The 57,671-nt window shown below is 40.7% G+C and carries 54 protein-coding genes, 1 tRNA gene, 1 other RNA gene and 1 pseudogene; 33 read left to right on the forward strand and 24 right to left on the reverse strand.

Annotated elements, in window-relative coordinates; translation table 11 throughout:
* Positions 1-377 precede the first annotated feature (377 nt).
* The gene (locus tag ACYPZI_RS07945) at positions 378-1,274 is read left to right on the forward strand and encodes an IS4 family transposase (protein ID WP_459600462.1); all 897 of its coding nucleotides are present in this window, start codon (positions 378-380) and stop codon (positions 1,272-1,274) included.
* Positions 1,275-1,276: 2 nt separating this feature from the next.
* Entirely contained in the window at positions 1,277-1,864 is a 588-nt protein-coding gene (locus ACYPZI_RS07950) for an RteC domain-containing protein (protein ID WP_459600357.1), read from the forward strand.
* 367 nt (positions 1,865-2,231) lie between these two features.
* On the opposite strand, the gene ACYPZI_RS07955 is transcribed toward ACYPZI_RS07950, so the two are convergent.
* The 3 genes from ACYPZI_RS07955 to ACYPZI_RS07965 form a co-directional block, all read right to left on the reverse strand.
* Positions 2,232-2,462 (reverse strand): Arm DNA-binding domain-containing protein, encoded by a 231-nt coding sequence (locus ACYPZI_RS07955; protein WP_459600359.1) that lies wholly within the window; start codon positions 2,460-2,462, stop codon positions 2,232-2,234.
* Positions 2,463-2,702: 240 nt separating this feature from the next.
* Positions 2,703-2,776 (reverse strand) — tRNA-Ile (locus ACYPZI_RS07960).
* Between the two features lie 108 nt (positions 2,777-2,884).
* Positions 2,885-4,744 (reverse strand): endonuclease/exonuclease/phosphatase family protein, encoded by a 1,860-nt coding sequence (locus ACYPZI_RS07965; protein ID WP_459600361.1) that lies wholly within the window; start codon positions 4,742-4,744, stop codon positions 2,885-2,887.
* 736 nt (positions 4,745-5,480) lie between these two features.
* On the opposite strand from ACYPZI_RS07965, the gene ACYPZI_RS07970 reads away from it, so the two are divergent.
* Together ACYPZI_RS07970 and ACYPZI_RS07975 are read left to right on the forward strand one after the other, a co-directional pair.
* Positions 5,481-6,191: an MBL fold metallo-hydrolase gene (locus ACYPZI_RS07970; RefSeq protein WP_459600365.1), complete on the forward strand. Its 711-nt coding sequence runs from the start codon at positions 5,481-5,483 to the stop codon at positions 6,189-6,191.
* A 53-nt stretch (positions 6,192-6,244) separates the two neighbouring features.
* Positions 6,245-6,694 carry a hypothetical protein gene (locus ACYPZI_RS07975; protein ID WP_459600367.1) on the forward strand — a complete coding sequence of 150 codons (450 nt, stop codon included), beginning with the start codon at positions 6,245-6,247 and terminating at the stop codon, positions 6,692-6,694.
* A gap of 402 nt (positions 6,695-7,096) precedes the next feature.
* On the opposite strand, the gene ACYPZI_RS07980 is transcribed toward ACYPZI_RS07975, so the two are convergent.
* Positions 7,097-7,621, reverse strand: a complete 525-nt coding sequence (locus tag ACYPZI_RS07980; protein ID WP_459600369.1) for a Hint domain-containing protein — start codon at positions 7,619-7,621, stop codon at positions 7,097-7,099.
* A 268-nt stretch (positions 7,622-7,889) separates the two neighbouring features.
* On the opposite strand from ACYPZI_RS07980, the gene ACYPZI_RS07985 reads away from it, so the two are divergent.
* A complete protein-coding gene (locus tag ACYPZI_RS07985) occupies positions 7,890-8,672 on the forward strand; it encodes a helix-turn-helix domain-containing protein (protein ID WP_459600371.1) in 783 nt (260 codons plus the stop codon).
* A gap of 283 nt (positions 8,673-8,955) precedes the next feature.
* On the opposite strand, the gene glmS is transcribed toward ACYPZI_RS07985, so the two are convergent.
* The gene (gene glmS, locus ACYPZI_RS07990; RefSeq protein WP_459600373.1) at positions 8,956-10,800 is read right to left on the reverse strand and encodes a glutamine--fructose-6-phosphate transaminase (isomerizing); all 1,845 of its coding nucleotides are present in this window, start codon (positions 10,798-10,800) and stop codon (positions 8,956-8,958) included.
* A gap of 208 nt (positions 10,801-11,008) precedes the next feature.
* On the opposite strand from glmS, the gene ACYPZI_RS07995 reads away from it, so the two are divergent.
* Both ACYPZI_RS07995 and ACYPZI_RS08000 read left to right on the forward strand, forming a co-directional pair.
* On the forward strand, positions 11,009-12,196 hold the full coding sequence (locus tag ACYPZI_RS07995; protein WP_459600375.1) for a MalY/PatB family protein: 1,188 nt from the start codon (positions 11,009-11,011) through the stop codon (positions 12,194-12,196).
* A gap of 97 nt (positions 12,197-12,293) precedes the next feature.
* Positions 12,294-12,890 (forward strand): FKBP-type peptidyl-prolyl cis-trans isomerase, encoded by a 597-nt coding sequence (locus ACYPZI_RS08000; protein WP_459600377.1) that lies wholly within the window; start codon positions 12,294-12,296, stop codon positions 12,888-12,890.
* An 88-nt stretch (positions 12,891-12,978) separates the two neighbouring features.
* Here ACYPZI_RS08000 and ACYPZI_RS08005 read toward each other — a convergent pair whose 3' ends face one another.
* Positions 12,979-13,101, reverse strand: a complete 123-nt coding sequence (locus ACYPZI_RS08005) for a hypothetical protein (RefSeq protein WP_459600379.1) — start codon at positions 13,099-13,101, stop codon at positions 12,979-12,981.
* Between the two features lie 141 nt (positions 13,102-13,242).
* Positions 13,243-15,576 carry a glycoside hydrolase family 20 protein gene (locus tag ACYPZI_RS08010; RefSeq protein WP_459600381.1) on the reverse strand — a complete coding sequence of 778 codons (2,334 nt, stop codon included), beginning with the start codon at positions 15,574-15,576 and terminating at the stop codon, positions 13,243-13,245.
* A gap of 136 nt (positions 15,577-15,712) precedes the next feature.
* On the opposite strand from ACYPZI_RS08010, the gene ACYPZI_RS08015 reads away from it, so the two are divergent.
* From ACYPZI_RS08015 to ssrA, 3 genes are all read left to right on the forward strand, one after another.
* Positions 15,713-16,465, forward strand: a complete 753-nt coding sequence (locus ACYPZI_RS08015; protein ID WP_459600383.1) for a Bax inhibitor-1/YccA family protein — start codon at positions 15,713-15,715, stop codon at positions 16,463-16,465.
* Between the two features lie 59 nt (positions 16,466-16,524).
* Entirely contained in the window at positions 16,525-16,713 is a 189-nt protein-coding gene (locus ACYPZI_RS08020; RefSeq protein WP_459600385.1) for a hypothetical protein, read from the forward strand.
* A gap of 202 nt (positions 16,714-16,915) precedes the next feature.
* Positions 16,916-17,315: a transfer-messenger RNA gene (ssrA, locus tag ACYPZI_RS08025) on the forward strand.
* An 82-nt stretch (positions 17,316-17,397) separates the two neighbouring features.
* Here ssrA and ACYPZI_RS08030 read toward each other — a convergent pair.
* From ACYPZI_RS08030 to ACYPZI_RS08055, 6 genes are all read right to left on the reverse strand, one after another.
* The gene (locus ACYPZI_RS08030) at positions 17,398-17,904 is read right to left on the reverse strand and encodes a flavodoxin (protein ID WP_459600387.1); all 507 of its coding nucleotides are present in this window, start codon (positions 17,902-17,904) and stop codon (positions 17,398-17,400) included.
* A 21-nt stretch (positions 17,905-17,925) separates the two neighbouring features.
* Positions 17,926-19,956, reverse strand: coding sequence for an alpha-ketoacid dehydrogenase subunit alpha/beta (locus ACYPZI_RS08035; RefSeq protein WP_459600389.1), 2,031 nt, complete (start codon positions 19,954-19,956; stop codon positions 17,926-17,928).
* An 18-nt stretch (positions 19,957-19,974) separates the two neighbouring features.
* The gene (locus ACYPZI_RS08040) at positions 19,975-21,303 is read right to left on the reverse strand and encodes a dihydrolipoamide acetyltransferase family protein (RefSeq protein WP_459600391.1); all 1,329 of its coding nucleotides are present in this window, start codon (positions 21,301-21,303) and stop codon (positions 19,975-19,977) included.
* A gap of 30 nt (positions 21,304-21,333) precedes the next feature.
* Positions 21,334-22,104: a lipoate--protein ligase family protein gene (locus ACYPZI_RS08045; RefSeq protein WP_459600393.1), complete on the reverse strand. Its 771-nt coding sequence runs from the start codon at positions 22,102-22,104 to the stop codon at positions 21,334-21,336.
* A gap of 90 nt (positions 22,105-22,194) precedes the next feature.
* Positions 22,195-23,544 (reverse strand): dihydrolipoyl dehydrogenase, encoded by a 1,350-nt coding sequence (gene lpdA, locus ACYPZI_RS08050; RefSeq protein ID WP_459600395.1) that lies wholly within the window; start codon positions 23,542-23,544, stop codon positions 22,195-22,197.
* 535 nt (positions 23,545-24,079) lie between these two features.
* Positions 24,080-24,823: a NigD-like protein gene (locus tag ACYPZI_RS08055; protein ID WP_459600397.1), complete on the reverse strand. Its 744-nt coding sequence runs from the start codon at positions 24,821-24,823 to the stop codon at positions 24,080-24,082.
* A 547-nt stretch (positions 24,824-25,370) separates the two neighbouring features.
* Here ACYPZI_RS08055 and ACYPZI_RS08060 point away from each other — a divergent pair.
* The 3 genes from ACYPZI_RS08060 to ACYPZI_RS08070 all read left to right on the forward strand — a co-directional run bounded on the left by ACYPZI_RS08060 (position 25,371) and on the right by ACYPZI_RS08070 (position 27,268).
* Positions 25,371-25,772 carry a hypothetical protein gene (locus ACYPZI_RS08060; RefSeq protein ID WP_459600399.1) on the forward strand — a complete coding sequence of 134 codons (402 nt, stop codon included), beginning with the start codon at positions 25,371-25,373 and terminating at the stop codon, positions 25,770-25,772.
* 259 nt (positions 25,773-26,031) lie between these two features.
* Positions 26,032-26,691 (forward strand): hypothetical protein, encoded by a 660-nt coding sequence (locus tag ACYPZI_RS08065; RefSeq protein WP_459600400.1) that lies wholly within the window; start codon positions 26,032-26,034, stop codon positions 26,689-26,691.
* A 70-nt stretch (positions 26,692-26,761) separates the two neighbouring features.
* Positions 26,762-27,268: a hypothetical protein gene (locus ACYPZI_RS08070; protein ID WP_459600402.1), complete on the forward strand. Its 507-nt coding sequence runs from the start codon at positions 26,762-26,764 to the stop codon at positions 27,266-27,268.
* Positions 27,269-27,537: 269 nt separating this feature from the next.
* On the opposite strand, the gene gap is transcribed toward ACYPZI_RS08070, so the two are convergent.
* Positions 27,538-28,548, reverse strand: coding sequence for a type I glyceraldehyde-3-phosphate dehydrogenase (gap, locus tag ACYPZI_RS08075; RefSeq protein ID WP_459600404.1), 1,011 nt, complete (start codon positions 28,546-28,548; stop codon positions 27,538-27,540).
* Between the two features lie 960 nt (positions 28,549-29,508).
* On the opposite strand from gap, the gene ACYPZI_RS08080 reads away from it, so the two are divergent.
* Entirely contained in the window at positions 29,509-30,531 is a 1,023-nt protein-coding gene (locus tag ACYPZI_RS08080) for a GlxA family transcriptional regulator (RefSeq protein WP_459600406.1), read from the forward strand.
* A gap of 191 nt (positions 30,532-30,722) precedes the next feature.
* Here the strand turns inward: ACYPZI_RS08080 and ACYPZI_RS08085 are convergent, their stop codons facing one another.
* The gene (locus tag ACYPZI_RS08085; protein ID WP_459600407.1) at positions 30,723-31,916 is read right to left on the reverse strand and encodes a saccharopine dehydrogenase family protein; all 1,194 of its coding nucleotides are present in this window, start codon (positions 31,914-31,916) and stop codon (positions 30,723-30,725) included.
* Positions 31,917-32,130: 214 nt separating this feature from the next.
* On the opposite strand from ACYPZI_RS08085, the gene ACYPZI_RS08090 reads away from it, so the two are divergent.
* The 11 genes from ACYPZI_RS08090 to ACYPZI_RS08140 all read left to right on the forward strand — a co-directional run bounded on the left by ACYPZI_RS08090 (position 32,131) and on the right by ACYPZI_RS08140 (position 42,015).
* Positions 32,131-33,582 carry an amino acid permease gene (locus ACYPZI_RS08090; protein WP_459600409.1) on the forward strand — a complete coding sequence of 484 codons (1,452 nt, stop codon included), beginning with the start codon at positions 32,131-32,133 and terminating at the stop codon, positions 33,580-33,582.
* Between the two features lie 319 nt (positions 33,583-33,901).
* Complete coding sequence (gene atpD / locus ACYPZI_RS08095; RefSeq protein ID WP_459600411.1) at positions 33,902-35,416, forward strand: F0F1 ATP synthase subunit beta; 1,515 nt, start codon at positions 33,902-33,904, stop codon at positions 35,414-35,416.
* Between the two features lie 118 nt (positions 35,417-35,534).
* On the forward strand, positions 35,535-35,777 hold the full coding sequence (gene atpC / locus ACYPZI_RS08100; RefSeq protein ID WP_459600413.1) for an ATP synthase F1 subunit epsilon: 243 nt from the start codon (positions 35,535-35,537) through the stop codon (positions 35,775-35,777).
* 4 nt (positions 35,778-35,781) lie between these two features.
* Entirely contained in the window at positions 35,782-36,192 is a 411-nt protein-coding gene (locus ACYPZI_RS08105) for a hypothetical protein (protein ID WP_459600414.1), read from the forward strand.
* Positions 36,185-37,273: a F0F1 ATP synthase subunit A gene (gene atpB, locus ACYPZI_RS08110; protein WP_459600416.1), complete on the forward strand. Its 1,089-nt coding sequence runs from the start codon at positions 36,185-36,187 to the stop codon at positions 37,271-37,273. The genes ACYPZI_RS08105 and atpB overlap by 8 nt, the downstream gene beginning before the upstream one ends.
* Before the next feature lie 95 nt (positions 37,274-37,368).
* Positions 37,369-37,626, forward strand: a complete 258-nt coding sequence (gene atpE / locus ACYPZI_RS08115) for an ATP synthase F0 subunit C (protein WP_459600418.1) — start codon at positions 37,369-37,371, stop codon at positions 37,624-37,626.
* A gap of 15 nt (positions 37,627-37,641) precedes the next feature.
* Positions 37,642-38,136, forward strand: a complete 495-nt coding sequence (atpF, locus tag ACYPZI_RS08120) for a F0F1 ATP synthase subunit B (protein WP_459600420.1) — start codon at positions 37,642-37,644, stop codon at positions 38,134-38,136.
* A gap of 5 nt (positions 38,137-38,141) precedes the next feature.
* Complete coding sequence (locus tag ACYPZI_RS08125) at positions 38,142-38,696, forward strand: F0F1 ATP synthase subunit delta (protein ID WP_459600422.1); 555 nt, start codon at positions 38,142-38,144, stop codon at positions 38,694-38,696.
* Between the two features lie 67 nt (positions 38,697-38,763).
* Entirely contained in the window at positions 38,764-40,350 is a 1,587-nt protein-coding gene (gene atpA / locus ACYPZI_RS08130) for a F0F1 ATP synthase subunit alpha (RefSeq protein ID WP_459600424.1), read from the forward strand.
* A 7-nt stretch (positions 40,351-40,357) separates the two neighbouring features.
* Positions 40,358-41,239: a F0F1 ATP synthase subunit gamma gene (locus tag ACYPZI_RS08135; RefSeq protein ID WP_459600426.1), complete on the forward strand. Its 882-nt coding sequence runs from the start codon at positions 40,358-40,360 to the stop codon at positions 41,237-41,239.
* 305 nt (positions 41,240-41,544) lie between these two features.
* Positions 41,545-42,015 (forward strand): thermonuclease family protein, encoded by a 471-nt coding sequence (locus ACYPZI_RS08140; RefSeq protein WP_459600428.1) that lies wholly within the window; start codon positions 41,545-41,547, stop codon positions 42,013-42,015.
* Positions 42,016-42,128: 113 nt separating this feature from the next.
* On the opposite strand, the gene ACYPZI_RS08145 is transcribed toward ACYPZI_RS08140, so the two are convergent.
* Genes ACYPZI_RS08145 through ACYPZI_RS08155 form a run of 3 tightly spaced genes read right to left on the reverse strand, consistent with a single transcriptional unit; the run spans position 42,129 to position 43,846 of the window.
* Complete coding sequence (locus ACYPZI_RS08145; protein WP_459600430.1) at positions 42,129-42,545, reverse strand: acyl-CoA thioesterase; 417 nt, start codon at positions 42,543-42,545, stop codon at positions 42,129-42,131.
* Positions 42,546-42,578: 33 nt separating this feature from the next.
* Positions 42,579-42,992: a DUF1634 domain-containing protein gene (locus ACYPZI_RS08150; protein WP_459600432.1), complete on the reverse strand. Its 414-nt coding sequence runs from the start codon at positions 42,990-42,992 to the stop codon at positions 42,579-42,581.
* Between the two features lie 5 nt (positions 42,993-42,997).
* Positions 42,998-43,846 carry a sulfite exporter TauE/SafE family protein gene (locus ACYPZI_RS08155; RefSeq protein WP_459600434.1) on the reverse strand — a complete coding sequence of 283 codons (849 nt, stop codon included), beginning with the start codon at positions 43,844-43,846 and terminating at the stop codon, positions 42,998-43,000.
* Between the two features lie 244 nt (positions 43,847-44,090).
* On the opposite strand from ACYPZI_RS08155, the gene ACYPZI_RS08160 reads away from it, so the two are divergent.
* Positions 44,091-44,585 carry a glutathione peroxidase gene (locus tag ACYPZI_RS08160; RefSeq protein WP_459600464.1) on the forward strand — a complete coding sequence of 165 codons (495 nt, stop codon included), beginning with the start codon at positions 44,091-44,093 and terminating at the stop codon, positions 44,583-44,585.
* A 75-nt stretch (positions 44,586-44,660) separates the two neighbouring features.
* Here ACYPZI_RS08160 and ACYPZI_RS08165 read toward each other — a convergent pair whose 3' ends face one another.
* Together ACYPZI_RS08165 and ACYPZI_RS08170 are read right to left on the reverse strand one after the other, a co-directional pair.
* Entirely contained in the window at positions 44,661-45,038 is a 378-nt protein-coding gene (locus ACYPZI_RS08165; protein WP_459600436.1) for a hypothetical protein, read from the reverse strand.
* A 57-nt stretch (positions 45,039-45,095) separates the two neighbouring features.
* Positions 45,096-47,696 carry a T9SS type A sorting domain-containing protein gene (locus ACYPZI_RS08170; protein WP_459600438.1) on the reverse strand — a complete coding sequence of 867 codons (2,601 nt, stop codon included), beginning with the start codon at positions 47,694-47,696 and terminating at the stop codon, positions 45,096-45,098.
* Between the two features lie 225 nt (positions 47,697-47,921).
* Here ACYPZI_RS08170 and tnpA point away from each other — a divergent pair.
* Positions 47,922-48,292: pseudogene (gene tnpA, locus ACYPZI_RS08175) on the forward strand (IS200/IS605 family transposase); the annotation flags it as partial.
* 84 nt (positions 48,293-48,376) lie between these two features.
* Here the strand turns inward: tnpA and ACYPZI_RS08180 are convergent.
* The 3 genes from ACYPZI_RS08180 to folB form a co-directional block, all read right to left on the reverse strand.
* Positions 48,377-49,897, reverse strand: a complete 1,521-nt coding sequence (locus ACYPZI_RS08180) for a DUF4301 family protein (RefSeq protein ID WP_459600465.1) — start codon at positions 49,895-49,897, stop codon at positions 48,377-48,379.
* 45 nt (positions 49,898-49,942) lie between these two features.
* Complete coding sequence (locus tag ACYPZI_RS08185) at positions 49,943-50,470, reverse strand: RNA methyltransferase (protein ID WP_459600440.1); 528 nt, start codon at positions 50,468-50,470, stop codon at positions 49,943-49,945.
* A gap of 132 nt (positions 50,471-50,602) precedes the next feature.
* Positions 50,603-50,959, reverse strand: coding sequence for a dihydroneopterin aldolase (gene folB, locus ACYPZI_RS08190; RefSeq protein WP_459600442.1), 357 nt, complete (start codon positions 50,957-50,959; stop codon positions 50,603-50,605).
* Between the two features lie 95 nt (positions 50,960-51,054).
* Between folB and ACYPZI_RS08195 the strand changes: the two genes are divergently transcribed.
* The 6 genes from ACYPZI_RS08195 (at position 51,055) to ACYPZI_RS08220 (ending at position 57,066) form a co-directional block, all read left to right on the forward strand.
* A complete protein-coding gene (locus ACYPZI_RS08195) occupies positions 51,055-51,441 on the forward strand; it encodes a bactofilin family protein (RefSeq protein WP_459600444.1) in 387 nt (128 codons plus the stop codon).
* Positions 51,442-51,462: 21 nt separating this feature from the next.
* Positions 51,463-53,235, forward strand: a complete 1,773-nt coding sequence (locus tag ACYPZI_RS08200) for an aminopeptidase P family protein (RefSeq protein ID WP_459600446.1) — start codon at positions 51,463-51,465, stop codon at positions 53,233-53,235.
* Positions 53,225-54,580 (forward strand): thioredoxin-like domain-containing protein, encoded by a 1,356-nt coding sequence (locus ACYPZI_RS08205; RefSeq protein WP_459600448.1) that lies wholly within the window; start codon positions 53,225-53,227, stop codon positions 54,578-54,580. The genes ACYPZI_RS08200 and ACYPZI_RS08205 overlap by 11 nt, the downstream gene beginning before the upstream one ends.
* A 66-nt stretch (positions 54,581-54,646) precedes the next feature.
* Positions 54,647-55,165: a gamma carbonic anhydrase family protein gene (locus ACYPZI_RS08210; protein ID WP_459600450.1), complete on the forward strand. Its 519-nt coding sequence runs from the start codon at positions 54,647-54,649 to the stop codon at positions 55,163-55,165.
* 246 nt (positions 55,166-55,411) lie between these two features.
* The gene (locus tag ACYPZI_RS08215) at positions 55,412-56,041 is read left to right on the forward strand and encodes an NAD(P)H-dependent oxidoreductase (protein ID WP_459600452.1); all 630 of its coding nucleotides are present in this window, start codon (positions 55,412-55,414) and stop codon (positions 56,039-56,041) included.
* Positions 56,042-56,088: 47 nt separating this feature from the next.
* The gene (locus ACYPZI_RS08220) at positions 56,089-57,066 is read left to right on the forward strand and encodes a polyphosphate kinase 2 family protein (protein WP_459600454.1); all 978 of its coding nucleotides are present in this window, start codon (positions 56,089-56,091) and stop codon (positions 57,064-57,066) included.
* Between the two features lie 58 nt (positions 57,067-57,124).
* On the opposite strand, the gene ACYPZI_RS08225 is transcribed toward ACYPZI_RS08220, so the two are convergent.
* Positions 57,125-57,571, reverse strand: coding sequence for an acyl-CoA thioesterase (locus ACYPZI_RS08225; protein ID WP_459600456.1), 447 nt, complete (start codon positions 57,569-57,571; stop codon positions 57,125-57,127).
* Between the last annotated feature and the right edge of the window lie 100 nt (positions 57,572-57,671).

Raw genomic sequence — 57,671 nt, forward strand, 5'->3', positions numbered from 1 at the left:
CTCACCGGTGAAAACAGTACCGTTAGCCACTATGCTCGGAGCCTGAGCCTGCGGTCCGGTCCTCACATTCCTTCCCCTGTTCTTTATCTTTTTCACAACTGTTCCCATCGTTTTATTCCGTTTTTTTTAGTTTTTTTATTTACTCAGTTACAGCTTACATGTATATATTTCATTTTCATTTCTTCCGCGTTAGCGTAATCGGCATATCCTCTTCTCCATCCATATGCAAAGTGCCTTTTAAGAGGTTTCCCTTGATATACATTCCGCCTATCTCAAGCACCAGCGGAGGTCGTAAATCAATGTCAGCATCCCGTTTTTGATCGTCCACTGGAAAGTCAGGCTACAGGCGGGTTTAGCATTTGAAGCGGAACCAACTCTTGACTTTGATGTTCGGTCAACTCTGCAACCGTGAAAGTTTGCGTGACTTGATCGTTGCACTTGAAGCTCATCAGGCGAAGCGATATCATCTCGGTGTCGGCAAGTATGTGACCGGAAGCAATTTGTCAAAGGCCAATGAGAACCGCGACTCTCGCATCTTTGAGGAGTTTGCCTACTACATAATAGAGGAAGCCCGACACAAACGTGTTGACCACATCTTCAAACTGAGCGGAAATGTCTATGCGTTTGATTCATCCACGATAGACCTGTGTATAAAACTTTTCCCTTGTACAAAGTTCCGCAAGCACAAAAGCGGTATCAAACTACACACGTTGTACGATGTCGAAACTTATATCCCGGCCTTCATTCATATCACCGAAGCGAAGATGAATGATGTGAAGGTAATAGATGTGATTCCTTATGAACCAGGGTCTTATTACATATTTGACAGAGCTTACAATGATTTCAAAAGGCTCTATAAGATACATCTTATGAGGTCTTACTTCGTTATCCGGGCAAAAAAGAATATGCAGTACAAAGTAACCAAATGGAAACGTCGTCTGCCCAAGAACATTCTCTCTGATTGTACCATCAGATTGGCTGGACTTAAGACTGCCGGTGTCTATCCGGTGGAACTGCGACTTGTCCGATATTGGGATGAGGTAGATAAACGCGAATTCGTTTACATCACCAATGCCAAGCACATCACTGCTTTGCAGGTTGCCAATCTCTACAAGAACCGATGGCAAGTGGAGCTGTTCTTCAAATGGATCAAGCAGCACCTCAAGATTAAAAAATTCTGGAGAGTACCCAAAATTGAAAATACTGGAATAATAGAAGTTTTATTCAGAAAAACAGAAAAGTATAACAATTATAAATATGAATTTTTAAATTAAGAATGCCGGCCGGTAGTATCGAAAGTCGCAAAGAGTATCTGGAACTGATCCAAAATCAAATTAAATTCTTTTTCGATATGAATTCGGAATTTTACCAATACTATCGTTCAGGAAGTACACATTTAGACCAGATTTATTTCCTGCGGAGAAAACCCTGCATTCAATTGCACGTTGACAGTTCTTATTTTGAGAGGAACTGTTGTTTCTCTACCTGTTATGGTCTAAAGATGACCCAAATCCTGGCAAACGAAAAACTCTCAGCCTATCTTAATGTTAAACTTGCAAAGTTGCAGCAAGAGGGTATGGAGATTGAGCCCTATCTGGATTTTCATTCCGGCTTAAAATGGACAGAAAAGAAAACTGCCTTGGGGGAAATTATTTATGGGATTGATTCTTTAGGAAGTGTTTGTTTTGGGAATGTAAATATCAACGTTCTGGCTAAAGAGCTGGGAGATTTATTCGATGTGGATATGAGTAACATCTTCCAGATATATGGGGATATACGCAAGAGAAAAATTGACCGTACAGAATATCTGAATCGTATGATTGATGCATTAAGGCGAAGAATGGATGAAGACGATAACAAATAATCCCGTTGAATCTATTATCTTTGCAGATGTAAAATAGGAACCATCTGAAGTGTTTTTTTAATACTTTATGAGTATATAACATAACGTTCGCTGAACGTCTCATCGTAGAAAACTGGCAATTTTCAAGAAAAACGGGATGAAAAGTGTAATGTTCATGCTATACGTAAGTATGGCGTGGGATTACATGTTTCGCAAAAAGGTATGCCAGTACCGCTTACGATGAAACAGTGTAAATTCCACGCTTTTTTATCATCTCATTTATAAAAACACCTTAGTTATACCTGACTTGATTATTCCCTTTTTATGAGTATTTTTTCGGTTTTTTCCTTTTGTAATTTTAGCTTCCTTATATAATAATATTTAGTTATCATATTGATTCGATGTACCTGTTCAGTTCTTCGGCATTTCGCCCCTGACCTTTGGCGCACTCTTTTGTTTGATTCCACTGTTCAGGCAGGATACTGCGCTTAATCAGGATGTCGCACATACGACCATCAACTGTAAGACGCATACAAATGGGAGCTTCCCCATTCTTCAACAGTTTTCCCTTGCGCAGGAAAAACAAAACTCTAAAAGACTTCCTTTTTATTTTACCCATTTTTTAGTGAATTTCCAATAACAAAATTACTTCTTTGCTTTCAGAATCACGCTGTGCAAAATATTGAAAACCTGCGAATTAAAATCGAATTGGTGGGCCTTTTTCGTGGAATCCAATGTCCCACTGTTTTACCACCGGAAGCCTGCTCAAAACCGCTGTTTTTTGCTCTCCCCTCAAAACACAAAGTCCCTGAAATCTATTCAATTTCAAGAACTTGCTTTGTTTTGCTTTTTACTTTTGTGGTCCCACTTGGGCTTGAACCAAGGACCCCATGATTATGAGTCATGTGCTCTAACCAACTGAGCTATAGGACCTGATTTTTGAGGTTATCCCGAAATCGGTTGCAATATTACTGCTTTTTGTTGAAACCAGCAAACATTTATGCGAAAAACATCCGAGAAGCCCTGGTTTATTTAGAAATGCTATAAATCAAGATCCAGCATGGTCTCTCCGGTTGTGTTCAATACTCTCATCGTCAGCTTGTTTCCTTTCTTTTGAAGGATAGCCACCGTTGCGCCCTTTTCGCTCGGCCCTCCTCCGATCATAACAGGGTAATTATTCCCATTTTTTCCTTTAGGTATATATTCGAACTTGTGAGTATGTGCGTTGAGCGATATATTAAAAGATGCCTTCGATAATATTCCTTCCCATAAGTCTCTGCATGGGTTGTACGAATCCTGATTTCTTCCGTATATGGGGATATGATGAATGAGTATACGCTTATTTGCTGCTTTAAATTCTTTCGATGCAATCTCTTTTTTTAGATATTCTGCTTGGTCTATCCTATATTGGGTAAAGTCATTCATGTCGTAATATACCCAATGATCGTCGCGTTTATCTTCTCCGCAGTCGAGTAGAACGAAACGTGTATCACCCAGATTAAAGCCGCCATAGGTATGGGAGCCTCCTTTTTTCTCTAACAAGTTCCACAAGAACATAGAATATGCCCCTCGTGTTTCGTGGTTTCCCCTGATAAACATGGTAGGAATGTTGTTGCCTCCTACTGTTTTACAATAGTGTGATATACTCTTTACAGCAACAGATTCGCTTTGCACATCGGCAATACAGTCCCCGTTGAAGATTACAGCCTCATATCCGGTATCTTTTACTTGTGCATATAATTTGTCGAATAGGGCATAGTTGTCGTGGATGTCGTTAAATACAAGAACGGTAAAGTCTTTTTGACTATCGTCCCACGTCGTGAAAGAAGAAATAGGAGTCCGGATAGTATCACCGAATTCTTTTTTGTAAGGCTCGTACAAAGTTATTTCTTGCGAAACAGCACGATAGTAATATTTTGTTCCCGGAGCCAAACCTTCCAGCCGGATGCGGTTAATTTTATTATTGGCTATCATCTCTCCTTCTATAAAAGTACGTGCGCGCTTCATGTTGGTACTGTCGGTGCCGTACTCTACCCAACTGCGGCAAGGCACATTTGTCAACCACATTATAGTCATCCCGTCGGTAGAAGGATTTTGCAGATACGGTTCTGTGCGCATGACTTTATTCGCGTCGGTCTTCAACCTGATATCTGCCAATAATGGTCTATGGTCTGATGCCATTGGTTCGTTGATAACGTGGAATTGAATTGTGGAGTAACCATATCCCTTTCCTGTATATCCGGCTATGTAATCGATTGTACTTCTTGGTTCCTTCGAGGGAAAAGTAGGGATTTTAGTGTTGCTCAACAGTTTCCATGTTGTGCCCAATTTCTTTATTTCTTCCGAATCGGGACTTGCATTTAGATCGCCTGCCAGAATTATGGGCTTATTATATAATTCTGCTTGTTCTTCTATTATCTTTACTGAAGCCAGCCTGTCCTCCTGGGTTAGGGACAAGTGTGTGCAGAAAATAATATAGTCGTTGAACTCTACTTTCAACAAGGCGCGGGCTTCTTCCCGGCCGGGTAGAGATATGCTGCTCCATGATAACGGACGCTTCTTTGAAAGAACACCGATGCCGTATTTTCCTCCTTGATATGATATTGCAGGAGCATACGCAGAGTACATTTTGGTTATATCGGCGAGTTTATTTAGCACGTCAGTTCTGTTGCTGCGTTCAGTTACGCTGTCCACCTCCTGCAACATGACTATGTCGGGAGATACCGATTCTATAACATCAGCAATACGCTTGTAATCTGTTATATTATCCATGCCCTTGGCATTGCGAATATTATAACTTAAAATTCTATGTGTATTTTCTTCTCGGGGAAACTGTTCCTGCTGAGCAGATAGTGTGTGAAAAAACGAAACTAATATACTTAGTAAAATGATTTTTTTCATGTGTTTTAAATATAAGTGCATTGTAAAAGTAGCTAAAAATAAGCAATTTATATAATTTTTCAAAAAAAATAATATTTTCATGCAACTTTTTGTTCTCATCAATCATCATAATAATATACTTCCTCAACAACAACTGTTATACTAGCCGAATAAAGTGAAGGAGCCCAAACTTCACTTTATTCTTTTTTATTACTAATGTCAATCAGTAGTTAAAAAGTTATTCCTGTAATGTGAAAACGTTCGGTTATTTTCATCCTTTTCTTCTGCGCGCAATCACAGATTGCTTGCGTTCTCAACATATGCTCATCACTGCCGCGCCTGCGGAACTAATGCGCGGGAGGCTGACGCACGACAAGCGGCTGCCTTGTCTGGCTTTAGCTGCGCCGTTAGCTTCAAGTACGGGGCACCCATAGGACGAAAAAGGCGTTAAAAACAAAAACGTGTTTGAGCTTATCTAATGATTCATAATTATATAAAACTTGGAGCGAGTTTTTTTGTTTAGCCTTTAAGTCCGTTATGGGTCGGACGTTGAAGCGGGGCGCAAAAGCCTTTTTGGTTCCTTTTGCGGCTTTGGGCAAAAGGAACGCAAGCAATCTTTGATTGCGCGCAGTAGAAAATAATCGAACGTTTCAACTACTGATTCGCATTACCAACAAAAGAAGTGTTATATAATGTTATCAATGTTTTTTGTCGCTTACTTATTCTTTATATTTGAATACTAAAAATAATGTGAGAGATGAAATTGACATATATATATCATAGTGGTTATGCTATAGAAGCGGAGAATTTTACTATAATAATTGATTATTATAAAGATTCGGAGAACGAAGTGGTGAGGAATAACCTTTTGAATACAAAGGGAAAATTGTATATTCTTTCTACTCACTCACATCATGACCATTTCAATAAGGAAATTTTAAATTGGAAGAATGAGCACCCCGATATTATATATATTTTCTCGAAAGATATTCTGAGTCATAAACTCGCAAAAGATAGCGATGCTGTTTATCTGGATAAGTCCGGTTTTTACAAAGATGAGACTTTGTCTATTCAGGCTTATGGATCTACCGATCTGGGTGTGTCTTTTCTTATAAAAGCTGAAGGCAAAGTCATATTCCATGCGGGAGATCTGAACAACTGGCATTGGAATGAAGAATCTACCGAAGATGAAATAAAAGAGGCAGAAGATTTTTATCAAAGAGAGTTGGACTTATTAGCAGCAAATGTTAAGCATCTCGATTTGGCGATGTTCCCGATAGATCCGCGTTTAGGTAAAGATTATATGAAAGGTGCGGAGCAATTTGTTGATGCCATACAAACAGATATTTTAGCTCCTATGCATTTCGATGAGGCTTACGACAAGGCTGCGGCTTTTGCCGGGATTGCTTTGAATAAAGGCTGCAAGTGCATTCGCTGGAAACAGACCGGAGAAAGCATACTGTTTTAATATAATCTATAAGAAGACGGTGACTGCTTCTTTCGTTATCAAGCAATAGTTATTTGCTAGGTTCCTCAGTTTTCTTTTCTTCCGAATTAGTTTTTGTTGTTGATGTTTCTGTAGTCGTTGTTCTCGTAGCAGGCCTACTAGTAGAGGTTGTGCTCGAAGGACGCGTAGTCGGTCTGGAGGTTTCAGGTTTGCTATTTGAACTTGGTCTGCTAGTCTCTGTTGGACGTGTTGCCGGTCTGCCTGTTGTAGTTGAGCCAGAAGGTGGAGTTGTAGGCCTTGTCGTCTCAGGCTTGTTAGTATCGGCAGGGCGTATTGCCGGTCTTTCCGGTTGTGGCCTGACTGTCGGAGCAGGTTTCTCCGGTTGTGGTCTAACAGGAGTTGTTGGACGGACCGGATATACCGGGTATACAGGGACAGGATTTGGTTCAATAATGGCAGGCGGTACATTTTCATACATAAAGTCGTATCTGTTAAGCCTTCCATTGAGAAACTCCACTGCATAAGACTCATTCCGATATGTTATATATTCATACACATTTATTTCTCCATCCTGAATATATGATGATGACAGTATACGAACAGGATTACCCAGAATGCGATCTACCTCGATTTGTGTCATTCCCGGTGACAATCTCGCTACGTCCGCTACTTGTAATGTGCCACAAGCTGTGAAGATGAATATAATAGAGAATATGGTTAGTATAAGCTTTTTCATTGTACTTCTTTTATTATTAGGACAAAGTATATAATGAATGGTTTAATTACGAGTATTCAAATTTATATATTTTTTAGATGGTGTATATAAAAAAACAGGAAAACGTTCGTCCATTAATTTTAGTAAATATGACGGACAACGTCTCCCAATATAATTCAAACAGTTTCTTATTTTTGATTTAAGCCCTGACTTAGTTCGTCCCTATTATAAAGCTATTTGCTATAATGGCTCCTCCTCCCTCAATTTGTATAGTATAAGCCATCATTGGCTCCATTATTCCTTCGACAAAGGCAATCCGGTCGGAAGAAGTACTTAATATATCATAATAGTACAAATAATTTCCTGTTTTAGCTTCTTTTATGTCTTTATACAGAGGATTTTCGGCGGATAATTCGGGATTAGTAGATACCCATCCCTCTTCGCCCCAAAACGGCAGGTCGGAAGACGCTAATATTTGTCGTTTATTTTCAAGAACTAGTCGTACCATACGACTGTACATGACTTTATCGATAGATGTAACTTTCTTCTTTTCGTATACTTTCTTTGTGTAATCGTATGATAGAACAACATCTCCTACCGCAATATTATCCACATTTTTTCTTGTGTCATCTGCCATAACTACCCATGTGCCGATAGCAATCCTGCTTTGAGCATTGATGCTGAGATTAAAAGCAAAAAGACATGCGAGCATGAGTAACAGAACGTTTGTTTTCATAATGAATGATTTTGTGTAAAGTTTATGCAAAGATAAAAATATTTTGAATATAGTATTCAAAACTTAATAACAAATCATATATTCACTTATAAAACCTGAGAATATCAATTGCATATTACATTATTTTATATAATTTTGTGTCTGTATCAGATAAGCAATAGCTTAGCGACAAAATACAATGGTAATGGTAGAACTATTATATCCTCACGAACATATATCCTGTTTTAATTACGAAAAAGGAAGTCGATCTGTTTTTGATAAGTCGAAGTTGAAAAAAGAACAATCCTGGGAAGTGTTTTCTGAGGATAATCTTGTTGTATTTATTCTCGAAGGTAATCTGCGCTTCTCTTTTGGGGAATATCTTGATAGAACAATTTCAAAAGGTCAAATGATGGTGCTCCCTGCTGGTAGCCAGCTGTTAGGCCGTGCAGTAGAAGAATCGAGCCTGATTGTTATACGTTTGTTAGAAACAATGCAGCTTTGCGATTGTTATTCTCTTGATATGCTATTGCATGAAAAGGATGATAGTTTTATTCCCGGATTATATTATTTGGATATAAAAGAGAGGTTGAGTTCATTCCTTTCTTTTATGGACGAATGTGTTGGCGACGGATTGAAATGTATCTTCTATTTAGATTTGAAAGTTAAGGAGTTATTTTTTATCTTGAGAGCCTATTACACAAAAGAAGAACTTTTTAGCTTCTTTTATTTATTGTTAAGTCGGAATATTTCTTTTTCAGATCAGGTTTTGAAGAGTCATTATAAGGCGAAAACAGTCCAAGAGTTAGCTGATATATTACATTATAGCTTATCTGGTTTCCAAAAGCGTTTTAAAAAAGTATTTGGTGTTTCCGCATACCATTGGATGAAAAAAGAGCGTTTAAAATCTATTTTCCACGAAATCAACAGCACTCTAAAATCATTTAAAGAAATAAGCGATGAGCATGGATTTTCATCTCCTTCTCATTTTAATGACTTTTGTAAAGCTAATTTTGGTGCCACTCCGGGTAAAATCCGCCAAAACAAATCATTCCTGAATAATAAGTCTTAAATGGGTACGAATTATGTAAAACAGGGTCGTTTTTCGTAATTTTAATTATCCTTATATCCGCTATATTTGTGATATAAATATATGAGGAGTATATTTAAGTTTAAATTTAAACCTGACTAGGTTTTTAATTTAACTCTATTATTGTGTAGTTTTGTAAAGTTTGTGTTAAGGTTGGAAAGTCTGCGAAGTGAATTTGCGGGCTTTTTACATAAATTAACTTAATATTTACAAGAAAAGGGGATGAATGTTCAACCCCTTTTTCTATATTAATCAGAGACCTGTTTTACTCGACAGTTACAGATTTCGCCAGGTTTCGAGGCATGTCTACATCCCTGTTTTTATTTACAGCTATATGATAAGCAAGCAATTGCATAGGTATAGCAGTTAGTAGCGGATCAAGGCATTCCGTTGTCAGGGGAATTTCAATATAATGGTCAGCCAAAGCTTTCATCGTTTCATCTCCTTCGTTGATAATAGCTATCACGCGGCCTTTTCGCGCTTTGATTTCCTGTATGTTGCTTACAACTTTTTCGTATATGGCACTGTTTGTTGCTATTGTTACCACGGGCATTTCGTTGTCTATAAGCGCTATTGGTCCGTGCTTCATCTCGGCAGCCGGATAACCTTCCGCATGTATATAGGATATTTCTTTCAGTTTCAAGGCTCCTTCAAGCGCTATCGGGTAGTTGTATCCACGCCCTAAATAGATAAAATTCTGGGCATAAGTGAAAATCAATGACAATTCTTTTATCTTATCGTTCAACGATAGGGTTTTTTCTATTTTCTCCGGTATTTTTTGTAATTCCTTTATGATCTCTAAATAGCGGCTGTTTTCTACAGAGCCTTTTTCCTTCCCAATGGCCAATGCCATCATCGTAAGAACGGTTACCTGTGCAGTAAACGCCTTAGTCGAAGCCACCCCGATTTCGTGTCCGCAATGCGTATAAGATCCCGAATCTGTATTTCTTGGAATGGATGATCCTACTACATTACATACTCCGTAAACGAACGCTCCTGCTTTGCGCGCCAGATCGATGGCCGCAAGAGAATCGGCCGTTTCTCCCGATTGAGAGATGGTAACGATGACATCGTCGGGGTAAATAACCGGATTCCGGTATCTGAACTCCGATGCGTATTCCACCTCCACTGGTATGCGACAAAACTCTTCGAACAGATATTCTCCGATCAGTCCTGCATGCCAGGAAGTTCCACAAGCTATAATAATGATTCTACGGGCATTGATGAATTTCTCTTTATGGTCAATGATTCCGGACAAAACGACATTTGTACCCTCGATATTGATCCGGCCACTCATACAACTTTCTAATGTGTCGGGTTGTTCGAATATTTCTTTCAACATGAAATGGGGATACCCCCCTCGTTCCAGCTGACTGAGGTTCATCTCAAGCTCTTTTATTTCGTGAGTTTTCTCTATATTCGAAATGGTAACGATTTTTGGCTCTTCATCACGCTTTATAACAGCGATTTCCTCGTCATCCAAATAGATTACTTTGTTCGTATATTCTATAATAGGAGAGGCGTCGGAGCCCAGGAAAAACTCGCCTTCGCCTACGCCAACTACGAGTGGACTACTTTTGCGTGCTGCTATGATCTGGTCTGGATTTCCTTTCTCTATCACGGCTATGGCATATGCGCCGACTACTTGATTTAAGGCTATTTGTACCGCTGCGAACAGGTCGCACTTATGCAGTTGTTTGATATATTCAATTAGTTGCACCAATACTTCTGTATCTGTACTACTCTGAAAGGTATATCCTTCATTGGTGAGCTGGGCTTTTAGTACGGCGTAATTCTCGATAATACCATTATGTATCAAAGCTAATGATTCGGTTTGCGAGTAATGTGGATGGGCATTAACATTACTTGGTTCACCATGAGTAGCCCAACGGGTATGAGCAATACCTATAGTGCCCTCAATATCTTTATCGCGTGCATAATCTTCAAGATCCTGAACTCGCCCTTTGGCTTTATATACCGATAATTTGTTGTCTTTGTTTATGATAGCCACACCTGCGCTATCGTATCCTCTATATTCCAGTCTGTGAAGTCCTTTTATTAAAATGGGATATGCTTCCCTAAAACCTATATAACCTACTATTCCACACATAATATTTCTTTTTGGTGGTAAAAGTAAATAAAAAGTTTCATATAGGAGTAAAGTTGGCTAAATGTGTGATTTGTGACAATTGTTTTGGTGTAAATGTGCCTTTCTGTAAATATGCCGTTGACTTTTGTTTACTTTATAATATTAAAAAAGAGAATCTTCGAGCAGATTATTTGTTTACCTTTGCGATCGATAAATAAAAAAGTTGTTTATGTCTAAATATAATTTTGATAAAATAATTGATCGCCGGGGAACGAATGCTTTAAAGACTGATGCCTTGCTTCCCAGATATGGAAATGCCGATCTGATATCATTGTGGGTCGCGGATATGGATTTTTTGTCGCCTCCTGCTGTTTCCGAGGCTATAATAGAGAGAGCTAAGCATGGTATTTTTGGTTATACATGCCCGGCTCAATCATATTATGACTCTATTATCAACTGGGTCGGTAGTCAGCATAATTGGAAAATAGAACAAGAGTGGCTGACATTTATACCGGGTATTGTAAAAGGCATCGCCTTTGTGATAGATTGTTTTACTACAAAACAGGATAAAGTGATTATTCAGCCTCCTGTATATCATCCTTTCCGTATTATTCCAACTTTGCATCACAGGCCGATAGTCGATAATCAGCTGGTATTGGATGCCGGACAGTACAAGATGGATCTGGACGGGCTGAAGAAGATTATAGATGCGGACTGTAAGTTATTGATTCTGTGCAATCCTCACAATCCGGGCGGTAGGGTTTGGACAAAGCAAGAACTGGCTGATATAGCCGAAATATGTTACGATAATAATATATTGGTCATATCAGATGAGATACATTCCGATCTGGCATTCGCTCCTAACAAGCATGTCCCATTTGCCGGTGTTTCTGAGAAAGCAGCGCAAAACAGCATAACATTTATGGCGCCAAGCAAGACTTTTAATATTGCAGGTATTGTCAGTTCCTATTCCATTATTCCGAATAAAGAATTGAGGGATAAATTCAACAAATATCTGCAAAGCAGCGAGCTCGAAGAAGGTCATATTTTTGCTTATCTGGCTGCACAGGCTGCTTATGAGAATGGCGGAGAATGGCTGTCGGAAGCAAAAAATTATATCTGGAATAATATTACTTTTGTAGATGAATATTTGAAAGTTAATATTCCTCAGATAAAAGCAATGATTCCGGAGGCGTCGTTCCTGGTATGGCTCGATTGCCGGGAGTTAAGTCTGTCACAAAAGGAATTAGTTTCATTATTTGTCGACGATGCCAAATTGGCGCTAAATGATGGGGTTATGTTCGGGGCTGGCGGCGAAGGCTATATGCGCATGAATGTAGGTACCCCACGTGCCAATATTGAAAAAGCGTTGGATAATCTTAAAAAAGCAATCGAAACGAAACAAACTCGTTCTTAAATTTGTTTACAGAGCAAATTGGGCACGATTATTGTTTACAAAGTATAAAATAAAAGCTGCAAAAAGCTTGGTTATTAATCTAAACAACTATATTAAAATGAAAATTTCTACAAATAAGTTTGTTTCTTTGTCTTACGACTTGAATGTGGGCGAGGGTGAGGAACGTGAACTAATGGAAAGAGCTACAGATGAAACTCCACTGGAATTCATCTTTGGAACAAACTCTATGCTTGAGGCTTTCGAAAAGAACCTCGACGGAATGGCTGAAGGCGATGCATTCGACTTTGTGTTGACTCCGGACGAAGCATATGGTGAATACGATGATGATGCGATAGTGGATCTTCCCCGCAATATATTCGAACAAGACGGTGTGTTGAATGAAGAGGTTATCTTCGAAGGAAATACCGTACCGATGATGGATACTAACGGTAACCGGTTGAACGGTTCGGTAGTAGAAGTTAAAGAGGATGTGATCAAGATGGACTTTAATCATCCATTAGCCGGTGAAACTTTGAACTTTTCGGGAAAAGTGCTTGTCGTAAGAGAGTCTACTCCTGAAGAAATCGCCGCGTTATTTGCTCCTCAGGGTTGTGGCTGTGGCTGTGGCGATGGCGAAGAGGATTCTTGCGGTTGTGGAAGCGAGAAAGAAATGGCCGGCGGTTGTGGCTCGGGTTGCGGCTGTGGCGGACACTAATAATAAGAATTTACATAAATAAAATGAGGGTGAGTCAAAGACCTTTTGACACACCCTCTTTTTTATTCTTTATGATTATCAGTTACATTTAAACTTGTTTCTTCTTAAGAAATAATGAGATGGCTCCCCAAAATACAGATGATGTTCCTGCTACCATAAAAGCCATCCATGTATTGATGAAATTATCAGCATTAGAAAGATTGATTATCATGTAAATAAGTGAAATCATAATGATCGCAACTCCTAAGCCGATTAGAAAATTGCCTGATTTTTTTTGATTCATATCCTTATCATTTAATGGTTTATATAATTGCTAATATATAATTTATTTTTCTGACGATCAAGGATGTCTTTATTTTATTATTATCTCATCAATGAATACAAAAGCCCTTTTGCCTTTCCCTGCATGCCAGCCGGGCATTGAGTTGGTTGGTTTGGCTATTATTTTTACATAACGGGCTTTTATTGTCGGAAACTCGGCATTCACATCTACCGTAATATCTCTAGTATCATTTTCTTCTCTTACCGGATACTGTTTGCTGAATACCTGCTTGTAATCGATTCCATCGTTTGACACAGATATAGTATATTCTGTTACTCCGAAAATCCAAGCACTGATGCCCATGTATGTGCCGACAGTAACTTGCGAAATGTCTGTCGCTGTTTCCAGATCTACGATTGCTTCAAAATCTTTACCTACAAAACCAAGCCATTCTCCGTTTGCATGAGAATTTCCTCCTCTGGTTCCATTAACGAGAGTGACAGGTCCATAGGCAGTATAATTTTTGTGAGGAACCGATACTAACTCTACATTTTTTAATGTAGCTTTATTGAACTCAAATTGATTCGTATATTCTTTGCTCTTATCATTATCTCTGATGGCTACAGCTCTGATTTTTGCCGTCGATTTTATTTCAATAGGTCCGGTGTACTTCATACTATTGACGGACGGTTCACTCCCGTCGAGAGTATAATATACCGGCGCATTGTCGTATGTGAACAATGTTACGACGATGGCTTTTTTGTTTGTGTCGGTTTCTATTTTGGCAGAAATGTCAGTGACATGTGTTGCATAGTTATAACCTGATTTCTTGTATAGCTTCATCAAACCGTCGAGCCGGTGCAGGAATAATTCATAATTCTTCTTTCCGGGCATAGTCCATTGCACTTCGCTCAATGCTGCGATGCGTGGCATAACCATATATTCCACATGGCTGGAAGTCGGTACGTATTCTGTCCAAAGGTTAGCCTGTGTTCCGATAATGTATTTCTGCTCTTCCAATGTAAGTTCTTTTGGTACAGGATCAAAATTATATACCTTTTCGATAGGAACATATCCTCCAATTCCTAATGGCTCGTGGTCTACATCTCTTGTTTGGTAATAATCGAAGTAAAGGTGAGAAGTCGGTACCATAATCACGTCATGATGTTCTTTAGCGGCAGCAATACCTCCTTCTATTCCCCGCCACGACATAACGGTGGCATTTGGAGCCAGCCCGCCTTCCAGTATCTCGTCCCAGCCGATTATCTGGCGGCCTTTGCTGTTCAGGAATTTTTCTATCCGCGAAATAACATAGCTTTGAAGCTTATTTTCTTTTGAATGTTCCGGGTCGTCCGTCAATCCGAGTTCTTTTATCTTTGCCTGACATTTCGGGCATTCTTTCCATCTGTTTTTCGGGCATTCGTCACCTCCCACATGGATATATTCCGACGGGAATAATTCTATCAGTTCCGAAAATACCCCTTCAAGGAACGTATATGTGTCTTCGTTTCCGGCACACAGTACATCGTCGAATACTCCCCATAGCTGCGATACTTTGTACGGGCCTCCCGTGCAACCCAGATCAGGATATGTAGTCAGGGCGGCCAGCATATGTCCGGGAAGATCTATTTCAGGGATAATAGTTATAAATCTTTTCTGCGCGTAGGCTACGATATCTTTTACCTCTTCTTGCGTATAATATCCGCCATATGGTTTTCCGTCATATTCGCCGGTGTTTCTTCCTATAACGGTTTGTTCACGGTATGCCCCGGCTTTTGTCAGTTCGGGATATTTTTTTATTTCTATCCGCCAGCCTTGGTCTTCGGTCAGATGCCAGTGAAAGCGGTTGATATTATGAAGAGCCAGAATGTCGATATACTTTTTGATAAATTCAACCGGGAACATATGGCGTCCTACGTCGAGCATCATACCTCTATAACCAAATCGCGGATAATCTTTTATCTCCACGGCAGGGAAGGCTATCGATGTCCCTTGAATATTGGCAGGGATTGATTTACGCAACGTTTGCACACCGTAGAATATACCTGCTTCGTCTGCCCCGTCGATGACGATCTGTCTGCTATTAACGGTAAGGATATAAGATTCGGGTTTTTCGTCCTTGTTGTCCGATTTCAGGACGATGGCATTTGCATCGGTCTTCTTATCTGTTATTTTAAGATCAAGTCCGGTACCGAATTTTATATACTCAGCCAGAAATCCGGCAGTTTGTTTTTGTACTGCATTTCCTTTGGTGTAAACAATTACAGTTTTACTATCCAGCGTAAAATCTCCACCTGCAATAGTGGATATACTTTGCGGTAACGGCACTACCTGATAGTTAGCCTTTGGTAAGGAAGTAATGGCAAAGCACGAAATAGTCATAAATGATAGAAGAAATAAAATGGTTTTCCGAAATGTTTTCATTTAGATTGTTGTATTTAATATTCAGTGTGTAAAGATAAGATTTTAACTTTTGGATAAGACTATTAAAATTCAAATAGTTTCGAAAAAAAAATATGTATCTTTACAGCGATTATAAAAACTTTAAAATTACATTGATATGGCTTTATTTAAATCAGGAAATCCATCATTAAAAAACGTATTCGAGAAGGTCGGACAAGCTACCGACGCCAGTCAGGCCATGACCGTTAACGGGACTATAGGCAAGACAGGTATATTATTGGCTTTGGTTGCATTCGGAGCTATTGTTACATGGAATATGTTTGGTAGTCTGTCTTATTCCGGTCTTGTCATGCCTCTATTCTGGATAGGTCTTATAGGTGGGCTTGTTACAGCGCTTATTATCACATTCAAAAAAGAACTTGCTCCTTATCTATCTCCTGTTTATGCCATACTTGAAGGTTTTGTGCTGGGAGGAATCTCCGTTATGCTCAATGCCTATTATCCGGGTATTGCTTTGCAGGCAATCATACTGACATTTGCTGTTACTACTATCATGCTTGCTTTATATTATTTTAAGGTGATACGTGCAACGCAAAAGTTCAGGAGTGTTGTTATTATCGCAACAGGGGCTATTGCTATATTTTATTTAGTAAGTTTAATTTTGTCGTTTTTTGGAATTACATCTCCTGCATATGCAGCTACTCCGCTGGGTATAGGTATCAGCGTGTTTGTTGTTATTATTGCCGCTTTGAATTTGATTCTCGATTTCGACTTTATCGAACAGGGTGCAGAATATCAGGCTCCTAAATTTATGGAATGGTACGGTGCTTTCGGGCTGATGGTCACTTTGATCTGGTTGTATATTGAAATATTACGTCTTTTGGCAAAAATTGCTGCAAGTAGCAGGTAATCGGATCTTTCGGCAGAAGGCTAAGGGGGCGAAAAGGCCCGAGCATTGCCATAAAAGCGATGACACGAAAAGTAGCAGTTCTTTATTGGCGTGTAATGGTCAAAGGACTCGATTATGCAGAAAAAGGCATTGTCAAATATGAAGAGCAATTACTGGCCAGTAAAATAAAAACACTGAATAGATTGGCAAGCGAGTTAAATATTGAAATATCTAATAATAAACAAGTTGTAAAAATCTGTCATTGGTAGGGCGATAGCCCGAAGCAATCCAGATGAAATGAATTTCATTTGTCCTGAATAATTTCAGCAGTGTTTGCTATGTACATCAAAAAGAATTATCTTTGTAACAGATATTGATCAGACAAATTTTCATCATTTTTGTTACTTGTCTGTTACTTAACATCTCTGATTTGATATTAAAGCGTTACATATCAGACGGTAACAAACAAACGGGGCTGACTGGCTTTGACAGCGAGATGAAGTGGTTTGTAAGCATGCAGTGCGTAGTCGGCTGGCACTATAATCTCAGACGTCAAAAATTTAACTGGCAATAACAATTACGCTCTTGCTGCTTAATCGAAGTATAGTAGATTTTTAGCTTAATCCTTGCACAGGTGTGAGGACAAGACATCACCCGGAAGCTGTGGCTTCGAAGCGTGCCGATCAGGTGGTGCAGGCAAATCGGAGATAGGATAAAGGAGGCTTCGGCTTTTATCTGAAACTAAAGAGGCTAAGGTTTGAGTTGGTGGCTTCGGTCTTGCTCGTTCACGAAAACCAAAGCGGAGATAAGCATGTAGAAAGCAGATTAGTTCCTTGTTTGGACCGGGGTTCAAGTCCCCGCAGCTCCACTTTTAAGAATCCAAAAGAATCCAAATCCGTATAAACGTCTGATTTATACGGATTTATCTTTTTAAGCAATAATAATCCGATTTCTTAATCAAATTCTTTTTTCAATTGTTCCACCCAATTTTTCACACGCTCGTCAGTCAGCTTCGATTGGTTTTCCGTATCTATTGCCAGCCCCATAAATTTGTCATCCCTACGGGCATGCGAGCTCTCAAAGTTATAACCTTCCACAGAAGTAAAACCAACCACCTTGGCTCCAACCGATTCGAATGTTTCGGCCAGAATACCTACCCCATCGATAAAATTCTCCTTATACTTAACTTGGTCTCCAAGCCCGAAAACAGCAACTTTCTTACCTTCCAGGCTTAAAGATTCCAATTCGGGCTTCACTTCATCCCAATAAGAAGGTAATTCGCCATCGAACCATGTAGATACCCCGACGATGATATTATCATAACTTTCAAATTCTTTTTTAGATGCATCCTCTACCGCGATAACATCAATATTGACGCTGCCGAATGCTTCCCTTATTTTTTTAGCAATAGCGGCTGTCTTGGTCGTATTTGTTCCGTAAAACAATCCTATCTTTTTCATTATTCAGTATTTTTTGATTGTCTAAAACTCTAGTAATTTTTTAGCTGCTTCGTATATTCTATCCTCTCCCGGCAGTACGGCTTTTTCCAATATCGGATTGAAGCCAACAGGGGTAAATGTAGAACCCACACGTTGTACCGGCGCATCCAGATACTGAAACATTTCCGAACCGATGAGAGCGGAAATTTCCGCGCCAAAACCGGAAAATACTTTATCTTCGTGTACAATAAGCGCCTTACTTGTCTTTTTCACCGACTCAAGAATAGCGTCTTTATCCAAAGGAACCAAAGAGCGTAAATCGATCACCTCCACATCCCAGTTTTCTTTGGCCAAACGTTCGGCTGCCGAAAGACTGAACAATGTCGTATTTCCGTATGTGATAAGTGTCAGATCCTTTCCCTGACGACGAATACGGGCTTTTCCGAACGGAACTTCGAAATCGTCGGGAATAGCAGTCGCCGCATCCACGGAGTTGTATAAGGCTTTTGGTTCGAGGAAGACAGTTAAGCCTTTCGAACGTAAGCTTGTGCGCAACAATCCTGCGGCATCGTCTGCAAAAGAAGGATAAACGATTCTGCATCCGGGTAATGTAGATAAAGCAGCTTCAAGATTCTGAGAATGGTACATCCCTCCTCCGATATATCCTCCCGAAGCAAGACGCAATGTTATATTCGGAGAGAATTTGCCATTGCTACGCCAGTAATCATGCGTACATTCTACAAACTGTTCCATAGCAGGCCAGAAATAATCGGCAAACTCGGCCCCTTCGATAACAATCCGTATTTTCGGATCGAAACGGCTCATACCGTTTGCTGTTCCCACTATAAAGTCCTCAGCAATAGGAGCATTGAATACACGTTTTTCGCCAAACTCCTGCTGCATACCTTTCGAAACATTGAAAACTCCTCCTTTATCCTTATTGGCTACATCCTGTCCCCATAAGAAAGTATCGGGATTGTGACGAAATTCTGCTTTAAGTGTTTCATTGATAGCCGTTACCAGATTCTTCTTTTCTCCTTCCTCATTGTGAGTGCCGTCAACATATTTTTGAGGTTGGTACGGTTCCGGTACAACAAAATCGAAAATAGACTTCGGATCGGGATCAGGCGCGGCTAATGCTTTTTTGTTGGCAGCGCTCACCTCTTTCTTCACTTCGGCCTCAATAGCTTGCAATTCTTCTTCGGTAAAACGTTTGTAACGTAAAAGCATCCGGCGGAATTTATGCAGAGGGTCGGCCTCTTTTACGTATTTCAATTCGTTTTCGTCACGATACAATGTATGTTTATCGGAATTGGAATGCGAACCGATGCGCACACAATTGGCATGCACCAATACAGGCGTCTGATTTGCAATCGCGTATTCACGGGCTTCTGTCATCGTATCCATCGATTCAAAGACATCCTTTCCGTTACAATACATTATCCTCAGGTTCTTTATACCCGAATAGTTGTCTACGGCTTTGCGGTTTGCGGTCTGGTCTTTTTTAGGAACAGATATGCCATAACCGTTATCCTGTATTACAAATATTACGGGCAGCCCTTCTTTCGACGCTCCGTTTATTGCTTCAAAGACATAACCTTCCGACATTGCCGATTCGCCATGTGAAGTAATGGCAACACCCTTCTTCTCATAATATTTTATAGCGCGGGCTACTCCCACCGCATGCAAATCGTGATTACCCGTAGCCGAAGAAACATTTTCTATATGCCATTCGGGTTTACCAAAGTGGTTAGACATGTGGCGTCCACCACTTGCAGGATCCGTTGCCTTCGATATACCGTTAAGGATCAGCTCTTCGGCTGTCAGTCCGGCAGAAAGAACAGTAAGCATATCTCTGTAATAAGGGAACATGAAATCTTCGCCTTTGGTAAATACCTGTCCCACGGCAAGCTGTATGCCATCGTGACCTGCATAAGGCGCGTGGTATGACCAGCCGAGAGATTGCAGCAGATAAGCCGGAGCCTTTTCATCGAGGGCACGCCCCAATGTCATCAGGTGATACCACTCTTTCAACGTTTCTTTATCTGTTGTTTTTATACTATATTTTTTCATATCAGTTTTCATATTAGGTTACGCATTCCGGTTTTCGAGATATTCGGCAATGCGGTACAGGAAGTTACCTCCCAACATACCGTCTATCACACGGTGATCGTAAGAGAGTGACAGGTACATCTTGTGCCGGATCGCGATTACGTCTCCTTCCGGAGTTTCTACAACCGCAGCCTTTTTCTCGATGATACCGACACCCAAAATAGCTGCTTCGGGCTGATTGATAATCGGTGTTCCGAACAGGCTCTTGAATGAACCGAAATTGGTAATCGTAAATGTACCGCCTTGAATTTCATCCGGCATCAATTTATTTCTGCGTGCTTTATCTGCCATTGTATTAATAGATCCGGCAAGACCGCTAATACTTAATCTATCGGCATCCTTTATTACAGGAACTATCAGATTACCATCAGGTAGAGACACGGCAACGCCGACATTTATATGCTTCTTTTCGATAATGTTATACCCATCAACCGAAGAATTTACGCGAGGGAAGTCCTTCAATGCTTTTGCAGTGGCTTCAACTATCGCGGGCATATATGTAAGGCTGACACCTTCACGTTTCTTGAACGCATCCTTGTTTTGCTCACGCCAGCGAACAAGCTTGGTCACATCGACTTCGATAACATTGGTTACATGCGGAGATATTTTTTTAGAAGCAACCATCCTGTCGGCAATGATACGACGGATCGGGTCCATTGCGGTAACTTCGTCCCCATCGCTAACTTGTACAGGAAGAGCTTTGGGTACGCTTTCCTGTGGCGCGGAAACAGACGGCGAAGAAGCTTTCGCGGCAGGTTTAGCAGCTGGTGCAGAAGAAGATATACCCTTGTTCTTATTATCTATATACAATTCGATATCGCGCTTGCTCAAACGTCCTTCGTAACCGGTTCCGGGAATAGAATCGAGTTCATTCCGGCTGATTCCGGCTTCTTTTGCTTTCTGTAATACTATCGGAGAATACCATCTGTCGGCTCCCTTAGTTACTTTTTCGTCCGCTACTTTAGCAAGTTCTGCCGGAGCAGCTTTCTCTTCATTCTTAGTTTCAGCTTTAGGAGCAGGCGCAGGCTCTTCTTGTTTTTCAGCTTCACCACTTGCACTGTCTTCGCCGTCCAGATCGACAATGGCAACAACAGTACCTACCGATACGGTATCGCCCTCTTTAAAGTATATTTCGAGTATCTTTCCCGATACCGGAGAGGGAATTTCGGCGCTTACTTTTGCCGTATTTACCTCAAATAAAATGTCATCCTCATTGATGGTATCGCCAACTTTGACCGACCACGAGATTATAGTCCCTTCGGTAATACTTTCGCCCAGCTTGGGCATTTTTATTTCAAATTTCGCCATGATTTATATTATTGTTGTAGTAATTAGTCTTTAAATTATAGATTGCATTGTCAGGTTGGAAGCCTTTAGCCTCTTTCCGTCATAGTTCCATTCGGGGGTTCCGTATTTCTGGTCGACCAAAGTATTTATCTCAGAAATATTCTCTCCGGTAAACTGATAAAAAGTGTTTCCCTGTTCCTCATTCAGAAAGTAAGTCATCGTGTAATCCTTAAAGCGCTTTACATCCAGTTTCGTATTCAGATGTTCAAGTATATTCGTTACCGGACTTTTCACCGATTTGACATAGATCCTGTTGTCTGTTTTATTCTCCAGTTGCTTCGGATCGCTCTCCAATGTAGAAGTAAGGCTATGCAAATCGGAAGAAAAAAGAAGCGTTGCATGATACATCACCCTATCTTTATGAACACATTGCGCGCTACCCGATATTTTCAGCCCATCGATATTGATTGCCAGTCGGGCATCAGCTTCCGCATGGATTCCGAGCGTAGAAAGCAGTAAAATTATCCTTTCGGCATAACGGTCAAAACCTATCCCTTTATTGTTTCCGATAAAAGTCAGATTGAGGTTGCCCAGATCGTGAAATACCGTTCCGCCACCCGACGAACGCCGTGCTACTTTAATATTATTCCTCTGTATAAAATCGAGATTAACCTCAGCCGGCACATTCTGATATTTACCAATGACCACCGACGGCTCGTTTTGGTACAACATGAAAAATTCCTCCGAAAAATTTTTCAGGAGATATTCTTCGGCAGCCAGATTGAACCAGGCATCAGTATATGTATTATTGATACAAAGCATTTTATGTAAGTTTTATTTAAAGATTTAAAGATTGTTGACTGTTGACTGTTCCGGTTTCCAATTGTGCAAATATGCATTGCAAACCAGATATTACGAAAATAAAGTCTCGTGAATGATCTCGCCAACAGTCGGATGCGGGTAGACATGCTTACGAAATTCCTCGACAGTATTACCGTTCTCTATCGCCACCCCGGCCAGAACAATCAATTCCGATGCAGGATTTCCCAACATATGACATCCGATGATACGGTCGTCACTATCCACTATGATTTTGCATAGGCCGTTTGCTGTCTCATTTTCGGCAATAAACCGTCCTGAATACGCCATAGGCAGCTTCAGTACACGAAATAGTTCACCTTTTGCCGTCAACTCTTCTTCGGTCTTCCCTACCCCTGCTATCTCAGGATTGGTGTAAACCACGCTCGGAATAGCATTGTAACTCATCTTATCATCTTCTCCCAAAATGTGACTGACAGCCACTTCTCCCTCACGGATAGCGGTATGAGCCAACAGAGAAAAACCGGTAACATCGCCTGCCGCATATACACGCGGATGGCTTGTCTGCATATATTCATTAACCTTTACACCACTTTTCAGAAGCTCAACATTCAGTGTTTCCAATCCGAAGCCGCTTGTAATAGCTCTACGACCTACGCTGACTAATACTTTCTCTGTTTCAATAGTTTCAGCCTTACCATTTTTTTCAACAACAACGCCTTTCTTCGTTACTTCTGTAACCTTTGTATTCAGATGAAATTTGACACCTCTCTTTGCATAATCGCCGCGGAGCATCGCTGATGTTTCCTTATCCATTACGCTCAGTATTTCGGGCATCATCTCTATAACATTGACATCAACTCCCATACTATTGAAGAAGGAAGCGAATTCGATACCGATAACGCCTCCGCCTATAATAGCAAGTGACTTAGGCAGACAGGCAAATTCCAATGCCTCTTTGGATGTCCAGTAAGCTACTTCCGACAAACCTTTTATCGGAGGGATAACTGTTTCGGAGCCGGTACACAGTAATAAATATTTTACCGAATAAGTTTCACCTCCGCCGGAGATATTGATTCTATCATCTTTCTCGCCAAGTATGGTCGCGGCTTCCTTGACAACGGTAACGCCGTATGCCGACAGTTTGAAACCGACACCTGCGGTTAATTTCTTTACAACTTTATCTTTCCTGTTGATTATTTTCGACACATCGAAAGATGGCTCCTCGCCAACAGTAATTCCGTATTTACTTGCACCTTTTATACTATCCAGTGTCTTAGCCGAATATAAAAGAGTTTTTGTGGGAATACATCCTTCGTTAAGACATACTCCACCAATATATTTTTTCTCGAAAAGGACAGTTTTTAATCCGTTTGACGCAGCTACCTCCGCTGCATTATATCCGGCCGGACCACCACCAATAATTGCTATGTCAAATTCCATGGTTATCACCTGATTGTTTTATTTTATGTTAAAAACGATTATTTTGCTATGTTCACTTTACATAGTAAGGTATAAACAAACAACAAGGCGATAAGTTTTATCGATTTTAACTATTACACTTATAGATAATCGATATGAGGTGAAGCAATACAAATCAACGAGGCATGGATAGATAGCTTTCAGACTTAACAGATTAAGATAATCCTATTTTTTTTCTCAAAAAACAGTTTTAAGTAATTTATGATAATTAATGCAACATTCTCTTTGTCATTGGCTCCGCTTCGCTCTGCCGAACGTTGTTTCTGAGGCACGAAGGATCTTGTTCCTTAAAAGCGGAACTGACAAGAGATGCTTCCTATCGTCAGCATGACAAAAACGAAAATTATGTTGTAATAAATACTTTCCATTACTTAAGACAGATAATACAATGCTAAATTAAATTCATCAAGAATCTAACACAAGGTTTGCATAATAAAAAAAGAGGCTGTGTCAAAAGGTCTTTTGACACAGCCTCTTTTCGCTTTTATATAGAAATTTATTTCAGGTTTAAAGCATTCCTTACCGCAGCTATAGAGGAAGATTTACCGACAGTCGATTTACGTGTAGCATAATCGAACTCAACGGACTTATCTCCACTGAACGATTTCCACTTCAATTTCAACTTCACGGTTTTACCTTCAGTATCAGGAAGGCTGCTTAAATTAAATGCCACCAATCCGTCCACTTCTCTGCCATGAATATCTCCATATGCATTATGACGAAATTCTACTTCATAAGGTTTAGTAGGGTCGGTACTTGCTAATAAATTTACAAAATGAGCTTTATTGGTATTTCCAAATATAGTTCTGAAACGGAGTGTCAGATAACCGTCTTCTGCGATTGTCACCCAATCATTTACAATTTCAACAGGATCTGTCCCATATATTTCGTCATTCTCTGCCCCTAAATCCGGAGCAATCGCTTTTGTAAGAAGGCTATCGATCCAATTGATATGAACAGCTTTACTATACCCTTCGCTAGGCTTATCTACTTCTTTGTAATTAACCAGCGCTCTTACTTCTTTACTCCCAAAAGGAGAAGATGTCATATTTGTAGGCAGTAGAGTCGTTTTATCGTCCAATTGCAGAAAAAATGCATTTCCACTGATTGGCTTCACTGTTACAAGCGCATTTGGGTATCTTAGATCCCAGTCTGTGTCATCGTCATCTAAACAAGATTGAAAGGCCAAGGCGACACATACAACGCTTAAGGTCATTAAAAAAAATCTTAACGTTTTCATAATTCTATTGTAGTTAATTGTTTTAATCTTTTTATGTATAATATAATGATGAACGAGCAACTAAAAAAGCTGCAATAAAAAATTAAAAAATATATTAAATTTTATAAAAATAATGATTGTCTTTCGCTTTTGGCTCGCAATGGTGAAAAGAGAAAATCAATCAGGATATGGAAATTCTTTCCCATTACCATACAGATTTTCAACATTTTCATTGCCGGTTTAAAAATTTACAATAACTTTACAAGCAAAGTTTCAAACATTACGCAATGAGCATGTTCCCGTTCATATCGCCCCTTGTTGCTGCCGTCCCCGTGGAAGCCGCTAACGGTTTGGTTCGCTTGTATTTACAAATGTCAAACTGCTGGAGGGGGGGGTAAACCATTAGTATTCAATCTATTACAAAATAAAATCATATCACAACAAGTTTATGTCTTGTCGCGATTTTTTGTTGCGCCTATACTTTTCAGTATAAAGACGCTCTGAAAAAACTTTTGAATTTGGAAAAGGAATAATTAACCGCTCCGCAAGGGGCAATAAAACGAAAAAAATGAACAGGAAAAAGACAATTCTGATTGCCATTGTAGCAACAGTATCAATGAGTATTGCAGCACAGGTAAAACAAATTACGGTAGAAAAAGGATTACCGGTGACGTTCACTGCTCAAAAAAAATCTTATACCATAGAAAAGTGCGAAATAACCTATGATGTTGATCGCTTTATTTCTATTCAGGTATCTGGAGAAGGATTTGGAATGAGTTCTCTTGACAAGAAAGGACAATTCCCTATTACGTGTTCTTATGCTTCAAAAGGTAAGGAGTACTATTTCAATTTTACTAGAGTAGAAAAGACATCCGTTGTTTTTCTTCTTACTCAAAACGTTTTACCTTATCCTGAAAGTATTACATTTTACCCAAAACGAGGGAAAAAAGTAAAAGTAAAGATAGAGTAAAGATAAAAATGCCAGCGTGCAATGTTCAACATTGATGATAATCTTTTTGAAGCAAGTAAAATTAAATTCGTGATAGATGGCAAAGAAATGTATTACAACATTGTCGGCGGCGAATGGGAGTAATATTAACCGCCCGCAAGGGACACAAAAAATAAGGAAATGAAAAGAATAGTTTTAAAGAAAGTTTTAAGCGAAAAACAGGTTGTTGCACGCAAGCGAGGTAGACAAAAGAAAAATTTTGAACCAAATAATTTATATTATGTCAGATTATAAATGTGAAATTTGCGGAAAGCAGAAAGCAGAAAATTTTCGTTTTGAGTATGGGATAATAACTTCCTATCAAAGAACACAAACAGGAACGACAACGAAAGGAGTATTTAATGATCCTTACAATGTTTATCAAACTCAAACAACGTATAAAATTTTTGGTGAGAATACAGTTCATTTGTGCCTTAATTGCATAAATGAAAGAGTAAGGGTTTATAAAACAATTAATTATATACCAATTGGAATTGGACTTTTACTGTTTTTGCTTTTTGGTGGATTGAGTTTTAAAGAAATTATGCAAGGAAGAGAAGAGGCAATTTCCGTACTGTTTGGAATTCTTATATTTACAATACCTGCATATTTTATAACAAGATACTGTTTGATAAGACACTACAGTAAAAGGCTGAATATAAACCGAAAAGAAATCAAGGAAGCGATAAAATTAGGACTTGAATTTTTAAATAAAAGATGGAGAGACAAAGCAGAAACGGTATGTTATTACCAATATCAAAAAATTAAACCTTTAGAAAATATATTCAAGGAGTCTGGACAACTGAAAGTGCAAGGAAAAGACCAAGAATTAATAGTCATCCCTGCAAGTGCGTATGATGATACTAAAGACCCTGATTTTATAAAGATATTTAGAATATAAAGCAAAAAGTTGATAAATGATAGTATTAACCGCCCCGCAAGGGGCATAAAAATTACAGGAGGCAAATAAAATGACCAAATTTAATCTTATTATGGGTATTCTCGGCGAAATTACCGCTATACTTCTCGGTATTATGTTGCTGGCATGGACAAACAGTACCGGATTAGGCTTAGTATTCCTTGTATCGGGCATTATCTTGCTTGTGGTAAACATTATGAAACTGCAAACGCACAATGAAGAACTATCGGATAAGGAAGCACAAATGAATTTTATTCAGAATAGGGATTCTGTTCCCGAATTAAAAGAGCCTGTGACTGTTTCGGTTAAAATAAGCGATTCGTTACGGGAGGAAAAATACAACATCTTTTCAGACGGCGTTAAAAAGGGAAAGATTGTGTATGGTGAGGTTCTGAAATTTGATGTAACAAAAGAGAAAAGCCTGATTGAAGCGGGTATTGGCGATACGCCTTTCCCCACCACTCACGGATACCTCTTTGATGCGTCATCCAATACGGAAAATGTCGCATTGGAAGTAGCATCAAAAAATTGTGCTATAGTGCTGAAAAGAATATTTTAATATTAACCACCCCGTAAGGCAGGGCTGTTAAGTTCTGAATTATTATATCCTCTTTGAGTCATGTTGAATTGAAAATCGGCGGAGCCAACAGGAGTGAAGGATCTCCTTAATCGAAGGAGATCCTTCGTTCCACTCAGGATGACAGCAGAATATAGCAGGGTAAAATGGAGAACTTAACAGCCCTGCCCGAAGGGGGTTCTGTTCTCCACCTATGGGGGAGTTAGAGGGGGCTGTTGACGAATGTAGGTGGCTTATTTATATGATTCCCTTTATCCGTTTACTTTCTTCATTGTAGCGATAGAATCGAGAACTTTACAAGAGAATCCCCACTCATTGTCGTACCACGCTACTACTTTCACAAAAGTAGGGCTTAATTGTATCCCTGCTTTCTCGTCAAAAATGGCAGTGTTCGGATTTCCGATCATATCAGAAGAAACCACCTCATCGGCTGTATATGCCAGATAACCTTTCAATTCGCCTTCCGAGGCTTCTTTCATCGCCTTGCATATTTCAGCATAGGTAGTTTCATGCGACAAACGGGCTGTAAGGTCTACAACCGAAACATCAAGGGTAGGAACGCGGAAAGACATACCGGTAAGTTTCCCGTTCAATTCCGGAATAACCTTACCCACTGCCTTGGCAGCGCCTGTAGTCGAAGGGATAATATTGCCCGCAGCAGCACGACCTCCCCGCCAGTCTTTCATCGATGGGCCGTCCACTGTTTTTTGAGTAGCAGTGGTGGAATGTATGGTACTCATCAAAGCCTCTTCGATACCGAATTTATCGTTCAATACTTTTGCTATCAATGCCAGACAGTTGGTTGTACAGGAAGCATTCGATATTATTTGAGTCCCCTTTACGTATTTATCGTTGTTCACACCCGGAACAAACATCGGGGTATCATCCTTAGCCGGTCCCGATAGAACCACATATTCAGCTCCGGCGGCAATATGTCCCTGAGCCTTTTCTTTTGTCAGGAACAACCCTGTGGATTCTACTATATATTCGGCTTCTACCTCGTTCCATTTCAGATTGGCGGGATCTTTTTCCGCTGTAACACGCACCTCATTGCCATTTACAATCAGATTTCCGCCTTTTGTTTCAATAGTTCCGTCAAATTGTCCGTGAATACTATCGTACCGAAGCATATAAGCAATGTATTCAACATCGATCAAATCGTTGATCCCAACTACCTGTATATCGTTCCTGTTTTGAGCAGCACGAAATACTAAACGACCGATACGTCCAAAACCGTTAATACCTACCTTAATTGCTTTCATAATAAATTGGTTTTTAAGTAATAAAACTTCTTGTTCTTTTTTGTATTACAAAGATATATTAATTATTGTTGTCCGAAATGACAAAAAATATACAATTTCTGCCAAAACAGAATATTTATCGGCAAATAATATTTAATTTTAAGGACTAAAATAATTTCGTCATTGTGAGCCTGCCCCCCTGGCGCCGGTTTTATCTATAGATATAGTGATAATTTGAGAATTAGCGAATTTGAAACAACGTTCAACGGAACGAAGTGTAGTTAAAATTAGCAAATTGGCAAATGGCGCGAAGCGACAGTAACAGTCAACAGTTATCAGTCAACAGTCAACAGTCAACAATGGCGCGAAGCGACAAAGGCTATAAGCTAACGGCTAACAGCTAATGGCTAATGGCTAATTGAGTGTGGAGTTTGTTACTTTTTAGTTAAAAAGATACGAGTAGACGAGATACGAGGTACAAGTTGTTGACTGCTGACTGTCGCACGTCATTGCGAGGGTTTACCCGAAGCAATCCATTAATAATCAATACTCTGGATTGCTTCACTCCTGTTGGCTCCGCCGATTTTTCAAATTCGCAATGACGAAAAGGTCGACTGTTTACTGACTACTAACTACTAACTACTGTTTACTGTAGAAGTTTGTTACTTTTTAGTTAAAACGAAAAGCAGGAGTTAAAAGTGCTGAGTGCTGACTACTGACTACTGACTACTGACTACTGACTACTGACTACTGACTACTGACTACTGTTTACTGTAGAAGTTTGTTACATTTTAGTTAATTGTAGGGGTGAACCCTACCAATGACAGATTTTTATATACTGTTGATAATGAGTGAAATGAAAATATATTCAACATATCAAAAATATAGCGATTTAGCATTCTGTCATATACACATTGTGCCCAAAAAATTGGGTTCCGACTCGCAATGACGAAAGGAAATAAACAATTAAGAACAAAGATTATGAATAAACCATTAAAGACAAAACATATTGTACTGCTTGTTCCGCCCAATTCAACATTGTTGACCACAGCTGGGCCTTTGGAAGTATTTGCTAAAGCAATGGATATGTTTGATTTGGTACAGCACAGTGTTGATTTCAAATATCAGGTACACGTAGTGTCGATGGGAAAGGAAAAACAGATAAATACATCTTCCGGCCTGCCAATATTGAGTGAGGGGTGTTATACCGAAATTGATTATCCGGTAGATACGCTAATGATAACAGGACTAGCCCGCTATCTTGATTCCGGCCTGAGAAATGAGATGCTGGAGTGGCTGAAAGAACAATCGGGAGCAATCCGCCGGATATGCTCGGTATGTTCCGGCGCATTTATTCTGGCAGAAGCCGGACTTCTGGATGGAAAGAAAGCAACTGCCCACTGGTCGAAAAATGAAGAACTGGCTCTGATGTATCCTGCTATAGATGTACAAATAGCCCGTATTTTCATTAAAGACGGGAAGATTTATACTGCCGCCGGAATAACCTCAGGAATGGATTTGGCCCTGGCGTTGATAGAAGAAGATTTGGAACAATCTTTTGCCTTGCAGGTCGCACGTTGGTTAGTTTTGTATCTGAAACGTCCCGGAAATCAATCGCAGTTCAGTACATATCTGGATTGTAAGAGAATAGGCAATCCCATTATCCGGAAAGTTTGCGAATGGATATTGGAACATCTCAGGGAAGACCTCTCGGTAGAACGGCTTGCCGAATATGCAGCCATGAGTCCCCGCAACTTTGCACGTGTTTTTGTTCGCGAGCTACGTGTTACTCCGGCAAAATTCATTAATAAGCTGAGAGTGGAAAATGCCAGTCAGCATCTGATAGAAACCCAACTGTCTGTGGATGAAATAGCCGATTATTGCGGACTAAAAACCGGGGAAAACCTGCGCCGTCAATTCCTCAGCCTGCTCGAAGTTACCCCTGCCCAATACAGGAAGAGTTTTCAGTCCTCGCTGTGTGATGTTGAGGTACAATATGTATAGTAGGGGAGGCGAGCGTGGAAGCTGGATTGCTTCACTACATTCGCAATGACGAAAGGACTAAACGATGAACGTCATTGGTAGGGCTTGCTCGAAGCAATCCAGAGAAAGAAGTAGATTTTCCAAGCATTTCATTAAAACAGAAAAGACCGAATCTTTCAATCCAGCCTTTTCTATTATTATGAATGCAGCGACTACATTTCAAGGTCTATATCAAACAGTTCGTGCCAAGGCAATCCCTGTTTGTTTAATTCTTCCATAAACGGATCGGGATTAAACTCCTCAACATTGAATACTCCCGGTTGACGCCACAAGCCTTTCATAAACATAATAGCGCCGATAGTAGCGGGAACACCTGTTGTATAGCTCACTCCCTGCGCTCCTGTTTCTTTATAAGCGGCTTCATGCGAACAGTTATTGTACACATAGTATGTACGTTCTTTGCCATCCTTTATGCCTTTGATACGGCACCCTATCGATGTTTCGCCGGTATAGTTTTCTCCGAGCTCGCCCGGATCAGGCAATACGGCTTTGAGGAATTGGATAGGAACGATTTCGACTCCATTGTAAATAATAGGATCGATACGGGACATTCCTATATTTTGTATCACTCGCAAGTGAGTCAGGTACTCCTGTCCGAAAGTCATCCAGAAACGGGCGCGCTTCAATGCCGGGTAATTCTTCACCAGCGACTCCAGCTCCTCGTGATAAATCACATACGATTCTTTCGCCCCCACATTCGGATAGTTGAGAGGCTTGTGTATCGCATGCGGCTCTGTTTCCACCCACTCGCCGTTTTCCCAGTATTTTCCTTTCTGAGTAACCTCACGGATATTTATTTCGGGGTTGAAGTTCGTAGCAAATGCTTTTCCGTGATCCCCTGCATTACAATCCACAATATCCAGATAGTGCATTTCATCGAAATGATGCTTCGCAGCATAGGCTGTAAACACACTCGTTACACCCGGATCGAACCCGCAACCAAGAATAGCTGTCAGTCCTGCTTCTTTAAATCTGTCCTGATATGCCCACTGCCAGCTATATTCGTATTTGGCTTCTTCTTTCGGCTCATAGTTCGCTGTATCCAGATAGTTTACTCCGCAAGCCAGACAAGCGTCCATGATGGTCAGGTCTTGATAAGGCAAAGCTACATTGATAACCAGATCGGGCTTGAACGAATTGAAAAGTTTCTTCAGGTCTTCCACATTATCTGCATCCACCTGCGCTGTTTGTATTTTGTTTCCACCTATCGCTTTAGCAATGGCATCGCATTTCGATTTGGTACGGCTGGCAAGCATTATTCCGGTAAACACATCCATGTTTTGTGCCACTTTGTGAGCCACAACTGTGCCTACTCCACCAGCTCCGATGATTAAGACTTTTCCCATTTTATTATCTTCTGATTTAGTAAAGTAAAAAATTTTATGAAACAAAAATACGATTAAAATATGACAAAGAATAATCCTGATATTTTTTTAATTGTAAACAATTATACTGCCCGCCCAACAATAAAATAAACAATATGAAAAAATAAACGTTGTTTATATGTCATAATAATCAAATAATATTTATTTATTTGCATTTAGAATTTAAAGAGATATTATGAAAAGCATTTTGTTGAGAAAAAAGCATATAGGAGATACTTTAGCAAGAAGCAACGAAAAGGACGGACTAAAAAGAACCCTCGGCACGGGAAACCTTGTTGCGTTGGGTATTGGAGCCATTATCGGCACCGGAATATTTGTCCTTACAGGCACGGCGGCAGCCAATTACGCAGGTCCTGCGCTTACTATTTCGTTTGCCATATCTGCATTAGGTTGCCTGTTTGCAGGATTGTGTTACGCCGAATTTGCATCCATGATCCCCGTCGCGGGAAGCGCCTATGCTTATAGCTACTCCACTCTGGGAGAATTTATAGCATGGTTTATCGGATGGGATCTTATACTTGAATATCTGTTTGCCGCAGGAACTGTTGCCGTAGGATGGTCGGGATATGTTGTCAGCCTGTTCGACAGTATCGGCTTACACATACCTACTTCGATAGCCCTTTCTCCTATCGGCTATACGGTTCAGGAAGGCTTCTATCTCACAGGCAGTGTTCTCAATTTTCCTGCAATGTTTATCGTTGCTCTCATGTCTGTCCTGCTAATTTTAGGAATAAAACAATCTGCCACACTCAACAATCTGATTGTGATCATCAAAGTTGTCGTTATTTTATTATTCATCGGTTTTGGTATAGCTTACGTGTCAACAGACAATTGGGCGCCATACATTCCGGCTGAAACCAGTCCCGGACATTTCGGCTGGTCTGGCATACTACGAGGTGCAGGAGTCATATTCTTCGCATATATAGGTTTCGATGCAGTATCGACTGCCGCGCAGGAAGCCAAAAACCCACAAAAAGATATGCCCAAAGGCATCCTATATTCTTTACTTATCTGTACGGTGCTGTATGTAGCTGTAACAGCCGTACTGACAGGAATAGTTCATTATTCGGAGCTGGATCACCCCGCACCAATCGCTTATGCGATCGACAAAGTAGGAGGAAGCCTGCTATGGCTGTCTCCACTCATCAAAATAGGCGCAATTGCAGGATTAAGCTCGGTGGTACTGGTTATGATGCTGGGGCAGTCGCGCATATTCTACTCTATGTCGAAAGACGGTTTGCTACCCCATTTCTTTTCGGGTGTCCACAAACGATACGGAACCCCATACAAATCGACCATATTAACAGGTTTTGCGTCAGCTCTCATTGCAGGGATATTACCTATCAACATATTAGGAGAATTGGTATCGATAGGTACATTGATGGCCTTTGTCATAGTTTGTATCTCTATTATTGTGCTCCGCAGAACAAACCCCGGTATCAATCGCCCTTTCAGGACGCCGTTAGTGCCGTTAGTACCTATTCTTGGCGCCGGGATTTGTTTAATTCAAATGCTATATCTCCCCTGGGACACATGGTTACGCCTGATAGTCTGGATGTTTATAGGTTTTATTATCTATTTCACTTACGGTATCAAACACAGCAAGCTGAATAATAAACCCCTATAAAGGCTCTTGTATGTTAATTTAAATTTAACCTTTCGATACAATGAGGTTAATTAACGTTTAAATAAGATAAGCGTACTTATTTTTTTCTTTCACAAAAATACGATAAATATTAATATTGTTTATATTTGTCGGGACATTTATAGAAAAGTCTGGTGCCATTACATAATTGAGAAGAACCGCGATTTTCACAGGTTAGCAAAAATTTACTATTCTTAGGATTTTTACTTTCAATGAACTACCTCTGTGATTCCATAATATTACGTAATGCATCTTATTAAGATTGAAAAGTAATAAAAAAACTAATATAAACAAGAAGCTTATGTCACAAATAGTTGGGCATGTGTCTCAAATTATCGGACCTGTAGTAGACGTATTTTTCGACACCGGCAATCCGGCGCTGGATCTTCCAAAGATTAACGATGCCCTTGAAGTTAAAAGACCCGATGGTCGCTCTTTGATTCTTGAAGTAAAACAACACATAGGCGAAGATACCGTGCGTACTGTCGCTATGGACAGTACAGACGGCTTAAGTCGCGGCTTGCAGGCTACACCTCTCGGCTCACCTATCAGAATGCCTATTGGCGAACAAGTGAAAGGACGCCTGATGAATGTGGTAGGAGATACTATCGATGGTATGAAACCGATAGAAAAAGCCGGCGGCAACCCTATCCACCGCGAGCCCCCTAAATTTGAGGAACTGCAAACGACCCGCGAAATACTCTTTACAGGTATTAAGGTTGTAGACTTGCTTGCTCCGTACACAAAAGGTGGTAAGGTAGGTCTGTTCGGTGGCGCCGGAGTAGGCAAAACCGTACTCATCATGGAGCTTATCAACAATATAGCTAAAAAACATAACGGCTATTCCGTGTTTGCCGGAGTAGGAGAACGTACCCGTGAAGGGAACGACCTGTTGCGCGAAATGATAGAATCGAAAGTCATACGTTACGGAGAAGAGTTCGAAAAAAGCATGGAAGAAGGACATTGGGACTTGTCGAAAGTTGACGGAGAAGAACTGAAGAAATCCCAGATTTCGCTGGTGTTCGGACAGATGAACGAACCTCCGGGCGCACGTGCCGACGTGGCTTTGTCGGGATTGACCATCGCCGAATCGTTCCGCGACTCGAAAGAAGAAGGGCCGAAAGATATATTATTCTTTATCGACAATATATTCCGTTTTACACAAGCCGGCTCTGAGGTTTCCGCCCTGTTGGGACGTATGCCTTCGGCAGTAGGTTACCAGCCTACGTTAGCCACTGAGATGGGCGCCATGCAAGAGCGTATTACTTCTACCAAGAACGGTTCCATTACATCGGTACAAGCCGTATACGTACCTGCCGATGACTTGACCGACCCTGCTCCTGCGACTACATTCTCCCATCTGGACGCGACTACCGTGCTCGACCGTAAGATTACCGAAATGGGTATCTACCCCGCTGTAGATCCGCTAGGTTCATCATCCCGCAGCCTCGACCCTACTGTTGTAGGACAAGAGCACTATGATACGGCTCAACGTGTGAAACAAATACTTCAGCGCAACAAGGAATTACAGGATATTATTGCTATACTGGGAATGGAAGAACTATCGGACGAAGATAAGAAAACGGTAAACCGCGCAAGACGTATACAACGTTTCTTGTCGCAGCCATTCAACGTTGCCGAGCAGTTTACCGGCGTACCGGGTGTGATTGTGGACATACAGGATACAATAAAAGGATTCCAAAGAATACTGGACGGAGAAGTAGATTATTTGCCTGAACAGGCTTTCCTTAACGTAGGTACTATTGAAGATGCCATCGTTAAAGGAGAGAAAATTATGGCTCAGGCTGCTGAATAACAATTTGAGAATGTGCCAATGTGCCAAACAACGTTCGCCGAAGCGAAGGCGAGGCAATTTGAAAATGAAATGCTTTGTCATCCTGAGTGAAACGATGGATCTAAAAAGTAACTGACTAATGAAAGAATTACAGCTAAATATAATTTCTGCCGAAAAAAAGATATTTTCGGGCGCGGTTTCATCCGTAATCATTCCGGGAATATCGGGCAAATTCGGCGTTTATCCCGACCATGCTCCATTAATTTCACCACTGAAAGAGGGTGTCATAGTATATACCGTGAATGATAAAGAAGAGTCGGTAGATGTAAACGGAGGTATTGCCGAAGTGATGCAGAATGTAGTAACTATTTGTGTCGCCTGAATTTATGAACTCATACAGAACCAGATTAATATTAGCTTTAACGGGTTACGGACTATTGGCCGGAGCAGCAGTAGCATGTATTATACATTACTTCTTTCCGGGCTTTAGCTGGAACTGGTTTATGGCTATTTTTATATTTTTCCTCGTACTGGAATCATTTATATTAAGCCTGGCAGTAAACAACAGTCAGAAAAAAGACAGCAAGAAACTGGTAAACATATATATGCTGGCAAAGGTTGTAAAGATAGTTTTATCGCTGGCTTTCATCCTCGCCTATTTCATCATAGAAAAGACTGACAACCTGAAAACATTTGCCATTACCTTTATTGGATTCTACTTGTTGTTTTTATTCGCAGAAACATATTTGCTTACTACAATAGAGAAGCGCATTAAAAAAGAGAGTAATAATGAGTAACAACCGTATTAAATATATCGCGCTGCTATGCCTGCTCCTTGTTGGATTCTCATTTCCGGCAAGTGCCGAAGAGCATGGTAAAGCAGCAGAGACGGAAGAAAAGGTCGATATTGCCAAAATGATCATGGATCACTTGCTCGATTCATATGAATGGCATATTGCCACAGTTGGTGAAACACATATTTCGATTCCGTTGCCTGTCATCGTCTATAGCCAAACCAGTGGATTGAACGTCTTCATGTCATCGAAATTCCATCATGGACATGAAACTTACAACGGGTTTCAAATAGCAACAGAGGGCGATTATAAAGGGAAAATAGTAGAAAAGAATGCTATGGGAGAAGATGTCCGCCCTTGGGATTTTTCTGTCACAAAGAATACCCTGTCGCTGATATTCAGTTGTATCATACTGGTTATTATCGTATTATCAGTAGCAGGCTGGTACAAAAGAAACAACAAAGACGAACAACACAAAGCGCCGAAAGGCTTTGTCGGATTTATGGAAATGTTCATCATGAGCGTTGTAGATGACGTTATCAAACCGTGTATCGGTAAGAACTACCGTAAATTTACGCCATACCTGCTTACAGCATTCTTTTTCATTTTCATCAACAACCTTATGGGACTGGTCCCTATTTTCCCGGGAGGCGCCAATGTGACAGGTAACATTGCCATTACGTTTGTTCTGGCGATGTTTACACTCTTTGCAGTAAACCTGTTCGGTACAAAAGAGTATTGGAAAGAGATATTCAACCCGCATACACCGGGATGGCTCAAACCATTGATGATACCGATAGAGATACTCAGTGTCTTCACCAAACCTTTTGCATTGATGATCCGTCTTTTCGCCAACATTCTGGCAGGACATTCCATCGTGCTTGGGCTTATGGGGCTGATATTCGCAACAGCCACGCTGGGTACTATAATGTTTTCATCCATGACTTTCGTTTCGGTGATGATGACAATATTTATGGATGTGCTCGAATTGCTGGTAGCCTATATTCAGGCTTACGTGTTCACCATGATGTCAGCCGTGTTTATCGGCCTGGCTCAAGCTGAACCGCACCACGCAAAACAGTGAACAGTGAGCAGTCAACAGTGAACAATCTTTGAATCTTTGAATCTTTAAATCTTGAAATATAACAAATTAATTAAATAACTTAAAAAAAGAAGATTATGTTAACAACTTTAGCAGTTTTATTGCAAGCAGTAGCCGGAACAGGTCTGGCTCAACTAGGTGCTGCACTTGGTGCAGGTTTGGCAGCAATCGGCGCCGGTATCGGTATCGGCAAAATCGGCGGTTCGGCTATGGAAGGTATTGCCCGTCAGCCAGAAGCCAGCGGCGATATCCGTATGTCGATGATTATTGCTGCTGCCCTTATCGAGGGTGTAGCCCTGTTTGCAGTTGTAGTATGTTTGCTTATTATCTTGTAATAAAAATAAGAAAATATGCTTAAACCTGAATTTGGTCTTGTAATATGGATGCTTATATGCTTCGGCACAGTATTCATCGTTCTGGCAAAATATGGTTTCCCTGTAATTACCAAAATGGTAGAAAACCGGAAAAACTATATCCAGGATTCGTTGGATGCCGCCGCAAAAGCAAATGAGCAACTTGCAACCATAAAACAGCAAAGTGACGAAATATTGTCGTCGGCCAAGACAGAACAGGTGAAAATCTTGAAAGAAGCTGCCGACACGCGCGAACGTATCATAAACGAGGCGCGTGAGCAAGCTAAAACAGCAGGAGCCAAAGAGATGGAAGAAATAAGAAAACTGATTCAGGCAGAAAAAGATCAGGCTATCCGCGACATCCGTCGTCAGGTGGCAGAACTGTCTGTAGATGTAGCTGAAAAAGTTCTTCGCGATACTCTGAAAGATCCTAAAGAACAAATGTCAATGATTGATCGCCTGGTCGATGAGGCTATGGTTTCTAAATCTTAACTGTTATGAATGAAGGGATGATCTCGAAGCGATATGCTAAAGCTCTGTTGCAGTACGCAATGGACCGGAAAGCCGAAGACACTGTGTTTTCGGAAATGAAGCAACTTGCGTCGGCTTTTGCCCACGAGCCCCGATTGCGTATGGCAATGGATAATCCTACGTTGAATGCCGAAGATAAACTAACATTGCTAAAAGCCGCCGTTGGCAACAAAGGCAGCGAGGAATATGTGAAGTTTGTCGAACTCGTTGTTAAAAACAAAAGGGACATGTATCTGCAACAAATGGCTCTGTCTTACATAGACATCTATTGCGATGCCAAGCATATGAACATGGGACGGCTGGTAACAGCCACGCCTGTAGACGATGTGGTGAAAGCCAAGATGAGAGCGCTGTTGCAAAAAATCAAGCCCGGAACCCTCGACTTCGAAACCGAAGTAGATCCGGACATAGAAGGAGGATTTGTCCTCTACATCGATACATACCGTTTGGATGCCAGCGTGAAAACCCAGTTGAATCGCATCAAGCAGCAATTTGTAGCGGAAAACAGTAAGATGGGGTAATTAGCCAATTCGCCAATTTTCTCATTTTCAAATTTCCTCATTTTCAAATTTTCAAATTAAAAAATATATGTCTGAAAATATAAAAGCAAGCGAAGTCTCTAATGTACTGAAGATGCAGCTCGAGAACATCAGCAACCGCGTACAGTTCGACGAGGTAGGTACAGTTCTTTCGGTAGGAGACGGTGTTGTTCGCATATACGGGCTTAAAAATGCAGAGGCCAACGAGCTTCTCGAGTTCGACAATGGTATTATGGCCGTTGTGATGAACCTCGAGGAAGATAACGTGGGCGCTGTATTGCTAGGAGCGTCCGACCAAATCAAGGAAGGGTTTACAGTGAAACGTACCAACAGGATTGCCTCCATCAATGTAGGTGAAGGGATGCTCGGACGCGTAATCACCCCGCTTGGTATTCCGTTGGATGGGAAAGGCCCTATTACAGGCGAACTACTCGAAATGCCATTGGAACGTAAAGCTCCGGGGGTAATTTACCGCCAGCCTGTAACCCAGCCGTTACAGACAGGTTTAAAATCGGTGGACGCCATGATTCCGATAGGTCGCGGACAACGTGAGCTTATCATTGGCGACCGTCAAACGGGAAAAACAGCCATTGCTATCGATACTATTATCAATCAACGTTCTAACTACGAGGCCGGAGATCCTGTGTATTGTATCTATGTGGCAATCGGGCAAAAAGCATCTACTGTAGCCAATATAGTAGAAACACTGAAAGAAAAAGGTGCTCTGGACTATACTGTCGTGGTTTCGGCTACAGCAGGAGAACCGGCTGCCGTACAATATTTCTCTGCATTTGCCGGAGCTGCCATCGGCGAATATTTCCGCGATACAGGCCGTCACGCTTTAGTAGTATATGATGACTTGTCGAAACAGGCTGTCGCTTATCGTGAAGTATCCCTGATCCTTCGCCGTCCACCGGGACGTGAAGCTTATCCGGGCGACATCTTCTATCTGCACTCGCGTTTGCTCGAACGTGCAGCTAAGATCATCAGCCAACAGGAAGTCGCCGAGCAGATGAACGACCTTCCGCCTAGCCTGAAAGGGAAAATAAAAGCTGGAGGTTCGTTAACAGCCTTGCCTATCATCGAAACACAGGCGGGTGACGTATCGGCATACATTCCTACCAACGTGATTTCCATTACCGACGGACAGATATTCCTCGACATAGACTTGTTTAACTCGGGTCAGCGTCCGGCTATCAATGTAGGTATCTCGGTATCCCGCGTGGGTGGTTCGGCTCAGGTGAAAGCGATGAAGAAAGTGGCCGGAACATTGAAGATAGACCAAGCTCAGTACCGTGAACTGGAAGCATTTACTCAATTCGGGGGCGACCTGGATGCGATAACAGCAATGACTATCGACAAGGGTAAGAAAAACACCGAATTGCTTATCCAGCCTCAATATAGCCCTGTACCTGTAGAAAAACAGATCGCTATATTGTATTGCGGAACCAACGGATTGCTACGTAATGTACCGGTAGATAAAGTACACGAGTTTGAAACTCAGTTTTTGAGAACATTGGAAATGCAGCATCAGGCTGAAGTACTGGATGTTCTGAAAAAAGGTATCATCAACCCGGATGTAGAAAATATTATTAAGAAAGTGGCTAAAGATACTGCCGAGCAGTATAAAAAATAATTGAAGTATGGCATCTCTTAAGGAAATTAAATCCCGGATTAGCTCGGTAAAAAGCACAAAGAAGATTACATCGGCAATGAAGATGATAGCATCGTCCAAGTTGCACAGAGCACAGAATGCGATCACCAATTTCCTGCCTTATCAGCAGAAGCTGGACAACATTCTGACCAATCTTCTTGCTTCGGACGCAAGCTACGATTCTCCATTTATCCAGAAGAGAGAGACTCAAAGGATCGCAATAGTCGTTTTTGCTTCAAACTCTTCTCTGGCAGGAGCATATAACGCCAATGTCATAAAAGAATTTAATGCTGTTTATGACAAGAAGAAAAATGAGCTTGGCAAAGAGAATATCCTGATATATCCGATAGGCAAGAAAATATTCGACGCTGTAAGAAAACAAGGGCTGAAACCTGAAGGCGATTACAAAGAGATGGCGGATAAACCTGCTTATCAGGCTGTACAGGATCTGGCAAAAATACTGATCGATAAGTTTGTAAACAAAGAGATAGATGATGTGGTACTTATATACCATCATTTCGTATCGACAGGTTCGCAAAAGCTATTGACCAAAACATTCCTGCCTTTCGACCTAAGCCACAGCAACGAAGCCGGTGCGAAGAACGAAGCGCAACCGGACTATATCCTCGAACCGTCTAAGGAGGAAATCCTGGAGAGCCTCATTCCGACAGTTCTTTATGCCCGCCTCTATGCTGCCTTGTTGGATGCAAATGCTTCGGAACATGCCGCACGTATGGTGGCTATGCAAATAGCTTCGGATAATGCGGATGAGTTGACTCAGGAACTGACTATCCAGTACAACAAAACACGTCAGCAAGCTGTCACCAACGAGTTGTTAGACATCATTGGCGGCGCTTCGGCATTAAGCTAAAACGGTATTTTTATAAAATAGAAAAGCCCTGATCTGTATAAGATTGGGGCTTTTTAAATTATAGGAATAAACAAATAGAGCAAACGAAAATAGCCCACATGGTACATTGTGCTGATTTTCATAATATTGAATTAAAAACTGGATTGCTTCGTCGACTAACGTCTCCTCGCAATGACGTAAAGTATTGGTTTTATACGTCATTGCGAGAGCTTTGCTCGAAGCAATCCAGATGAAATAAATTCCGTTTGCCCTATATTATTAATTTTTATTGATCATTTATTCCGTATAAATAATAATTTTGTTTTATGAAAAAGATGCTCTTCATACTATTCCTTTTTGTCTCCTGTAGCATGACTACAGAGAAAGGTACTATTTCGGGTAAAGTTGTCAGTGTAGCCGATGGCGATACGATGACCATACTCACTGCCGACAAAAAGCAAATAAAAATACGGATGTTGGGAATCGACGCTCCCGAAAGAGGACAGGATTTCGGCACAGTGGCACGCCAGCAGCTCAACAATCTTTGCTACGGCAAAACCGTGATTGTAGAAAAAAAAGATGAAGACCAATACGGACGTGTATTGGGAGTGGTATATGTCGACGGCATGAATGTAAACGAATATATGGTTCGCAACGGCCTGGCGTGGTATTACAGGCACTTCGTAAACGATCCGCGCCTCGACTCCCTCGAACTGCTTGCCCGTAAAGAAAAAGTGAACATATGGAGCATGAAGAACCCTATGCCTCCTTACGAATTTAGAAAAAGCAGGAGGTAAAGGAACTGTTTATTCAACAGACACCGCCCTACCCTTTTCCACATAACCGGAATCGGCCATAGACTCTACGGTAAACTTACCATGACGGGCAACATATATCGTAATCTTCGAACTCATTTTTTATTTCTCCAAGTTATATAACCGGCAAATGCCTTGTCGAATATTTCCGGCATTGCCACTTTTCCATTTACTAAACAAACCACCTCTATAACAGCATTGGCACATAAAGTGTTGTCCTCGATACGGATTATTTGCTGATAAAAGAAGTAACGGACTCCTTCACGTTCGATTTTCACCGTACAAATGAACCCATCCGAACCACGCAGCGAATTCTTATAGCTGATATTCGCATTACGTACTACAGGCAGTATATTCCCCTCGGTCAAATCACGTAAACGTAAACCGCACTCCTCCATCAGTTCGTGACGTGTGGCTTCGAAATAATGCAGGTAGATAGCATTGTTTACCACTCCTTGCGCATCGCACTCGTAATCGCGGACTTTCATCTTGTTTTCGAACATTAATGCCATCGTTTTATTTTATTTTAGTTTATTCACTTATTATTAATGCAATCCCAACAACATATTAGCCATGATAATAGCCAATACGATCAAAGTTATCGCCACATACAGGTAATCTTTCTCGATAAGAAAAGCGATGACTGAGAATGCGACACGAAAGATGGGAGTAGCTATCAGTACACAAACACCCAGCTGTATAATAGCAGCACCGTCGAAATCTAAAAGCCGTGGAAAAATCGTAGACAACTCCCTTAAATAATACGCGACACCCGGAAATGGTTGTCCATCGGGGGTCGGCCTGTAATGTTCCATCGAACCTCCGTGGTTCTGAAACAGGTATATGATACCTCCAAAGAGAGTTATTCCACATGCCAGCATAACACCATAACGAAGCAATTTACCGATGAAAAGCTCCATATCCCTTTCTGCCCAAAATTCTTTCGAAAAAACCTTCATAACAATCACAATTTACCGGTTAAAGCATTATACACCATCGAAATAGCCAAAAAGAATATTACGACACTGAACAATATGCGAAGCTTTTTCACATTTGTTTTAGGCAATATTTTAGAACCAAAAAATGCTCCGACCAATACACCCACCACGATGGGCATTGCCAGTCCGGGATCGATATATCCGCGTTGCAGATAAATAACTGCACTCGCAGCAGCGGTTACTCCCACCATGAAGTTACTGGTTGTAGTAGACACCTTGAAAGGAATTCGCATCGTTGAGTCCATAGCCAACACCTTGAGCGCTCCAGAGCCTATGCCGAGCAATCCGGACAATACTCCTGCCAACGTCATCAAGGAATAGCCACCCACTACATTGTGAACGTTGTAAGTCTCTTTTCTACCGTCTTTTGCCAGATAAGAGCCATTCAGTTTTAGTTTCACGCCGAGTTTATCGCCCGGAGCAGCGAAGTCTATATTATCTTCTTTCTTGTTTATCGACCTTACAGCCGAGAAAATAAGTACGCAGGCAAATATGATAGCTATATATACTTTATCGAGATGCATGGCCACTATAGCGCCCGCAACGGCCCCGGTAGTAGTAGCTATCTCGAGAAACATCCCTATGCGCACATTCGTTATCCCTTCTTTTATGTAAGCGGCCGCCGCACCCGAAGAGGTGGCGATAGAAGTTACCAAAGCCGCTCCGATAGCATATCGCATATCCACGCCAAAGCCCAGCGTAAGCAACGGAATAACGACTACACCTCCTCCGAGCCCGGTCAGAGAACCGATGAGTCCGGCAATACAGGCTCCGAAAAATAATATCAGAGAAAATATCTCTATACTAAGATCCATAATTATCTATATTTTGAGATACAAAGATAATCTTTTAAAAGACGACTAGAAAAAGAGCAGAAAAAAACATAGCTTATCAGAAGGAAGTTCAATTTAAAATGTTAACTTTATCTGATTGGGAAAAGTCTTTTAGCCTCCCCAAAAACATTCGACAATGTGTACTTGTTTAATTTAAACAATTTATTATATCTACAACATGAAACAGACATTTTTAATTATTCTATTCAGTTTAATTTCCATAACTATGGTCAGTCAAAGTAAAAATCTTTACAGTTTTAAGGTAAAGGATATCGATGGAAAAGAGTTTGATCTCTCGTCTCTGAAAGGGAAAAAAGTTTTGGTAGTAAATGTAGCTTCCAAATGTGGGTTAACACCTCAATATGAAAAGCTGCAAGCATTATATGAAAAGTATAAAGACAACAACTTTGTGGTGATCGGGTTCCCTGCCAACAATTTCAGAGGACAGGAACCGGGAACAAATGAAGAGATAAAAACATTTTGTACTCTTACTTACAACGTTTCTTTCCCAATGATGAGTAAAATAGATGTTGTCGGCGATAACAAAGCTCCTCTCTACGGATGGCTAACAGAAGAAAGTCAGAATGGAAAACTAGACGCAGAGGTGCAATGGAACTTCCAAAAATTCATGATCGATGAGAATGGCAATCTTGTAGACTTCGTAGTACCTAAAGAAGATCCATTTTCAGAAAAAATAGTGAAGTGGATAGAGAATAAATAGTTCGTATGATTAGCTATAATATCATTAAGGGCCGATAAATCCACCGGCCCTTATTTTATATCTTCATATCGTAGTTTAGAAATTATTTCTCCTGCGCGAAGTTGAAGTGCCCCTATATACAAAATATATGAGTATTGCTAACAATATTACAGGTAATGTAACATCCCCTATAGGAGCTCCCACGTTATGATCCCCTGCTCCTTGTGTAGGCTTTTCCGTATCTACCCATGGATTTAAAGCCCTACCGGGACCAGTCAATGGAGTAGCCAACGATGTAATCCCAGAAGACGCGATAGAGCGTTTTTCCCGTTGCAGGTTAGCGTAGGATGGTAATTCTTTTGATAAAATGGGCGTATCCACATTGCCGGTTCCTTCCGCACTTAAAGAAAGTACAGGCGTAACCAGGCACAATAAAAATATGGAAAGTACAAATATCTTTAGTTTTATTTTCATTTGCTCTATTTTTCTAACGTCCGTGTTTGCGTGTTTTGTTTCTCTTTTATCTCTTACTTAGTTCTGTAAGGTTACAAATTTGGCTGTAAAGTTTCGTTTACCGGTAATTTTCACTATATATGTGCCCAAACTTAAAGGCTTCAAGTATTCCATTGAAGGAGCATTGTTCACTTTAGTTTTGGCTATTAGTCGTCCTTGCAAATCGTAAATATGTATATCACTGTTGATATCGTCCTGATTTAATCCTGATATATGAAGTATCGATGTATTGTAATAAACCGATATTTCGCTGTCTCTCTTAATTACTTCATCATCTTCTCCCCAGAAGCGAAGAATGAATCTATTTTCTTTATCATCCAAATCGGATGGTCCTGAAGTAAAATTATAGGAATATCCTTCTGTCAGTTTCACTGTCTTGTTTTCATACCTGTCTATTAACCATACATTAGGGACAGACACCATATTTTCAAGATTGTAGAAATTCAAAGTCATTGTTTGCTGAGAAGCCGGAGGAGTTACATATAACGGCACCTCTTTTGTCCTTAATGGTACGCCATTTCCAAGAAGGCTCTCGCCATCTTTCGATTTTGTATATATTATACTTGTACTAGGCGCCGGATAAGCCCTTTTCATTCCTTCCGAATCTCTCTCCACGTATGTTTCCATCGCTTTCGAAATCCCTTTTCTGGTATCATACGAATCTCTGTAATAATCCAAACTGGCGCCTTCCCTCATCACCACAGCTGTACGGTCGGACGTTTTTTCTACCGGGCTGACAACTTCAACAACTAAATAATCTTTTAGCAAGTCGACATTTCCGGATGCGCTTTTTTGAAAACGAGTCATACCGAAAGTACGTAATTTACTGCTCAACGTAATTTGGAAATCCCCATTAGCCTGCAAACCAAACATCTGCATAGGCGCTATAAGATAATTTTCCGGATCAAGGGCCTTTGAAGCAGCACTAGGATCGAATGAATTCGGATCTACACCAGAAGAAATGGCTGTACCTCCCGAATTACGGCTTATATAATCGTATGTAGCCTTGAAGTGCATAAGGCCATCAGATTTATCATATTTTACTGTCGCATTATTTATAAGCCAGTACTTCGCCCGAAGCAGATCAGTATCCGCGCCAGTCACCGCAGATGCTCCGATACTGGTACCAAACAAAGGCCGAGCCACAGGGGTATCCATTTTCGGAACCTCAGGATAATTAGTATTGGTTGCAGGATCTGTATAATCAAGTCCTAATAAATAATTCAAACTGATCGGAGACATAAACGGATTGCCCAAGAAATTGAAGCCTGCTTGCAAATCAACGGTAACGTCGCTAACGACAAATTTCTCGTTTTCCATCAGTAAATGCTTATCAATGTTTCCGATCGGATTATTGGGATTGGGATTGGGATCGGGAACACTACCAACTGGGTCTTCAGTACCAGACAAATATGTAAAACGGCTAAAGCCTTTCTGATTATCGTCAGGAGCATTACCCGGTCTCAGATAATCTTCCATTACAGCACGATTAAATGTAAATCCGCCTTTTGCTCTGTTTACATTACTGTTCGAACCCATACCTGCATTTTGCCAACGATTACTAATATGTTCATGGTCGAAATCCGTCACTTCCATACTCATGAAATATCCGACTCCGGGTTTCAATTTTGTGTACGGATTGACGATATTCCCTGCCCATGAATTAAAACTTGAAGAACTTGGCTTAGTCAATGTATGATAGAAAAAGTAATCCGCTCCCATCTCTTCAAAAGGAGGCGTAAAACCTGTCATATAGTTTTCTCCAGCCACTCCAGGCGAAGCCGGATTGCGGAGTGTATTATCGTTCGTGCTGGCTTCGTGATCGGCGGTGAAGCCGGCGTCAGCCGGATTATACATATCCAGTTTAACCTGACTGTATGAATGCATCGTCGCCGCTTCATAGACCGTAGTAGCATTACTCTTATCGTCCCGATTATATTCAGGCTCATTTACAAACAAAGCCTGACCCATATTCAACCATAAAGAATTCACATCCGAATATCCGCCTTTAATCGAGAAACGGTTAAAACCATTCAAAAACATATAATTTACCTTAACAGCGGCAGACGAGTCCACCTCAAGGTAGTTAAACTCCCGGGGATCCAAAGATATACCACTATATGGACGAGTGTCATAGAAACCTTTCTCGACACTGATGGTCGGGAAATTAATCCAGTTCGTTTTCTTTTGCGCTGGCTTATCTACCGCCCCTGTAATCGCTCCGACCCCTACCCGGGTATATCTGTCGGCTCTCTTTATCGACTGCTTATTGCTGGTACCGATAAAGGCGACAACACCCTCTGTTTTAGTCGCAGGATTACCAACAAACAAATTTGGATTCGTATCTGCTATATCAGGATCTTTACCATTAATAAAGTCTCCAGTTATTTCTGTCCGCCCTTTCTGTGTGATAGAAGAATTATTAGTAAATTCAGCTGATCCTTGAATATACAAGGTAGTCGACGCAGGATCTTTTCCATCCGTACTCGCTCGATACTCGACACGCATCGGCCCACCGGAATATAATTTAACGCCAACAGGGACTGCTGGGGTTTCAGTCTGCCCTTTAACCATCAATGGCAAAAAGAATAATACGACTAATACCAATCGAAATCTCATTATTGCAGTTTTAATAAAGTCAGTCAAAATCAATACATTAAATCTATTGTATAAAGCGTAAGTACAGAATCCATACTTATATATCGGATGCAAAGATAATATTTTTTTTAAACAAATAGACTTTAATGGAATTTATTTTTCAGGTTCGCTAGTTAAAACTATGTACTTTAGTACAAGGCTTTAGCTTCTATAAATGTTTAAAATTCTTACATAAGTACAACGTTAATGGAAAATCGCAGCAGTACACATAATGTCAATAGGTTGCAAGTACATTTGGTTTGGATAACCAAATATCGCTACCATGTGCTACAAGGTGATATCCAACAACGTTGTCGCGATATTCTTCGTCAAGCATGTAATTCTTTGGACATTCATATAATCAAAGGAGTAGTCAGTAAAGACCATATCCATTTGCACTTGAGTTATCCCCCCAATTAAGCATAAGCGAAACAGTTCGCCGCCTTAAGGGTCGCAGTTCACGGATGCTATTACAAGAATTTCCAGAACTCAAACGTCGTTACTGGGGTAGTCACTTTTGGGGTATCGGTTATGGATGTTGGAGCACAGGTCATATCACAGAGGATATGTTAGAGGTTTATCTGAATCATCATAAGGATCAACCAAATAGTGATGAGGATTTTATACTTGAATGAAAAAATCTTTATTCTATATAAACTCTATTATATATGAAAATCTCGTAATAAGTCATTTACAGTTTTGACGGGATTAAACGTTTCTATTGGAACTTCTACAAATATTGTGTTCCAGTCCGACATAGCTCCATTCCACAACCCCGGCAATTCCAACGCCTTCAACTGCTTGCCATTTTTGGATTTTATTGATATAAAGCCCGTACTGTTATCCACATAATCTTTCAGGTTGAAAGAACGGCCTCTATAATCTTTTATACCGCAAACAATATCTACCGGATTAAAGTGCGTACCGCTTCTGAACAGTTCTTCTTTTACGGGATCAGACATGTCTACCTGGGAGCTTTCCAATATTTGGGGGGATATGGTTCCATCCTGGTTTACAGCCAGAAAGGGGCCACCTCCGGGCTCACCCACATTCCGCACCATCCCGCAAACCCGGCATGGACGATCCAGTTTTCGTTTCAGGTAAAGGACCAATTCCGCGTCTTCAAGCAGTTTAGTGTCAGGGTTCTTTATGTTCAGGGTATTCTGTAAAAAGTAAAGGATTTCCATCAATTCCTCGTGCGTATATTTCCCTGTATCAAGCAGCTTGAGGTATTCAAATATTTTACTTTGTGTGTCTATCAATACCCCTGCCAGTATTTTTTTATATTTTGTCTCTATAGTTTTATATTTGTCAGGCACATTATTATCTATATTTTTTATAAAGACAATATCTGCATCCAGGTCATTCAAATTTTCAATCAACGCTCCATGACCTCCCGGACGGAATAAAAGCACACCGTCTTCCCTGAACGGCTCGTTGTTCTCATCTGCCGCAATGGTATCGGTACTTGGCTTCTGCACACTGAAACTCACATGATAATCGGCTTCCAGTTTATCTTCAAATCCGGGTTTCACCTGTCTTACAAGTTTTTCGAACATGATCCGGTGTTCGGGCGATACGGTAAAATGGAGATTTACAATGCCGCTATCGTTCTTCGCGTACAAGTAACCCTCCATCAGATGCTCTTCTACCGGAGTACGTTCGCCGGCCTCATATTTATGAAACTTCAGCAATCCTTTAGGAAGATTGCCATAATTAAGTCCTTTCGGCAGCAACAGGTTTTCTACAATAGCTTTGTAGTTGCCGGCCGCGAGAAGTTCTTTTATACTTTTCTTTTCGTTTTCCTCACAAACCTTATCCAGATCGTTATAGAACGCGAATTTTGAAAGGCCGTCAAAAAAAGTTTTCTCGAAAGCCGACGCGGGAACATCGTAAGGCGCATCCAGAAATTCGAACAAGTCTTTAAACATACGGCTGGCTGCACCTGAAGCAGGAACGAATTTTACAACTTTTCTATTGACAGAAGATTTATATTTATCCCAGTCATCCAGATATTTTTGCTCCTCATCCGGCGGCGCCACGCATATACCTTTCTCCACAGAAGCTGCTCCCGCGAGTTCGAGGAAAGGAAATCCCGCTTTAAAGTTATTCAGCTGTTTCTGAAATTGTTCGATAGATATACCCTTTTCTTCAAGATGTATTTTATCCGATTCTGTTATCATAGCCATGAGTTTTATAATACAAAACTAAGAAAAAATATCAACAAATCAGCGCAATTGCCGTGAAAAGTCCCATATTACTATTCCCGCGGCAACCGAAACATTCAACGAATGTTTTGTACCATACTGCGGTATCTCTACACAGCAGTCACACAAATCCACAACATCCTGCTGTACGCCTTTCACCTCGTTTCCCAGTATCAAGGCGTATTTTTTATTTTTATCCGGAGTAAGTTCATCGAGCATAACACTGTTTTGAGCCTGCTCTACGGCACATATTATATAGCCTTTTTCTTTCAGGCGCTTCACGGCATCGATTGTATTATCAAAATAATGCCATTCCATGGAGTATTCCGCCCCTAAAGCCGTCTTATGTATCTCTGCATGGGGAGGCGTAGCGGTAATCCCGCACAGGCAAATAGATTCGACAAGGAAAGCATCCGATGTGCGAAATACCGAACCTATATTATTCAAGCTCCGCACATTATCGAGAATTACAACTAAAGGTATTTTTTTTTCTTCCTTAAATTCTTCGACAGTCAACCTATTGAGTTCTGTTATTTTTTTTACTTTCATTCATATTGAGTTATGAGTTATGAGTTATGAGTTATGAGTTTTAAGTTATGAGTATTGAGTTTTAAGCACTTACTACTTACTACTTACTACTTACTACTTACTACTTACTACTTACTACTTACTACTTTAAACTTATTCATCTTTTAAATACACCGTAGCACAATCGATCTGCGCCCCCATAGGAGGATTTTTCTTCGATAGTTTTATCTCCAAACTTTCTATTTTCTCATACTTGCCTCTGAGCCGCTTCACAATGCGGTAAGCCACATGTTCCAATAATTTGGAAGGAATTGCCATCTCTGCCTTTATATCTTCATATATTTCCGCATAACTCACCGTATCCTGCAAATCATCGGTCTGTCCGGCTTTCGATAAGTCTATACCTATTTTCAGATTCACAATATATTCATTCCCCACAACGGTTTCCTGAGGTAAAACACCATGATTGGCATAAAAAACAACGTTTTCAAGTAAAATATAACTTTTCATAAAGTGCCGGATAAATCGATACAAAGCTAAGTTTTTTATTTATATTTGTTGTCTAATGGTTTAACAAATATTGTAAGTATAAGCACACTATAATCATGAGCAGAGCTAAAGAAACACTAATCTCGGCAACGCAGCACAATGTCTTGGCGACAGGAACTAATATTAAAGGAAATATCGGTTCGGAAGAAGATTTTAGGATAGACGGTTCAATCGATGGCAATATTTCCTGCCGTGGAAAAATAATTGTCGGGCAAAACGGAACAATTACCGGGAATATAACTTGTGTAAACATCGAAATTTTCGGCCAGGTAAAAGGAAATATAATTTGTAAAGACACCCTTATCCTGAGATCGACTTCAAAGCTAGTGGGCGATGCAAAAATGCAAATCATAGAAGTGGAACCGGGAGCTCAAATCATGGAAAGCACCCTGTCGATGATCGATAAAGGCGCAGAAGCTGAATTTGCTTTCACGGAAGAATGACATATCAAAATTTTATACAAAATGAGCATAAATAAAAGAATAACAGCCTTACGAGGCTTTATGGAAGAAAAAGGGCTGCACGCCTTCATTATACCGAGCACAGATTCGCATTTGAGTGAGTACCCCGCCCTGCATTGGGCTTCGAGAGTATGGATCAGTGGATTTACAGGATCGGCCGGAACAATAGTAGTTACCCGTGACAAGGCCGGGCTATGGACAGATTCGCGCTACTTCCTGCAAGCAGCTAACGAGCTGGACGAAAACATTATCACCCTCTTCAAAGACGGCCTGCCGGATACGCCCACCATCGAAGAATGGTTGACAACAGAACTTGGCAAAGGAGAGAATGTAGGCATCGACGGTAGCGTATATGCGGCAAAAGAAGCTATCAACCTGACCCACAAGCTAAACATGAAAGGATTGCACCTTATAAGCGACTACGATCCGTTTAGCTCCATATGGCACGACAGACCCGCTATCCCTACGAATCCTATATTCGTTCTTCCCGAAAAATATACGGGCGAAGCCACCAATAAAAAAATAGCACGCATATGCGATGCCGTAGAAAAGGCAGGAGCTGAATCGTTGCTTGTGGCGTCGTTAGACACTATAGCCTGGATATTCAACATCAGGGGCAACGATGTAAAGTGTAATCCTGTGGCGGTAAGTTATGCATACATTTCAAAGAAAGAAACGGTACTGTTTATCGACCCTGAAAAACTGACAGCCGAAACTACAGGCTATCTGAAATCGGAAGGGGTAACGATCGCAGAATACGGAAAAGTGCTCGATTATGTATCGAAAGTCAAGGCTCCGGTATGCCTCGACGGAAACAAGGTGACATTCAAATTATACAATACCATTCCTCAAGGCTTGCGCATCGTAGATATACCTTCTCCCGCCGACCTGATGAAGAGCATCAAGAACAAAGCAGAGATAGAAGGATTCCGCAAGGCAATGGAAAAAGACGGAGTAGCCCTTGTGCGCTTCTTTATGTGGCTCGAAAAAGCCGTACCAAAAGGTGAAGTCGCGGAAATCACAATTCCTGCCAAACTGGTAGAATACAGGGGACAACAGCAAAATTTTGTTGGCGAAAGCTTCGATACTATTTCGGGATACGGGCCAAACGGAGCTATTGTCCACTATCATGTAAGCGAAGAAAGTTCATTACCTGTAAAAGCGGAAGGCTTATTGCTGGTTGACTCGGGCGCACAATATTTTGACGGAACAACAGACATTACCCGGACAGTATCCGTAGGTGAGCTTACCGATCAAATGAAGAAAGACTATACGATGGTGCTGAAAGGTCATATCGACATAGCCACAGCCATATATCCGCAGGGAACACGCGGTAGCCAGCTGGATATCCTCGCCCGCAAAGCATTATGGGACAACGGGCTTAACTATCTGCATGGCACAGGTCACGGTATCGGTCACTTCCTCAATGTGCACGAAGGTCCTCAAAATATCCGTATGAACGAGAATCCGACAACCTTGCAAATAGGCATGGTTACATCTAACGAACCGGGGCTTTACAGGGCAGGACAATATGGTATCCGCATCGAAAACCTTGTATTGACTCAACATGAAGCCACCACCGAATTTGGAGACTTCTATTCATTCGAAACGTTGACTCTTTGCCCGATAGACACCACTCCGATTATCAAAGAAATGCTGACCGGCAAAGAACTGGCATGGTTCAACGAATATCACAAACAAGTTTACGACCGCCTGTCTCCGCTACTGGATGCAGAAGAAAAAGAATGGCTAAAACAAAAAACAAATGCGATCTAAGATATTCTGCATAGCTTTGAGCCTCCTATTTATTTTCAATATGGAGGCTCAAAACATTAAAAACGCATTCAAACTGGAAGCCGACATTCCACAGATCATAGACAAACTTTATTTCGGACAGTATTGGATAGGACAATCATACGCCATCGATTCCGTAATACCTGCAAACGGGAAAGCTATTTTCACCAGGGAGAAACAACCCGATCCGGGCGAATATTTCCTGTACTCAAAAACCGGATTATTAATAAACCTGCTTTTAGATAAAGGACAAGACAATGTCTGTATATCGGTAAACCCGTCAGACACGAAACAAAGTAAAATATCAGGAAGTGAGGACACTCGCTTATTATGGGAATACCAAACTTTATCTCAAAAGGCTGAAGCCTTGAAAAAAAAATTAACCCAAAAGCCAAACAAAGAGGAGACAGACGAACTGAAACGTTTGCAAGACAATATTCTTCAGCTTACAGGCAACCATTCAGGGACATGGTTTGCTGCGTATACAAAAGGAGATACGCCCATAAGCCTGCCCTTTCCCACGCCAAAGAATGTTGATGAATTTTATTCAAATAAGCATTATGGCAGGATTCATTATTTCGACAACATGGATCTTACCGATCCCCGTTTGTGGAGATCCAGCTATTTGATACCAACGATAAACACCTATATGAGTACATGGGTAGAACAATATCCCGATTCGCTGGCAACGGCTGCAAGTGAACTGGTAGCAAAAACAAAAGGAAATGACATTTGTTTTAAAGAAATGCTGTCTTATTTTACCAATACAGCGCTCGAAAGCAAAACCATGGGCAACGAGAATGTGTGGGCAAAGCTCTACGAAGACTACATCCGGGTACATGATGTGCCCTGGATTACGACCGAGCAAAGAGGTCTGCTTAGTCAGAAATACGAGACCATAAAAATGAACCGTATTGGTATGACAGCCCAGAGTTTGCAATTGGAAACGATAGATGGCAAACCTATAAATACAGGCGAGATAGAGGCCGATTACCTGATTCTTTATTTTTACGACCACGATTGCAGCCACTGTCAGGAAACAATACCCAAAGCCCATGACCTGTACAAGGCATATAAAGATAAGGGCGTAAGAATGGTGACCATAGACATCAATAACAATAAAGAACAGATGATAAGCTTTATAGAAAAGCATAATCTGCGAGATTGGATCAACTGTGCGGATGCGGGCTACAAATCGAAGTTCTGGATATATTATAATGTATCGGGTGTTCCGTCAATTTATATTATCGACAAGGATAAGAAAATAATAGCAAAAAATATAGATAACGAAGGAGTAAAAAAAGTTTTAGAATTTTATATAAGATAAGTAGTAAGTAGTAAGTAGTAAGTAGTGAGAACTTAAAACTTAAAAACCCATAACTTTTTAAAAAAAATGGCATTAATAAAGGAAGTAAGAGGGTTTACACCCGAAATCGGAGAAAACACGTATCTGGCCGAAAACGCAACCATCATAGGCGATGTGGTTATAGGTAAAGATTGCAGTATATGGTTCAGCACCGTATTACGCGGAGATGTTAATTCTATACGCATCGGCAACAGAGTAAATATACAAGACGGCAGTGTGCTGCACACATTATATCAAAAATCGGTTGTGGAAATAGGCGACGATGTTTCGGTAGGACACAACGTGGTTATTCATGGAGCAAAAATAGAAAACGGCGCGCTGATAGGCATGGGGGCAATAGTGCTCGATCATGCCGTGATAGGCGAAGGTGCTATTATCGCCGCGGGATCGGTTGTCCTAAGTGGCACACAAGTAGAACCGGGTAGCATTTACGCAGGTGTCCCTGCCAAATTTGTAAAGAAAGTCGATCCGGAACAAGCAAAAGAAATCAATCAGAAAATAGCCAAAAACTACCTGATGTATTCAGGATGGTTTAAAGAAGAGTAAATCGATTTGAAAATGTGCCAATTTGAAAATAACTCCGCCATCACTGAGCGTAAATAAAAATAATTACGCAGTGCGTATGTATCAAAAATTAGGTTTTTCTATCATCAATGAAAACAAAGATGACTTTCTGATGTTATTAGAATTAAAATCAATTTGAGAATTAAATAATTTGAAAATATGTCAATAGTACAAACGGTAATTAAATTTTCAAATTTACTAATCTCAAAATTTTCAAATTAATATAGAATGAATTTAATAGAAGATCTCAAATGGCGCCACGCCTGCAAAGGCATGAATGGCGAAAAAGTACCCCAAGATAAAATAGAAAGAATACTTGAAGCTGTAAATCTCGCTCCAACTTCATTAGGCATGCAACTTTTCAAGGTACTGGTAATAGAAAATCAAGAGCTGAAACAACAAATATTCGATGAATCCTGTGAGCAACAACCTGTTACAGCCTGCTCGCATCTGCTCGTATTCGCCACAGGGACACAGATTACAGAGAAGTATCTGGACGACTATTTTACCCTGATAGAGCGTAAACGCAATCCGGGCAAAGAATGGTTGGGTAAGTACAGAAAGAAAATAGAATCATTTAAGGATAAGAATTTCGAAAATCTTGAAAACTGGCTGGCACACCAGGTCTATATAGCTCTTGGTTTTGCCTGTGTAGCTGCTGCCAACGAGCGTGTAGACTCAGTGCCGATAGAAGGTTTCGACAAGAATAAGCTAAACAGGATACTAAATCTGCCCGAACAACATCTTTCGGCTGTGGTGATGCTTCCTTTGGGATATAAAGACCCCGAAAAAGACTGGATGAACAATCAGCCAAAAGTAAGAAAAGAGGCAAAAGACCTGTTCGAGGTAATAAAGTAGACAATGTGAAAATGTGAAAATGTGAAAATTAAAATAACCATATAGAGATGAAAAAAGAAGTTTTAAAAAAGATGATCGCCAAACCCGGCGATAAGCACAAAGTTTCGGAGTTTGAAACGGACTTTACTGCAGGACTGAACAAAGAGGATGCCGAAAAGCTTCTGAGTGAGAATATCGAAAAATTATCGAAATTGCAGGACAAACTCTATGCACAGGACCGTTATTCGGTACTGGTAATATTTCAGGCAATGGATGCCGCCGGAAAAGACGGAACGGTAAAACATGTCATGTCGGGCATCAATCCGCAAGGCTGTCAGGTATTCTCTTTCAAAGCTCCATCGGCCGAAGAATTAGATCACGACTATCTGTGGCGTATATACCGCTGTTTGCCTGAACGCGGACGCATCGGCATATTCAACCGTTCACACTATGAAGATGTATTAGTAGCCAAGGTACATCCCTCTATCGTTCTGAACGGAAAGTTGCCGAAAGTGACTAAGGTGGAAGATGTCAATGATAAATTCTGGAAAAAACGATACAGACAGATAAACGACTTTGAACGCCACCTGACCGAAAACGGCACTATCGTTTTGAAGTTCTTCCTGAATGTATCGCATGACGAACAGGAAAAACGTTTTCTGGCAAGGCTGAAAGACGAAGCCAAAAACTGGAAATTCTCAGCTTCCGACCTGAAAGAGCGTCAATATTGGGACGACTACATGAATGCTTATTCCGAAATGCTTACACATACCTCTACCGACGAGGCTCCCTGGTATGTTATTCCTGCCGACAACAAATGGTTTATGCGTTACGCCGTAGGACAAATCATTTGCAAGCGGATGGAAGAGATTGATCTTCACTATCCGGTACTGACCGACGAAGCAAAACAAAGCATAGAAGCCGCTAAAAAAATATTGGCGGGAAAGAAAGAAAAAGCTAAGCCGGCACCTGCGAAGACACCTGTCGCAAAAGCCAAAAAGACCAAGACTATAAAGGATAAAAGCCGGACCAGAACGACTAAATAAATTAAGGGTAGCTCATTGGGCTGCCTTCAATATTTTAGGGTGGTTTGAAAAAAACGTTCTACAACTGCCGTTCAAATTCCATTTCTTCATATGTCGAGATAACCTCGCGCCATTCGTCAGGTATCAGCATCGATGATTGCGTATGGGCACTGTAAGCGACAAATACCGATTCGCAACGGCACTTTATTTCGTCGGTTTTTATATTTCTTAATTGTTGAAGAAAAACACCGCTTTTTTCGCCCAGTTTTTTGATCTTTGTTTCCACAACGATCCTCTCTTTATAAAATATCGGGGAAAGAAAATCAACCTCTATACGTGCCACAACTATCAGCCCTTCCGTCCAGCTAACGGCTTTTGGTTTTATCAAATCGAAATAAGCCGTCTTTCCCAAATCGAAATAGCTGAAATATATATTATTGTTGATATGCCCCATGGCATCTATATCGCCAAACCGTATCTGTATAGGTAAGGAGGTCTTAAAAACCTCCGGTTTTACTTCATGCATAAAATATTTTGAGTTTTAAGTTATGGGTTTTAAGTTTTAAGTCCTTACTACTGTCTACTGTTTACTGTTTACTACTCACTACTGACTACTGACTACTGAC

This window comes from Dysgonomonas reticulitermitis (assembly GCF_054601275.1).

Excerpts from the sequence above, each read along its gene's own strand:
- ACYPZI_RS08145 (WP_459600430.1), bottom strand. The coding sequence starts at position 42,545 with ATGGCATTAATGTTCGAAAACAAGATGAAAGTCCGCGATTACGAGTGC.
- ACYPZI_RS08125 (WP_459600422.1), top strand. The coding sequence starts at position 38,142 with ATGAATGAAGGGATGATCTCGAAGCGATATGCTAAAGCTCTGTTGCAG.
- ACYPZI_RS07950 (WP_459600357.1), top strand. The coding sequence starts at position 1,277 with ATGCCGGCCGGTAGTATCGAAAGTCGCAAAGAGTATCTGGAACTGATC.
- ACYPZI_RS07970 (WP_459600365.1), top strand. The coding sequence starts at position 5,481 with ATGAAATTGACATATATATATCATAGTGGTTATGCTATAGAAGCGGAG.
- ACYPZI_RS07980 (WP_459600369.1), bottom strand. The coding sequence starts at position 7,621 with ATGAAAACAAACGTTCTGTTACTCATGCTCGCATGTCTTTTTGCTTTT.
- ACYPZI_RS08150 (WP_459600432.1), bottom strand. The coding sequence starts at position 42,992 with ATGAAGGTTTTTTCGAAAGAATTTTGGGCAGAAAGGGATATGGAGCTT.
- atpF (WP_459600420.1), top strand. The coding sequence starts at position 37,642 with ATGCTTAAACCTGAATTTGGTCTTGTAATATGGATGCTTATATGCTTC.
- ACYPZI_RS08220 (WP_459600454.1), top strand. The coding sequence starts at position 56,089 with ATGAAAAAAGAAGTTTTAAAAAAGATGATCGCCAAACCCGGCGATAAG.
- ACYPZI_RS07965 (WP_459600361.1), bottom strand. The coding sequence starts at position 4,744 with ATGAAAAAAATCATTTTACTAAGTATATTAGTTTCGTTTTTTCACACA.
- ACYPZI_RS08210 (WP_459600450.1), top strand. The coding sequence starts at position 54,647 with ATGGCATTAATAAAGGAAGTAAGAGGGTTTACACCCGAAATCGGAGAA.
- ACYPZI_RS08080 (WP_459600406.1), top strand. The coding sequence starts at position 29,509 with ATGAATAAACCATTAAAGACAAAACATATTGTACTGCTTGTTCCGCCC.
- ACYPZI_RS08155 (WP_459600434.1), bottom strand. The coding sequence starts at position 43,846 with ATGGATCTTAGTATAGAGATATTTTCTCTGATATTATTTTTCGGAGCC.
- ACYPZI_RS08105 (WP_459600414.1), top strand. The coding sequence starts at position 35,782 with ATGAACTCATACAGAACCAGATTAATATTAGCTTTAACGGGTTACGGA.
- ACYPZI_RS08140 (WP_459600428.1), top strand. The coding sequence starts at position 41,545 with ATGAAAAAGATGCTCTTCATACTATTCCTTTTTGTCTCCTGTAGCATG.
- ACYPZI_RS08165 (WP_459600436.1), bottom strand. The coding sequence starts at position 45,038 with ATGAAAATAAAACTAAAGATATTTGTACTTTCCATATTTTTATTGTGC.
- ACYPZI_RS08065 (WP_459600400.1), top strand. The coding sequence starts at position 26,032 with ATGTCAGATTATAAATGTGAAATTTGCGGAAAGCAGAAAGCAGAAAAT.
- ACYPZI_RS08170 (WP_459600438.1), bottom strand. The coding sequence starts at position 47,696 with ATGAGATTTCGATTGGTATTAGTCGTATTATTCTTTTTGCCATTGATG.
- ACYPZI_RS08010 (WP_459600381.1), bottom strand. The coding sequence starts at position 15,576 with ATGAAAACATTTCGGAAAACCATTTTATTTCTTCTATCATTTATGACT.
- ACYPZI_RS07995 (WP_459600375.1), top strand. The coding sequence starts at position 11,009 with ATGTCTAAATATAATTTTGATAAAATAATTGATCGCCGGGGAACGAAT.
- ACYPZI_RS08215 (WP_459600452.1), top strand. The coding sequence starts at position 55,412 with ATGAATTTAATAGAAGATCTCAAATGGCGCCACGCCTGCAAAGGCATG.
- ACYPZI_RS08000 (WP_459600377.1), top strand. The coding sequence starts at position 12,294 with ATGAAAATTTCTACAAATAAGTTTGTTTCTTTGTCTTACGACTTGAAT.
- ACYPZI_RS08205 (WP_459600448.1), top strand. The coding sequence starts at position 53,225 with ATGCGATCTAAGATATTCTGCATAGCTTTGAGCCTCCTATTTATTTTC.
- glmS (WP_459600373.1), bottom strand. The coding sequence starts at position 10,800 with ATGTGTGGAATAGTAGGTTATATAGGTTTTAGGGAAGCATATCCCATT.
- ACYPZI_RS08180 (WP_459600465.1), bottom strand. The coding sequence starts at position 49,897 with ATGATAACAGAATCGGATAAAATACATCTTGAAGAAAAGGGTATATCT.
- ACYPZI_RS08160 (WP_459600464.1), top strand. The coding sequence starts at position 44,091 with ATGGTCAGTCAAAGTAAAAATCTTTACAGTTTTAAGGTAAAGGATATC.
- ACYPZI_RS08040 (WP_459600391.1), bottom strand. The coding sequence starts at position 21,303 with ATGGCGAAATTTGAAATAAAAATGCCCAAGCTGGGCGAAAGTATTACC.
- ACYPZI_RS08045 (WP_459600393.1), bottom strand. The coding sequence starts at position 22,104 with ATGCTTTGTATCAATAATACATATACTGATGCCTGGTTCAATCTGGCT.
- ACYPZI_RS08015 (WP_459600383.1), top strand. The coding sequence starts at position 15,713 with ATGGCTTTATTTAAATCAGGAAATCCATCATTAAAAAACGTATTCGAG.
- atpA (WP_459600424.1), top strand. The coding sequence starts at position 38,764 with ATGTCTGAAAATATAAAAGCAAGCGAAGTCTCTAATGTACTGAAGATG.
- ACYPZI_RS08060 (WP_459600399.1), top strand. The coding sequence starts at position 25,371 with ATGAACAGGAAAAAGACAATTCTGATTGCCATTGTAGCAACAGTATCA.
- ACYPZI_RS08070 (WP_459600402.1), top strand. The coding sequence starts at position 26,762 with ATGACCAAATTTAATCTTATTATGGGTATTCTCGGCGAAATTACCGCT.
- ACYPZI_RS08225 (WP_459600456.1), bottom strand. The coding sequence starts at position 57,571 with ATGCATGAAGTAAAACCGGAGGTTTTTAAGACCTCCTTACCTATACAG.
- ACYPZI_RS08195 (WP_459600444.1), top strand. The coding sequence starts at position 51,055 with ATGAGCAGAGCTAAAGAAACACTAATCTCGGCAACGCAGCACAATGTC.
- ACYPZI_RS08055 (WP_459600397.1), bottom strand. The coding sequence starts at position 24,823 with ATGAAAACGTTAAGATTTTTTTTAATGACCTTAAGCGTTGTATGTGTC.
- folB (WP_459600442.1), bottom strand. The coding sequence starts at position 50,959 with ATGAAAAGTTATATTTTACTTGAAAACGTTGTTTTTTATGCCAATCAT.
- ACYPZI_RS08090 (WP_459600409.1), top strand. The coding sequence starts at position 32,131 with ATGAAAAGCATTTTGTTGAGAAAAAAGCATATAGGAGATACTTTAGCA.
- ACYPZI_RS08135 (WP_459600426.1), top strand. The coding sequence starts at position 40,358 with ATGGCATCTCTTAAGGAAATTAAATCCCGGATTAGCTCGGTAAAAAGC.
- atpD (WP_459600411.1), top strand. The coding sequence starts at position 33,902 with ATGTCACAAATAGTTGGGCATGTGTCTCAAATTATCGGACCTGTAGTA.
- ACYPZI_RS07955 (WP_459600359.1), bottom strand. The coding sequence starts at position 2,462 with ATGGGTAAAATAAAAAGGAAGTCTTTTAGAGTTTTGTTTTTCCTGCGC.
- atpE (WP_459600418.1), top strand. The coding sequence starts at position 37,369 with ATGTTAACAACTTTAGCAGTTTTATTGCAAGCAGTAGCCGGAACAGGT.
- atpC (WP_459600413.1), top strand. The coding sequence starts at position 35,535 with ATGAAAGAATTACAGCTAAATATAATTTCTGCCGAAAAAAAGATATTT.
- ACYPZI_RS08185 (WP_459600440.1), bottom strand. The coding sequence starts at position 50,470 with ATGAAAGTAAAAAAAATAACAGAACTCAATAGGTTGACTGTCGAAGAA.
- gap (WP_459600404.1), bottom strand. The coding sequence starts at position 28,548 with ATGAAAGCAATTAAGGTAGGTATTAACGGTTTTGGACGTATCGGTCGT.
- ACYPZI_RS08020 (WP_459600385.1), top strand. The coding sequence starts at position 16,525 with ATGACACGAAAAGTAGCAGTTCTTTATTGGCGTGTAATGGTCAAAGGA.
- ACYPZI_RS08085 (WP_459600407.1), bottom strand. The coding sequence starts at position 31,916 with ATGGGAAAAGTCTTAATCATCGGAGCTGGTGGAGTAGGCACAGTTGTG.
- atpB (WP_459600416.1), top strand. The coding sequence starts at position 36,185 with ATGAGTAACAACCGTATTAAATATATCGCGCTGCTATGCCTGCTCCTT.
- lpdA (WP_459600395.1), bottom strand. The coding sequence starts at position 23,544 with ATGGAATTTGACATAGCAATTATTGGTGGTGGTCCGGCCGGATATAAT.
- ACYPZI_RS08200 (WP_459600446.1), top strand. The coding sequence starts at position 51,463 with ATGAGCATAAATAAAAGAATAACAGCCTTACGAGGCTTTATGGAAGAA.
- ACYPZI_RS08030 (WP_459600387.1), bottom strand. The coding sequence starts at position 17,904 with ATGAAAAAGATAGGATTGTTTTACGGAACAAATACGACCAAGACAGCC.
- ACYPZI_RS08005 (WP_459600379.1), bottom strand. The coding sequence starts at position 13,101 with ATGATAATCAATCTTTCTAATGCTGATAATTTCATCAATACATGGATG.
- ACYPZI_RS08035 (WP_459600389.1), bottom strand. The coding sequence starts at position 19,956 with ATGAAAAAATATAGTATAAAAACAACAGATAAAGAAACGTTGAAAGAG.